Source organism: Rhizobium sp. WYCCWR 11146 (genome assembly GCF_013591995.1).
GTDB lineage: Bacteria > Pseudomonadota > Alphaproteobacteria > Rhizobiales > Rhizobiaceae > Rhizobium > Rhizobium indicum.
The window spans coordinates 1-56,150 of record NZ_JACCEY010000011.1 but is presented as its reverse complement, the minus strand read 5'-3'; the positions used below and the strand labels follow the sequence as shown (position 1 = coordinate 56,150).

Sequence of the window (56,150 nt, the reverse complement as noted above, 5' to 3'; positions counted from 1 at the left end):
TGGACACCCTGTTTCGTGTACGCTCGCTACCGACTGGCCAGGGCAAAATCCTGCCTTACGATATGCTGCAGGTCGCCGAGGGCATGGCATCGAGTGCTGCCTTTGCAGTCGCCCGGCTGGGCGGCAATGCCAGCCTCTGGGGTGCAGTCGGCGATGATTCCACTGGCGAACGCATCATTGCCGACCTCAGCGATAGCGGCATAGACACGGGCGGCATGCTGCGCGTGGTAGGCGCCCGCTCGGCCGTTTCGACGATCCTTGTCGATGATCAGGGCGAGCGCTTGATCGTGCCTTTCTACGATGCAGGCCTGCACGAGACGATCAAGCCGGTCACAAAACAGGAAATTTCTGCTTTCGATGCGGTGCTGGTCGACGTCCGGTGGCCGAAGCTTGCGCTGCGGACGTTGGTGGCAGCCAGAGACGCGGCCATTCCGGCCATTCTCGATGGTGACGTTGCAGGCGATGGCGTGATCGAGATGCTTGCACCGGCCGCCAGCCACATCGTGTTCTCGCAGCCGGCGGCCGAACGGCTTGCCGGAACAGCCGAGCTGGTGAAGGTCGTCGGCCTTCTCAAGCGAAAGTTCGAGCATGCCTTCATCAGCGTCACGGCTGGCGAAAACGGCTGCTTCTGGTTCGATGACCGAACCGGCGAAGTTGTCCATCTTGTCGCTCCGAAGGTGAGGGCCGTCGATACGCTCGCAGCCGGCGATATCTTCCATGGCGCTTTCGCGTTGGCTATCGCCGAAGGCATGCCGATCGAAGAGGCGATGCGCTTGTCATCCATGGCGGCGGCGCTCAAATGCCAGGTTTTCGGCGGTCGCACCGGCGCGCCCACCAGAGCCGAAGTCTGCAGGGTGCTGCAAAATTGGGACCCGCCGGTGGCGGCGATGAGAGGTCCCAATTGGAAGAGGTCGGAAGGCCGATAAAGTGATCACAACGGGAGAGTTGTGAAGATCCGGGCAGCAACGGCCGTTAACGGTGAACGCCATGGAGGCGTTCACGCTTGCGCTGTCACCCAAAGGCGACCAAGCCCATGCGGCCAGTTATACGGCGCTTAGTCCATATCCCCGACCTAAGAACAGCGCACCTCGAACCTGAGGCTGTCGCCAGCATTGCGCCAACCCAGCACGGGTGATCGTCGGTCGCGGCTGGCAATCAAATGTTCATTTGAACATTTCATTCTTGCAAAGTGAAACTCGCCTGTTACCATCGGGCTCACGTTCGTAGCGGGAGGCTTCGGACCGACAACAAGTGGGAGTGAGGATGAACAAGATCGCTTTTTTCCTGTCCGCAGGATTGACCAGCCTATCGTTATCCGTTCCGGCAATGGCAGCCACGAAGATCCAGTGGTGGCACGCGATGGGCGGCGAGAATGGCGCGAAGCTTGAACAGATCGCCAAGGGGTTCAACGCATCTCAATCTGACTACGAGATCGTCCCGGTCTTCAAAGGCACTTATGACGAGACGCTGACGGGCGCCATTGCTGCGTTCCGCGCCAACCAGCAGCCCGCAATCGTGCAGGTCTACGAAGTCGGCACCGGCACCATGATGGCAGCACAAGGCGCGGTCTATCCCGTTTACCAGTTGATGAAGGACGAAGGAGAGGCCTGGGACCAGAGCAAATTCATTGCTCCGGTCGTCGGTTACTACTCGGACACCAGCGGCAACGTTCTGTCCTTGCCGTTCAATTCCTCGACGCCGATCATGTATTACAACAAGGATGTCTTCAAGAAGGCGGGGCTTGATCCGGAGACGCCGCCGAAAACATGGGCGGACGTTGAAGCCTTTTCGCGGACGATCATGAAGTCCGGCGCAGCCAAATGCGGCTTCACCAGCGCCTGGATCTCGTGGATCCAGACTGAGAACCTGAATGCGCTGCACGATAAGCCGTATTCCACAAAGGCCAACGGTTTTGGCGGCTTGGACGCAGAATTCACCTTCAACAATGATCTCACGATCCGCCATTGGGGCAACCTGAAGAAGTGGCAGGACGAGGGGCTCTTCAAATTCGGAGGACCTGGCGGCGGCGATAACGCTCCTCCGATGTTCTATTCTCAGGAATGCGCGATGTACATGAACTCGTCCGCCGGTCGGGCAGGGGTCATCAACAACGCAAAGGCTTTCAAGGTCGGTTTTGCGCCGCTTCCCTACTATGACGACGTTATTCCGCAGCCGCTCAACTCGATTATCGGCGGCGCCACGCTCTGGACGCTGAAGGGTCGCCCGGAAGAGGAATACAAAGGTGTCGCGAAGTTCTTCACTTACCTGCAGAAGCCGGACGTCCAAGCCGATTGGCATCAGTTCTCGGGCTACCTGCCGATAACCGAGGCTGCCTATAAGCTGGGCCAAGATCAGGGCTATTACGAGAAGAATCCCGGAGCAGATATCGGTATTAAGCAGCTGACGCGGGTGACACCCACCGACAATTCCAAGGGCATCCGGTTCGGCAACTACGTCCAGGTGCGTGGCATCATCGACGATGAGTTTGCGGCCTTGCTGGGCGGGAAGAAGACGGCGAAGGAAGCAGTTGATTCCGTGGTCGCACGAGGCAACGAACAGCTTCGCGATTTCCAGTCCGCCAACTAATGGGCTCCGCGACGGGGGCTGGTGAAAGACCGGCCCCCGTTTCCCATCCGTCAGTGTGAGGGCCCATGCAAACCAAACGGACCGTATTTCCCAACAAGCTTTTGCCTTACCTGCTCATCGCTCCCCAAATTTTCGTGACGGTGGTCTTTTTCCTCTGGCCTGCGGCAACTGCATTCTGGCAATCTTTCCTGCGCCAGGACGCCTTCGGTTTCAAAACGAGCTTCGTCTGGTTCGAAAACTACCGTCGGCTCTTCGCCGATCCGATCTACATCAATGCCTTTGGCCACACGCTCATCTTCGCCATTCTCGTGACGGTGCTATCAACGTCAATTGCGCTGCTCCTGGCTGCAGCGGCAATGCGTGTGTTGCGCACCTCTCGAATTTATTCGACCTTGCTCATTTGGCCATATGCCGTCGCCCCCGCGATCGCCGGCATTCTTTGGTGGTTCATGTTCAATCCGTCGATCGGTATCGTCGCGTATATGTTGCGAGCGATGGGGATCAACTGGAACCATCTGATCAATCCCGATGATGCCATGGTTCTGATCGTGATCGCGGCGACGTGGAAACAGATTTCCTATAACTTCTTGTTTTTCTTGGCTGCGCTGCAATCCGTCCCGCGCTCGCTTCAGGAAGCCGGGGCCATTGACGGAGCCGGGCCGATGAAGCGTTTCTGGACGATCGTCTTCCCGCTGATCTCACCGACGACCTTCTATCTGATCGTCATCAATATCGTTTACGCGATGTTCGATACGTTCGGCATCATTCATGCGACCACCCAAGGCGGACCGGCGCGCGCGACGGAAATCCTTGTCTACAAGGTCTATTTCGACGGCTTCATCGGACTGAATTTGGGTTCGTCGGCGGCGCAGTCGGTCATTCTCATGGTGATCGTCATCGCGCTGACCGCGGTCCAATTCCGCTTCATCGAACGCCGCGTGCAATATTGAGGAATCCCAAGGATGGTTGAAAATCGCCCCTTCCTAAATTTCCTGGCGCACCTTGTCCTCATCATTGGCGTCACGATCGTGGTCTTTCCGGTCTACGTGGCTTTCATCGCATCGAGCCACGGCCCAAACGACTTCTTGTCAGGCGTCGTACCGCTGACACCAGGTAGCCACATCATCGAGAATTATTCGACGATGCTGTCATCCGGGATGACAAGCTCAGGGGCGCCGCCGATCGGGCCGATGATGATCAACTCGCTGATCATGGCGGTTGGCGTCGCCGTCGGGAAGATCATCATTTCGATCCTTTCGGCCTTTGCCATCGTCTATTTCCGGTTTCCGTTCCGGACCTTGGCATTCTGGATGATCTTCATCACCCTGATGTTGCCGGTCGAGGTGCGCATCGTGCCGACCTATAAGGTCGTCGCCGACCTTGGAATGCTGAACAATTACGGCGGCCTCATCATTCCGCTGATAGCATCGGCAACCGCAACCTTCCTGTTTCGTCAGTTCTTTCTGACAGTCCCTGACGAACTGATGGAGGCTGCCCGTGTCGATGGAGCAGGGCCGATGAAGTTCTTCCGCGATATTCTGCTGCCGCTGTCGATCACCAATATCGCGGCGCTCTTCATCATCCTCTTCGTGCTCGGCTGGAACCAGTATCTCTGGCCGCTCATCATAACGACCGACCAGAGCTTCTATACCGTCGTGATGGGAATCCAGCGCATGGCAGCGGTTGCCGATGCCGAGCCGCGCTGGAACCTCGTGATGGCAGCGGTCATTCTGGCCGCCCTGCCACCTGTCCTCGTCATCGTCGCCATGCAACGCCTTTTTGTCAAAGGCCTGGTCGAAACGGAGAAATGAAATGGCAACGATCAACATCATCGACGTCAAGAAGAATTATGGTGCCGTTCCGGCGGTCAAAGGCATCAACCTGTCTGTTGCGGATGGCGAACTCATCGTGCTCGTCGGCCCGTCCGGCTGTGGCAAGTCAACTTTGCTTCGCATGATTGCCGGGCTGGAAACCATCAGCGAGGGCCATGTCGAGATTGCCGGCCGCGATGTCAACAAGGCAGAGCCCGCCGACCGCGATATCGCCATGGTCTTTCAAAATTACGCGCTTTATCCGCATATGACCGTGCGCGGAAATCTCGAATATGGTTTGAAAAATCGCGGCACCGAACGGGCGGAAATCAACCGCCGTGTGGCGGAGGCGGCCGAGATCCTCGAAATCGGGCCGATGTTGGATCGTAAGCCTCGCGAACTGTCCGGCGGGCAACGCCAGCGTGTTGCGATGGGGCGCGCCATCGTTCGCGAGCCGGCCGCCTTCCTTTTCGATGAGCCTCTGTCCAATCTCGATGCCAAATTGCGGGTACAGATGCGCGTTGAAATACGCCGGCTGCAACGGCGCCTGAAGACCACCAGCATCTATGTCACCCATGACCAGCTTGAAGCGATGACGCTGGCAGACCGGCTGGTCGTCATGAACGGAGGACTTGTCGAACAGGTCGGCACGCCCGTGGCGGTCTACGATCGCCCGGCGAGTTTGTTTGTCGCCAGCTTCATCGGCTCACCGCCTATGAATCTTGTGCCGATCGACGTCCTCAGGGCAGCCGACAGCGAAAGTGCCCTGGCATTGCCCGCCGGCACCGACATGGTCGGTCTTCGCCCAGACGCGCTGCTCGTCACCAAGCCGGTTGAGCCTTCCGTTCGTCTCAATGCAACGGTCGAGTTGCTCGAGCCAATTGGGGGAGAAAGCCATCTGCATGTGCGATTGGGTGGGAGCCAGCAGACGGTCGTCCTGACCGTACCGGGGCGTCCGGATTTTGCCGAGAACGCAAATGTCGACGTCTTCGCACGTGTCGGCGCGATGCACCCTTTCAACAGCGATACCGGAAAACGCACCGATTGACTCCGGTTTATTATTTCTCCATCCCACCCAGAAGACGACGAAAGTGATGAGACGATGACGACCGTAGAGCCGCGATCCGGCCCGAGACGCAGTGAAGTTCAGGCGCATCGAGGCGCCTCTGCCATAGCGCCCGAGAATACCATTGCCGCTTTCCGGGCGGCCGCTGAACAAGGCGCGGAGTGGGTCGAACTCGACGTTGCACTTCTTGCCGACGGTACGCCGGTCGTCATCCACGACGTTTCTATCGATCGCTGTTCCTCGTCAAAGGGAAATCTTGCCGACCTCACCGCATCGGATCTCGAAGCCATCGACGCGGGCTCATGGTTCAGCCCTAAATTCAAAGGCGAACCACTGCCAACGCTGGCCCGCGTTGTTTCGGCGCTTGGCGAACTCGGCCTCAACGCCAATGTCGAGATCAAGCAGCATGCCCATCACAAGTCACTCGACCAACTGGTCAAAGTCGTTGATCAACATCTGAAGGCGCGGGCGGCGCACACCAAGATCATGATCTCGAGCTTTGATGCCGCTGCGTTGAAGGGAATGCACGAGATTGATCCAAGCTACGAGCTCGCCATGCTGTGGAGCAAGTTGCCTGCGGATTGGCTGGATGTCCTTCGGTCGATTCCCGCAAAGACCATCCATCTCGACTACAAGGCACTGAGTATCGGGTTTCTCGAGGAGGCCGTGCGTCGCGGCATCTCGGTGCGGGCGTGGACCTGCAACGATCCCAGGCGGCTCGCATCTTTCTGGGATGTTGGTTTGACCGGTGTGATAACAGACGACCCCAGTGTCTACCTCACGTAAGGAGCGGCGATGGGGCAGCGGATCATATCGAGCCGACAACGTGAGATCCTCGCGCTGATCGAAGCGGAAGGTGTTCAGTACATCGAGGAGCTGGCGCGCCGGTACGATTTGACGACGCAGACGATCCGTCGCGATATCAATGCATTATGCGATCTCGGGCACGCCCGGCGCTTCCACGGCGGCGTCGACCTACCGGTCGAGGGCAGCAACATCTCGCTCAATGCCCGCGCCCAACTCAATCGGCGGGCCAAGCGGCTGATCGCCAAGCGCGTCGCTTCCGATATAGGTGCAGAGGCGACAGTGTTCCTGGGGATCGGCAGCACGGTTCGGTTCGTTGCAGAGGCGTTGCGTGATCACCAGGGTCTGACGGTGATCACCAACAACATCCACGTCGCTTTGAGCCTTTGCGACGCGCCGAGTGTCGAGGTCCATTTGACGGGCGGTCTTTTGCGTCACGACGATCGCGACGTGGTGGGCACGGATGTGATCAAGTTCGTCGAAAAATTCTATGCGACTTACGCAGTCGTCGGCGCAGGCGCTTTAAGCCCGCTCAACGGTCTGATGGACTTCAGCTATAGCGAAGCCCAAATCACCAATGCCCTCCTTGAGAATTCGCAAACGCAGATTCTGGCCGCCGACGTCAGCAAGTGGACGCGAAACGCTTCCGTGCGTGTGGCGCCATTCAGCAAACTCACCCGTTTTTACACCGATCGGCTGCCTGGCGAAGCGGCCGCCATCAATGCCCTCGCCGAGAGCGGCTTGGACGTGGTCACATGCAGCGAGGACATGACATGAGCTACGTAAACCTGGCGCCATCAGCTCGTGAGTTACAGGATGTGCGCTACCTGTTCACCGACATCGACGATACCCTGACCACCCAAGGCAAGCTTCTGCCACAAACCTACGAAGCTCTCTGGGATCTCAGCCGGGCGGGTATTGCCGTCGTGCCGGTTACGGGCGGCTCCGCCGGTTGGTGCGAACATATCGTTCGTGCCTGGCCGGTGGCCGCAGTCATCGGCGAAAGTGGCGCATATTGTGTCACCCGTCGGGACGGTGCAGTCGTCTTCGACTATTGGGAGGACGCCGCCCTCCAGACCGAGCGCCAGCGTCAGCACCTCCAGGCAATCGAAGAGCTGGTCTCGCGAAGGGGCGCGGCGTTCAGAATTGCCCACGACCAGGTCTTTCGGCTGGCGGACGTCGCGATCGATATTCAGGGTCACGACCCGCGTGAGGTCGAGGATCTCGCATCCAGTATAAAAGCCATTGGCGGAACGGTTGCGATCAGCTCCATTCACATCAACACTTGGATCGGTGATTACAACAAGCGCTCGATGAGCGAGCGCGTTTTAACCGAGATGTTTGGTGTCGATCCCGATGAAACAGCCGCTGTGACCGCCTTCGTCGGTGACTCTCGAAATGATGCACCGATGTTTGGCTTTATCCGCAACTCCTTCGGGGTCAACAACATCATCCCGGTTCTTTCACAATTGCAACACGCGCCGAAATGGGTCTCCTCGCAGCCCGCCGGGCTTGGCTTTGCCGATATTGCCCAAACAATCTTGAACGCGGCTGGCGCAGGCTCTGAGACGTCTCATCAGCTTTTGACTGAGCCGGCGGTCATGCCTGCCAGGAAGTAGCGTTGAGCAACCAGGTAAAGGACCAGAAGGGGAAGGGAACCGAGCACGCTCATCGCCATCATTTCGTTCCATTCGAAAGCGTGCTGGCCCATTAGAAGCTGGATGCCGATCGGAACGGTTCTGAGGTCCATCGACTTTGTCAGCGTCAGCGCAAAGAGGAATTCGTTCCACGCCAGCAGGAAGGTGTAGACCGCGGTGGCGACGATCCCGGGGATGGAGACCGGAACGATGACGCGCCATAGGGCCGTCCAGCTCGAGCCGCCGTCGACCAGGACGGCCTCGTCCAGCTCTTTCGGCAAGGTGTTGAGATAGCCTGTCATCAGCAGGACGGCGTAAGGCAGCGTGAAGACCATGTAGGTCAGGATCAGCGCCAGATAGGTATCGAAGATCCTGAAGGCGACCACCATTCCGAAATAGGGGATGAGAAGGGTGATCGGTGGAACGGTCTGGGTGCTGATGATGAAGATGTTCAAGGTGTTCTTGAAACGGAACTGGTAGCGGCTGAAGCCGTAGGCGGTTACGATCGCGACAATCAGGGTCAGGGCGGTGACGACGCCGGCGACGAAGTAACTGTTGATGAAGAACCGCACTTTCACGGGATCGTTGAAGATCGTCAGATAGGCGGCCACCGTAAAATCATCCGGCAACAGCCGCGGCGGAAGGGCGAAGATTTCCGTATTCGACTTCAGCGAACTGAAAAACATCCACACGATCGGAAAGGCCGAAAAGACGATGCCGATCGCCAGGCCGAGATAGGTCAGGATGGTCGGCAATAGGGAGCTCTTGAAGGAACGCTTTGCCATGGATCACCTGCGCTGCTGGTGTTTGATGTAGAAGTAGGTGACGCTCATCGAGATGATGAGGATGATCATTGCGCTCGCCGAAGCCAGCGAGAATTCATACTGGGAGAAGGCGAGCTTGTAGGTGAAGGTGGAGAGCACTTCCGTCGAATAGATCGGGCCGCCGCCCGTCGTCATCCATACGAGTGGAAAAACCTGCATCGTCCAGATGAAATCGAGGAGCGCGATGCTGATGATGATCGGCATCAGCTGCGGAATGGTGATGTACCAGAACTTTTGGATTTCGTTGGCGCCATCGATACCGGCCGCCTCGTAAAGCTCCTTCGAAATGCCCTGGAGGCCGGCGAGCAGGCTGACCATGTAGAGCGGATAGCCTGCCCAGATGTTTGCGAAGGTCAAAGCATGGATGGCGGTGCGCGTGGAGGAGAACCACTCGACCTTGAAGTTGATGATATGGAGCGCCATCAGCACGCTGTTGACGACGCCGTTCGGGTCGAGCAGCAGGCGCCAGATGATGGCGATGATGACGGCCGTGAACAGCCAGGGCAGGATGAAGAGCACGCGCAGGATGCTGCGAATGAGCGGATCGACCCGGTTGGTGTTCAACAGAAGCGCGAAGGCCAGGCCGATGATGAAGTGAAAGATGACGCTCATGATCGTGAAATAAAGCGTCTGCACGACCGACTGCCAGAAGACCGGATTCTCGAAGATGGTCATATAATTCTGGACGCCCGCGAAGGCAGCGTCCTTTTTCATGATGGCGCCGTCCATCAGTGAATATTTGAAGACCATCACCATGGGAAACAGCATCAGCAGGACAAGCAGCAGGGTCGCCGGCGAAACGTAGAAATACGGCACCAGCTTCCTCAAGGTGCTGTAACGAAGCCATCCTTTTCTTCGCGCTTTGGCTTGCGCAGCGATCAGAGCCGTAGCCGAATGATTCATGAGCTGTGACTTTCTATTCTGCCGAAATTTGACGACTTGCACCGGCAGCGCCTGGTTGCGCTGCCGGTGATCCGTGAAAGCGACGTGCTTAGAACTTCGCCAGCCAAGCCTTCTCGGTATTGGCAGCTGCTTCCTTGGCTGACTGCCCGCCGTCGAACATCTTCTGAACTTCGACGTTCATGTCGCGCATCAGCTCTTCGGCAACCGGAAGGCCGACGAATTCGTTTGCAGGATAACCGCTCTGGAAGATTTTGAAGGCTTCCGCGAAGATCGGGTCCGAGGCCACGAAGTCCGGCTTGGCATGGACGTTGCCGGGGAAGGCATTGGCAATCGAGACGAGACGGCCGTTGACGTCAGGGCTCATCAGGTATTCGACGAGCTTCCAGGCTTCTTCCTTGTGCTGGCTGCCTTCGCTGATGCCGATGCCCCAGGAGGCATAGGGCATGCCGCGCTTGCCGGTGTAGCCGTCCGTGGCCGGCAAAGCGGAGATGCCGAAATTGAGCTTCGGATTACGCTCGCGGATGAGGTTCACATGGGCGAGGGAGTCGACCATCATGCCGACGCGGCCATTGACGAATTCCTCGACCTTGTCCTGTTCCTTCTTGGCAAAAATGCCGGGGGAAATTACGCCTTCCTTGTTGAGGGAGGCGATATAGTCGAGCGTGCCTACGACTGCGTCATTTTCGAGGTCAGGCTTGCCGTCCTTCAGCATTGAGGCGCCGGAGGCCCAGACCCAAGACATGACGTCGTTCTGGATTCCGCTCGGAGACTGCAGCGATAGCGGCAGGACCCAGCCGTACTGGTTCTTCGAGGCGTCGGTCATCTTCTTGGCGGCTTCGGCAAATTCCGTGCGCGTGGCCGGCAGCTTGTCGACGCCGGCGGCCTTGGCGATATCGAGGTTCACGAAGACGGGGTAGACGAAGGATGCCAGCGGGAACATCACGCTCTTGCCATCGACCTTGACGATATCGGTGATCTGGCTCTTGTCGTATTTCGCCTTCTCCATCAGTTCGTCCATGGAGGCGATCGCGCCCTGCTTGGAGAGCCCGTTTACCCAGGCACCATCCAGGCCCACCACGTCGCTCAGGGTTCCCGAGGCGGCGCCGACGACGATCTGGTCACGCGTCGTGGCATAGGGGCCGCTGACCAGCGTCACCTTGATGCCGGGATTTTTGGCTTCGAAATCGTTCATGATGCCGCGCAGAGCGCCCGACGGCATTTCGGGTTCCCACCATTGAATGAACTCGATGGTGGTGTCGGCAAATGCCGATGTGGCGCAGAGCGCCCATACCGCCACGGCAGCCCGCATCGTCACGCCGAATTTTTTGATATTCATTTGTGCCTCCCAAAGATTGTCAGTTAATCGATCCTCCTCAAGATCGTAGGCAAAGTAGGTTCCCTGAAGCCCCTATCTGTCAATGAAGAACTGCGATCAGGAAAAGATGGGAGGCCGGCATTCACCGCCCGTGTTGCGTTAAATCATTGATAAAAAATCATAAAATTGATTGACATCATCAGTATTTTTCTGCAGCATTTGTGTTGCTTGTGACGCATTTTTTCTTTACTTTCGTAAACAAATGAAAGTTTACCCAACAAAGTGAAAAGCGTGGAACCCGGCGTCTTCACTGCAAATTTTCGAATTTGGGGCGCTGAAACAAGCACCTTTTGCAACCACGCGGCGCAGACGGCGCAAGTCGCAGTGAAGGGATTATTTCGATTTTCGAAAGGGAGGGCAGGGCCCGCACCAAAAATGACGGATCACGCCGGCTTACGCGGTGACTTTCGACGATTCAGGATACGAAGGTCATCCTGTACAAATTGCCGAATGCATGATTTGGCGCATCAGAGGATCGGCCGTTGAGTGAAATCGTTCCCGATCAGTTGTCGTCGTCCGCCAGTAAGGAATTGAATGGCCAAGAAGAATTATAAATCGATGGACGACTTCGCGACTGCCGCCGGCGTATCGCGTCCGACCTTGTCGAAATATTTCGATGACCCCTCGCAGATCAAGGAGGTGACCCGCAAGCGTATCGAGGCGGCTCTCAAGAAGTCGCATTTCGAGCCGAACCTTTTCGCGCGGCATCTCAATCGCAAGCGGACCAGGAATATCGGGATTCTGGTGCCGACCATGTCGGATCCCTTTTATGTGCAGGTCGTGTCGCTGATCGAGCTGGAGTTGCGCGAAAAGGGATTCTGGCCTGTCCAGATTTCTTCGCACACGCGGCCGGAGCTGGAGGCGGAGGCCGTTCGGACCTTGCTCTCGCTGAAGGTCGCGGGTGCGATCGTGGCGCCGCTCGGAGCCGGTTCGCGCCGTTCCGCTCTGGAAAGGCTGAGGGATGCCATACCCGTCGTCTGCTTCGACAATCCTGCCGACGCCGACCTTCCTTATGTCGGCAACGACAACGCGCAAAGCATGGCAGCCATTGTGCAGTATCTCTGCCGGTCCGGTGAGCCGCCGATCTTCCTGGAAATTCCGCATATGACCGAAAATGCCGGCGAGCGGCAGGCGGGCTACCGCGCGACGATGGCGAGGGAAGGGCATTCCCCGCTCGTCATCGATTGCGACGCACCGCCTTCCTGGGAATTCGAGCGTCTCGGATATGAGCAGATGCAGAGAATTCTTGCCAAAGGCGGTCTTCCCGGCAAAACGCTGCTATGCGCCAATGACCGCTTCGCTTTCGGCGCGATGGCCGCCGCATTCGCTTCGCGACTGAAAATCGGCCGTAGTGACGCGTGCGACGTACGCATTGCCGGGCACGACGATCACCCGCTTAGCCGATATACCTGCCCGTCGCTGACGACCATGGCCCAGAACGCGCCCGAGATCGCTGCGAAATCCGTGGAGCTTTTGCTGTCGCATATCGAGAGCGAGGATGATGGGACCACCCCTGCGACGAACAAGGTGATCCTCGAGGCAACGCTGGTCATGCGCGAGTCGGCTTGAGGCCGGCACGGGTCTCCGCGTCAACGCGCAAGCGCTGGGTCCATGGCGCGCCATGCCGTTGCGATGGCTTCGAGGGCCGCTTGCCCCTCCGGAATGGCCCGTCTCTTCGACACGAAGCCATGGATCTGTCCGGGCCAGGTCCGGGTCGTTGCCTTCGCCTCGGTACTGAGCCGCTCGGCATAAGCGGCCCCTTCGTCGAACAACACGTCGTATCCGGCAAGGATCACCAGGGCCGGCGCCACGCCCGCCAGCGATGCTACGTTCAGTGGCGAGGCTCGCCAGTCCGACCGGCTCGCGGCGTCCGGCAGATAGTGGTCTCGAAACCATTTCATCGCCGCCGCCGTCAGGCCGAAACCCTCTTCGTACCGTGAGAAGCTGTCGCTTGTCTGCAACTGGTCGGTCACCGGATAGATCAGCACCTGTCCGATGACAGCCGGCACCTGTCCGTCCCGTGCCAGCAGGGCGACGACGGCGGCCAGATTGCCGCCGGCGCTATCGCCGGCGACGAGAATTCGCAAGGGATCGATGCCGAGCGCATCCGCCTGCTCCGTCATCCAGACGAGTGTGGCGGCGCAGTCGTCAATGGCAGCGGGAAAGGGGTGTTCCGGGGCTAGGCGATAGTCGGGCGAAACCACGACGGCGCCTGCCATATTGGCAAGCGTCCGGCAGATATCCTCATGGGTTTCCGGCGCGCCGATGACAAAACCGCCGCCATGGAGATAAAGCAAGGCCGGCGCGCCCTGGCGCGGCGCAGCGCGGCCGCGCCATATATTCAACCGGATTGCGCCCGCATGCCTTTCCAGGATCTCGGCTACGTCTTCGAGCGGCCGTTGAATGTCTGCGAAACTATCGAGATATTGCTGCCGCGCCAGCGCCGGCGTGCAGCTTTCGACCGGCGTTTGCGGATCGCCAGGCCATGCAAGCGCACGTTTGGCGGATTCATCCAGTTGTGTCATGCCAGCAAACTCCTCGCTTCGTCTTCCCGCAATTCTTTTGGCTGCGCGACAATACCCGGAATGGTCTGCACGACACCGGTTTCACCGGCACGCAGGATCGCTTCCATGACTTCGAGCACATGGAGAGCGAGATCGCCCGAAGCACGCGGCGCACGGCCCTCGATGATTGCGCGTGCGAGATCGGCAAGGCCCAGCATGCGGTAGTTGGCGCGATCAGGCGCTGCGATCGGCCAGTTGACGGCGCCAAAGAGTTCGCCTGATGTATCCGTTTCCTGCCAGGGCGCGCCGCGGCTGGAGAGCGCGACGGAGCCGCCGAAATTGTCGGGGTCGGGCAGACGCAGCGAGCCTTCGGTCCCGTGGAGCTCGATGGGGTGATTGGAGTGGCGGAAGACGTCCCAGGAGGTGCCGAAGGTGACCGTGGCACCGCAATCGAATTCCAGCAACGACAGCACGCTGGTCGGCGTGCCGACCTTGAACGTGGTGCCCTGCTTCGGTCCCTCCGCCGTGATGAGCCGCTCTTCCTGCCCGCTTGTGGCGACGGCCTGCACACGGCGGATCGGCCCCATCAGATTGACCATCATCGTCAGATAATAAGGCCCCATATCCATGACCGGGCCGGCGCCGGCCTGGTAATAAAAGCTGGGATCCGGATGCCAGTGCTCCATGCCGCGCCCCATCATGAAGGCTGTCCCGGTCACCGGCTTGCCGATGGCGCCGGCTTCCATCTGCCGCCGGGCATGGCGTCCGGCCGCCCCCAGGAACGTGTCTGGCGCCGAGCCGAGCATGAGGCCCTTTACGGCGGCGGCATCCACCAACCGGCGTCCTTCGGCGGCCGTGACTCCGAGCGGCTTCTCCGTGAAGACATGCTTGCCCGCCGACAGCGCCCGCATCGAAACGTCAAAATGCGCGGCCGGGATCGTCAGATTGAGGATGAGGTCGATGTTCCTGTCGTCGATGAGGCTATCGACGTCAGCCGCACGCAGATCGAACTCAGCTGCGCGGCGCTTGGCGGCGTCTGCGTTGAGGTCTGCACAGGCGATGATTTCGACGCCGCGAAACAGCGGCGCGTTGCGCATATAGGCGAACGAAATGTTGCCGCATCCCACAACGCCGATCCTGAGTTTCATGCCATTGGTCTGTGTCATCGAAGAACCTGATTTTGCCGTTGCGGGTGCGAAGGGTTGAGGGTGCGTTACATTTTAAGCGCAAGGAATAAAATATATTGACGCACGGTAACATTTGACCGTACGTAATGGCAAGACGCTGGCGTAGAAATCCCCGCTGAAGAGACCGCCGTTCCAGTCTTCGGCCGCCTCTCCAGGCGGAAGAGGTTTGGCAAGGCCGGCGAAGCCCCCGAGGATTGCACGCGCGGGGAAGCCGCCGGCTTCGGTATCGGCTGTCATCAACGAATAGGTCAGGACCGCGATATGAAAAATGCTGAGCCGCAGATCGGCTGCCAAACATTCACCTGGGAGATGCTGGGCACGGGTTGGGGCGGCGGTCCGGATGATCTGGTGCGCGCCATTGCCGATGGCGGATATGCCGGTCTCGAAATCACCGATACGATGATCGGTCACTACGCGCTCAAGCCTGCCGACTTTGCCCGCACCCTGACGGATGCCGGCTTGGCGCTGGTTTCCTTTGCCTTCGGCTCCGCCAGCGGTTTCACGGTGGCGGAAAAGATTGCCTCCGATCTCGAAACGGCGCGGCGATGGATGGATTTCGCGGCGAACTTTCCCGGTGCGATGGTATCGATGGGATCGGCGACGGTTGTCTCGGATGGTCCACGCGATGAGAAATTTGCCATTGCGGCCGAGTGCTACAATCGTGCGACCGAGATTGGACAGTCGGCTGGCGTCACTGTAGCTGTCCATCCTTCCTCGCACCACAACACGCTGCTGTTCACGCGGAACGACTATGATCAGCTGTTTGCTCTCTTGGATCCACAAGTGGGTTGGGTGCCGGATACCGGCCATATCCTGCGTGGCGGCCAGCAGATCGGCGACACGCTGGCGGCCCACCGGGACCGGATCCGTTACGTGCATCTGAAGGATGTCGACGCCGGCGGGACCTGGGCGATGCTCGGCGAAGGCGTCTGCGACGTGCCTGCCGTGATTTCGGCCGTTCGCAATGCGCCGCAATTTATCGGCTGGATCGTGGTGGAAGAAGAATCGGACCATGCCGGAACCGATCCTTCCGCCGCCGTTCGCGCGAACCGCGAGACGCTTCGACGTCTGGGATTTTAGCCCATCTCGCTTTCCCCGGCATCGGCCGGGGCCTTCGGCTCGCGCCAAAGCCTCTCCCGGCTCTCTTTTGAAATGGACAGGTGGACTGCAGATCACGCGTAGCGAACCTCCACGCCCAGCTTGTCCAACCGGTGACGGATGCTGTGCGGCATGTTGCTATCCGTGATGATCAGATCGACGCGTGACAGCGAGAAGGCTTTGGAGGAGGCGCCGATGTCAAATTTGCTCGAATCCGCCACGAGGACGACACGCCGGGCCATGCGAACCAGGTTGCGCTTGGTCCGCGCCACGTCCTCGGAGACATCGACGACATCGAAGGCCTGATCGATCGCGTGGGCGCCGACAAAGGCCTGGTGGGCGACGAGCCCGCCGACCGCCTTGTCGGAGTCCTGTACGATCGTGCTCACGGTGCTGGGAAACACGCGGCCGCCGATCATGTGCACGTCGAGCCCTGGCCGGTACATCAGATGCTGGGCGATGTTCATTGCCGTCGTCGCAACCACGACGTTGTTGACCGGTGGCATCTGCATGGCCACCTGCAACAGCGTCGAACCGCTGTCGAAGACGATCGACTGGTTATCGATGATCTGTCGCGCAGCCATCTGGGCGATGCGTCGCTTCGCATCGAAATTGCGTTGCATGCGTTCCTCGAAGGCCGCTGCCGGAGAGTCGGACGGCAGGGCGATTGCCCCGCCATGCGTTTTGATCAACTGCTTTTTGGCGTCCATGATTTCGAGATCGGAGCGGATCGTCACTTCCGATACCTCGAAGAATTCCGCGAGCTGGCGGGTGCGTGCCTGGCCGACCCGTTGAAGTTCCAGCATGATCTGCTGCCGCCTCTGTTCTGCAAGCATATGTGATCCCGACCTGTCGCCCTTTGCGATCATATGGCTTTTGAAAAACGAAAGTTCACCGCCTTATCCTACGGCTCTTGCTACAAAAATAGCCGCATGATGACGAAAATGCACGTCAAAAATTCATCATCCATGTAAAAACGAAAGAAATCGAAATATTGAATATTTGTTTGTTTTCGAGTTAGGGTTTCCCCAGCATCGGCGCCAGCAATCGCAAAGCCGGCAATCACAAAGGAAGTATCGCCATGGGTCTCGGAACCAAAGTCCGCCTCGCACGCCTGTTCTCGAACCCGTCGGGGCATCTGTTCGGCGGCGCCGTCGATCATTTTGTCGGTTATGGCAATGTGCGTGAGGGCGGGCTTGCCGACCTGCCGGGTGCGCTCAGACGCGTCATGGCGGGAGGCCCCGACTACATCAGCATTCAGCCCGGCGCGGCGCGCCACCTCTGGTCGGAATATGCCGGAAAGGCAGCGCTGGTCATCCAGGGCGGTTGCTTCACCGCCGACGACCGTATTCGTCAGCTCATCGCGACCCCGGAAGACGCGGTGCGTTATGGTGCGGACGCTCTGGCTGTCGCCATTCCCGTGCGCGGCGCCACCGAAGGAGAGTATATCCGCTGGCTCACCGATACGGTCAACGCCGCCGCCCGCTTCGAAATGCCGGTCGTTGCCCATGTCTATCCCCGCGATTTCTCCGACGGCGGCAAGATCGTGTTCACCCCGGATGAGATTGCCTATGCGGTGCGCATCGGCTTCGAGGCCGGCGTCGACGTGATCAAGGTCGGCTACACCGGCGATTTCGAGTCCTTCCGCGAGACCGTTGCGACTTGCCCGATCCCGGTCGTGATCGCAGGCGGCCCGAAGACCGATACGCTGCTCGGAGCGCTCGTCCAGACCTCGGAAGCATTGCGCGCTGGAGCCAAAGGCGCGGTCGTCGGTCGCAATCTTTGGGGTCACGGCGATACCACCATGGCCGCGCGCGCCTTCAAGTTCGTCATTCACAACGGGATGGCGCCTGAGGATGCGCTGGCGGCGGCCGGTGCTTGAGACGTGTCGCGCCCTTTCCAGGTTCTGGGCTTCGGCGCTCTGGCAATCGATGACATCATTTATGTCGATCGGGGGCTGACGGCCGGCAAGGGGAAAGTGACGAAGCGCACCACGGACCATGGCGGCAACGTGGCGACGGCCCTTGTTGCCGTCGCCCGGCTCGGCGGGCAGGCCGGCTTCATCGGCTGGCTCGGTGATGAGCCAACGGCCGACGTGGCGGGCAGCGAGCTCGAGCGGGACGGTGTCGACATATCGCTGGCTCCCCGCCACGCGGATGCCGCGCCGATCCGCTCCGTGATCACGGTTGGTCCCGACGGCGACCGGTTCATCGCTTATGACGACGATGTGCTGCACGGCACGTCGGATGCGCTGCCCGACGACGTTCTGATGCAGGCCCCGGTACTGCTGATCGACGGCTATGCCACGCACTCCGAAAGTGTCGTGGCGCGCGCACGCGCCCTGGGTCTGGCCGTGATTGCCGATATTGAATGGACGGTGGGCGCCGCGACCGACCGGATCCTGGCTTTTGCCGATCATCTGGTGCTGCCGCTTGCCTTCGGGCGGGAGTACACCGGCGAGGGTGATCCCACGATGATCCTGGACAAACTCTGGTCCGGGGATCGGTCCGCGGTTGTCCTGACCGATGGCGAGCGAGGGACCTACCTCCGCCAGAAAGGCGATGCCATCCGCTGGCATTTGCCAGCCTACCAGGTTCAGGCGGTCGACACGACCGGCGCCGGTGATTGCTTTCACGGTGCCTACGCTCTTGCCCTCGCGAGGGGTAAGAGCCCGCTTGATTGCACTGCCTATGCCACGGCGGCTGCCGCCATTTCCGTGACCGCACGGGGAGGACGCCGAGGCCTGCCAGATCACCTGATGTGCCTGGCATGGATGGCGGCGGAGAATGCGCCTGTGCCGATGCCGATGCCGATGCCGGGATGCCAAAAATGAGCGCGGGCGGCGATGGGTGCCAGCACCGGTCGACTGCCCGAGCAGAGCCTCAAGGCCGACTTGGCATTGAATCGCTTTGAGCGATCTCTCAATAGCGGCAACTTCGATCACAAAAGTTACGCGCGATAAAAAATATAATTCCGCAGTTTATTTTTAATTTCTTGTAAAAGATCGATATTTTTCAAATAGATATTGGAACGGCTGGCAATCTGCGGCGAACTATCCTCAATTCTTTGGTTGACTTTGAAGCTCAGGCCTGAGCTTTCTTGTCAAAAGGATCGGAGACGGTGGGGAGCGCCGTCTGAAGATATGCTCCGGACTGGTACGGGAGGACGAGACGTGGCTGTGGTTGTACTCGACAAAATCTGCAAGACCTATGGAAACAGCTACCATGCGATCAAGGATCTGAGCCTGACGATCCATGATGGCGAGTTTCTGATTCTGGTCGGGCCGTCCGGATGCGGAAAATCGACCGCTCTGCGCATGATTGCCGGGCTCGAGGAAATCAGCAGCGGAACATTGAGCATCGGCGGTCAGGACGTCGTGGATCTCGCGCCTAAGGACCGGGACATTGCCATGGTCTTCCAGAGCTATGCGCTTTATCCGCACATGACCGTCTTTGACAACATCGCCTTTTCAATGAAGCTGGCCGGAAAGAACAAGGCCGAACGCAGCAAGCGCGTGCACGAGATCGCCAAGATCCTGCAGCTGGAGCCCTTGCTGGGCAACAAGCCCGCACAGCTCTCCGGCGGCCAGCGCCAGCGCGTTGCGATGGGCCGCGCCATGGTCCGCGAGCCCGCGGCATTCCTCATGGACGAACCGCTCTCGAACCTCGATGCGAAGCTGCGTGTTCAGATGCGGGCAGAGATCGCAAGCCTGCAGAGACAGTTGGGCGTGACGACGATCTACGTCACGCACGACCAGACCGAAGCGCTGACCATGGGCGATCGGGTCGCGGTGCTGAAGGGCGGCGTGCTTCAGCAGGTGGATACGCCCAAGGCTTTGTATCACCGCCCGGTCAATGCGTTTGTCGCCGGCTTTATCGGTTCGCCGTCGATGAACCTTTTCGAAGGGCGTCTGGCGAGTGGACGGATCCATCTGCCGGGCTTCTCCATTCCCTTGTCCGGCGGCGCCTTCGAGCGTGCTCCCGGTCTATCCGCTTTCGAGGGAAAGGACGTGATCTTTGGGGTCAGGCCCGAGGACCTCTACGACAGCCGGTTGCCGTCTGGAGCCTCCCATCCGACGATCCCGGTTGTCGTGAAGTCGATCGAGGAGCTTGGGTCCGAACTGATCGTGCATTTGAAGATCGACGCGGTCCGGATCGACTCAGGCGACCCCGATGCCGTCGAGGACCTGAGCGGGGCCGCCAACGCGGTCGCACGGTTCGAAGCCGTCAGCGCGGTCGAGACAGGCCAATCGATCGATTTGGCCATCGACCCGGCGAAACTGCACTTTTTCCATCCTCAAACGCATATGGCGCTGTGACGTGACGAGGGAAAGCCGGCAGGCGCCGGTCGCGGCCCGGCCAGAAGCCGTCGGCGACGTTTGATGTCTTGAAAGCATTCCACCCAACGCCGAAACCAGCGTTCATCTTCAGTATCCGACTTAAAGGGCTTATCGATGCCAGCAAAACAGGAACGACGTCTCCGCATCGGCGTATTGGGAGCGGGCCAGATTGCCCAGGCCGCGCACTTCGAAAGCTGCACGAAGGCAGCTAATGCCGACCTCTATGCGATTTGCGACGTTGCCGAAGATCTCCGCGAACGTATGGCAATCACCCATGGGGCGGAAAAAACCTATGACGATTACGACAAGATGCTGGCCGATCCCGACCTCGATGCCGTGATTATCGCGACCGCCGACGCTTTTCACGTCCCGGCTTCCCTTCGCGCCCTTCAGGCGGGCAAACATGTCCTGTGCGAAAAACCCGTCGGTGTCACTATCGAGGAATGCCTCGAACTGAAGGCTGTGGTCGACACGTCGGGAAAGGTGTTTCAGGTCGGGCATATGAAGCGTTTCGACGCGGGGCTCCAAGCTGCCAAATCCTTCATCCGCGATGAAATGGGCGAGATGGTCGCTCTCAAAGCATGGTATTGCGACAGCACGCACCGCTATCCGATGACCGATGCGGTCCAGCCGCTGATCGTCACCAGCGCCAATGCGAAGAAGCCCTCCGCCAATCCGAAAGCCGACCTGCGGCGCTACTATATGCTTGCGCACGGTTGCCATCTGATCGACACGGCACGTTATTTCGCCGGCGACATCGTTTCGGTCAACGCTCGTCTGTCCGAGCGAGCCGGTATCTGGTGCTGGTTCGTGGACGTGGAATTTGCCTCCGGCACGCTCGGCCATCTCGATCTCACCGTTCAGGTGCGCATGGATTGGCACGAAGGCTTCCAGATCTATGGCAAGAACGGCAGCATTTTGGGCAAGACCTATAACCCATGGTACTACAAGACCAGCGAGGTCGACATTTTCCGGGAAGCGGACGGCGCCACCCATCGCGTTCTCGGTGCCGACGGCCATTTCTACCGCCGTCAGATCGAAGGCTTCGCCCGCACCATTCTGGATGGCGCCGTGATGGAAGGCGCCGACATCGATGATGGCCTGGCATCCGTCCGGGCCATGGTCGCCGTCGCGCGCTCCGTCGAAAGCGGCAAGGCGGTTGCGCTGGCCGACGTCACGGGTGGCGTGTGATGAAGCTCGGCATCTTCGCAAAGACCTTCGAGGGAACGGAACCCTTGACCGTTCTCAATGCGGTCGCCGCAGCCGGGTTCAGCTGCGCACAATACAATATGGCCTGCTCGGGCCTTTTCCCGATGCCGGAGATCATTACGGAAGCCCAGGCCCGCTCGGTTGCTGAAGCGGCGCGCGAGAGCGGCGTCGAGATCGTTGCCGTTTCCGGCACTTTCAACATGATCCATCCGGACCCCGCCGTGCGCGAGGCCGGCCTTCGCAACCTGGCGACTCTGGCCGAGCGCAGCACCAGCATGTCGACGGCGCTGATTACGCTCTGCACCGGCACACGCGATCCCATCGACCAGTGGAAGGCCCATGCTGACAACGACACGCCGGCGGCCTGGCAGGATCTCCTCGAGGCGATGGGGGCGGCCGTCGAGATTGCCGAGCGCTACGATGTGGATCTTGGCATCGAGCCCGAGCTTGCCAATGTCGTCAACTCGGCTGAGAAGGCGTATCGGCTGATCACGGCGCTGAAGAGCCCCCGCGTCAAGATCGTGCTCGATCCGGCCAATCTCTTCGAGGTCACGACGCTCGATGAGCAGCGGAACATTGTCTCTTCCGCCATTGACCTTCTGGCTGATCGGATCGTCATGGCGCATGCGAAAGATCGCAATCCGGACGGTAGTTTCGCGACTGCCGGCAAGGGTGTCCTCGACTACGCGCATTATCTCGGCCGTCTCAAGGCGATCGGCTTTGAGGGCAGTCTTGTCACGCATGGCCTTTCGGCTTCGGAGGCGGCCGGTGCGGCGGCTTTCCTGAAGACTAACCTCGACGGGGAACCCGCGGGGACAGGAAGATGAGACGGGCCGAACCGTTCGAAACCAGCGACGGAACCATTCTCAATGTCGATATGGCGGGCGAAGGCGCGTCTGTCATATTCCAGCACGGCCTATGCGGAGACGCGGCGCAGACCGATGAAGTCTTTCCGGTCGAAGTGGGGTTTCGCCGGGTTACGATCGAAGCGCGTGGCCACGGCCATTCCCGGGCCGGCAATCTGGAGCAGTTGTCGATCGCGACCTTCTGCGATGATATCGCAGCTTATATCGAGCAGAACCTTACGCCGCCGATTGTCATCGGCGGCATCTCGATGGGTGCTGCGATCGCCTTGCGGCTCGCGGTCAAGCGGCCCGATCTTGTCAAGGCTCTGATCATCGCAAGGCCGGCTTGGCTGACGGCATCCGCGCCGGAGAATATGGCACCCAATGCCGAAGTCGGGCGGCTTTTGAAAACTCTGCCACTGGGCGAGGCAAAGACCACGTTCCTGGCCGGGCCGGTTGGCGTGCGGCTCGCCGCCGAGGCGCCGGACAATCTGGCCTCGCTTGCCGGCTTTTTCTCCCGCACGCCTTTGGATGTGACCGCCGAACTGCTCACCAGGATTTCCAATGACGGTCCTGATGTGACCGACGAGGACGTCGGCAATCTCACCGTACCGACGCTGGTTATCGGCCATGATCGGGACAGCATTCATCCTCTTGGCCATGCGCATGCTCTTGCCGAGCGGATTGCCGGCGCGCGTTTGGTGCAGATCACATCGAAGACCGAGAGCCGTGCGCAATACGTCGCCGACTTCCGGCTTGCCATGGGCAATTTTCTGAAGGAGCTCTGAAACAATGACAACCCCCTCCAAGTCCTGGATCGCTGATCTTCCGAAGGATCGTCTGATTGCCGAATTCTCCGTCTGGTCGGCCGATCTCGTGCGTCTCGCGGATGATCTGGCGCGTGTCGATGCTCACGTCGACATCCTCCACATCGATGTCGCCGATGGCCATTTCGCGCCGGCAATGTTGTTTTTCCCTGATCTTGTTGCCGGTGTGCGCAAAGTTTCCTCGCGCCCGATCCATGTTCACCTGATGGTCGCCGACAGTATCCTGCTGTCGCAGATCGAGCAGTTCGCCGATGCGGGCAGCGATCTGATCAGTCTCCATGTTGAAAACGACAGTGTCGCCGCTGAGGCTCTCGATCTTCTCGAGCGCCGCGGCGTCGCAGCCGGCATGGTGCTGAAGGTCGATACCCCTGTCGAACGCGTCGAGAAATACGCTTCCCGGCTGAGCTTTGTGACGCTGCTCGGCACGGCGATCGGCGTGAAGGGACAGGGCCTCGACGAGAAGGCCGGCGCTCGGCTTCAGCAGGCCAAGCAGATCATCGCCGGCTGCGGTGCGGCGCATCGGATCGTGCTTGCCGCCGACGGCGGTATTCGCGAGCACACCGTGCCTCTTCTGCGCCAGTCGGGTGCTGAAACGGTCGTCCTCGGCTCCCTGGCTTTCAATGCGCCGTCGCTCGACGAGCGGATGGCATGGCTGCGCGCACTCTAGAGCGGTTCAGCTTTTAACGGAGGCGCAGAACCGCTCTATCCTTTTGTTTTTACGCAATTCCGGACGGAAAACCGCTTCGCACTTTTCCTGGAATTGCTCTAACTCATGGTTTTCACATGCAGCAGATTGCCATTGGAATCGACCTCGGTGGGACGCAGGTACGCGCTGCCCTTGTCGACGAGCAGGGCAGGATTCTTGCCCGTGCAGCCGAACCGACGGATGCGCTGGCAGGCCCCGACCGCGTGCTCGCCCAAATCTGCGGCCTGACCGATGGACTGCTTGCAGCATCGAACCCTGCCTCGGTGGTGGGCGTCGGCGTATCCGCTCCGGGCCCGCTCGATACGGTCGCCGGTGTCGCCTCGAATATCCCGACCCTCTCCGGCTTTGTCGACTTTCCGCTGAAGGCGGAGTTGCAGAAGCGGTTTCCGTTTCCGGTCGACCTCGAGAACGATGCGATTGCCGCTGCCATCGGCGAGTGGCAGTTCGGAGCCGGGAAGGGGCTCGATAATTTGGTCTATGTCACGGTGAGCACCGGCATTGGCGGTGGCGTTGTGTCTGATGGTCGCGTCGTGCGCGGCCGAAAGGGCATGGCAGCCCATGTCGGGCACATGTCGGTCGTGCCGAACGGAGAGCCTTGCCCCTGCGGCAACGGGGGTTGTTTCGAGGCCTACGGATCCGGAACGGCTTTTGCGCGCCGCGCCCAAATGAGGGCGATGGAATCCAGCGGGACGACAATCGGCAGCGATGGCGGCGCCATCGACAGCCGCAGCGTTTTTGCGGCGGCAAGAAATGGCGATCGTCTCGCAAATCAACTGATTGACGAGGAAGCGGAAATTCTCGGTCGCGGCTTCACAAGCCTGATCCATATCTTCAGTCCCGATATCATCGTGATGGGAGGCGGGCTTTCCCACGAGTTCGACCGGCTGCAACCGGGCATTCAAGCCTACATCACGCAATGGGCAATGCCGGCATTCAAGGATGTCAAAGTAGTGCTGGCGGCATTGGATCAGAACTCGGGCCTCGTCGGCGCGGCGGCTTTGGCGTTTCTGACGGGGAAGGTCACTCGGACGTGATCCAAACCGGCGAAGCGATCGGCTTCGTCAGATGCGCCGGTTCAACTCGTCTTCGCTGATCCCAAAGTGGTCGAGAATGATGCCGACGTTTCGACGATGGGACTTGAAATAGACGTCGAAGAGATCGCCGAGGAGGGGAACCGTTCCGCCGGCGGCGTCGATCCCGAGATTGACGGCCATGCGGGCGAGTTTGTGGGTGGGAACACCGAGGCGTCTTGCCTCATCGATGATGAAAAGACCGATAAGGGATCCGGCAATGTCGCCGACGGCGGGGATGAGGCCGAGAATTGAGTCCGCGCCGATACGCACGCCGATGACAGGCAATCTGACCGCGGTATCCATCAGGCGCGCTATGCCGACCGCGCGCCGAATTCTTTCAAGTTCGATGGACGTCAGGTGTTTCGCGCTGGCGGAGGCTGGCATCAGCGACCTCTTGGCGCAAGCAATCGCTCCGCCTCATTGTGATTTTCCATTGCCTTGAAACGATGCAAACCCAATAAGGTTCGCCTGTGAAGCGGTAGGAAGATCGACGGCGCGTCAGGCAGCCTTTCGCGGTCTTGAGCCGCTGGCTCCCGCATCGATCTGAAAGCGGCTGACGACCCCTTCCAATGTTTGCGTCTGGCTGCCGAGCGCCCGGCAGGCCGAGGCGGTTTCGACGGCCATGGCTGCGTTGCGCTGGGTTACCTGATCGAGCGCGTTGACGGAGGCGTTGATCTCGCCGATCGCCACCACCTGTTCGGAGGACACCGAAACGATGCGGGCGATCAGGCCGGCAACCTGCTCGACCTGCCCTTCGATTTCCAGGAGCGCCTTGCCGGTGCGGTTGACGAGGTCCACGCCGGTGGAGACCTGGGCGGAGGAGGTGGAGATCAGAGCTCTGATCTCCTTGGCGGCGTTGGCCGAGCGCATGGCAAGTTCACGCACTTCTTGTGCGACGACGGCAAAACCTTTGCCTGCTTCGCCGGCGCGCGCTGCTTCAACCCCGGCATTGAGCGCCAGAAGATTGGTCTGGAAGGCGATTTCATCGATGACATTGACGATGGCGCGAATCTGGGAGGACGAGCCTTCGATCCTTTCCATGGCGGCGATGGCTTCGCGAACGACGGCTGCCGAATGTTCGGCGCTGGTGCGGGTCTCGGCCATCATGCCTGTCGCCCTGCCGGCATGGTCGGAGGCGTCTTTGGCCTTAATATTCATTTCATCGAGCGCGGCTGTCGCCTCTTCGAGCATCGCGGCCTGCTGTTCCGTGCGCGACGCAAGACTGTCGGCTGCATCGGTGATGCCGGCCGAGGAGCTGCCCACTTGTTTGGAGGTCTGGGCGATCTCCGCCATCGAAGCGCAAAGCGCGTCCATACTGTCGTTGAACTTCGCGCGCAAAGTCTCGTAGGCAGCGGCGAAGGGTGTCTTGATCCGGCAATCGAGATTGCCGGTCGATAGCTGTTCCAGTCCATATGTCAGCTGATCGATCACCGCTTCGCGGATCTGTTCCTCGGCGGCTTTTTCGGCCAGCTGGCTGCGTTCACGCTCGAATTCCGCATCGCGAAGTGCGGTCTCACGCTTCTGTGCGTCCTGCCGCTCAAGTGCGTTGCGGCGGAATACCGCGACGGCCTTGGACATGGCGCCGATCTCGTCTGACCGGTTGGCATAGGGAACTTCGGTCGAAAAATCGCCTTCGGCAAGATTGCCCATATAGGCCTTCATGCCATCAAGCGGCACGATCGCCCGGCGTCGCAGGAGATAAAGCCCCACCAGCAGCAGCGCGAACGATCCGAAGCCTGCAGCACCCGCATAGATCGTCCAGGTCACGATTTCCGAGGCGGCATTGCGCTCCTCGCCCTTCAGGAAGGTGTCGGAATTGGCAACGAGTTTCTCGACCGCGTCCTGGTGCGAATGAAAGGCGACGCGCAGTTGTTCGATCGCACCATGCGCCTTGTCTTCATCCTTGGCATTTAAGGCGGGGATGATCTCGTGGTTCATCACCCCCCAGAATGCATCGCCCTTGGCGATGACATCGTTTTCAAGCTCGTCCTTTAAAGTTTGCGGCAGCCGGGTGGTTTTCCAATAGGCGCGGCGGTCGTCATAAGCGGCCTTGAGATTGGCGATCTTGGCAAGATTGGTATCTGTGAGTTCGGGAAATTTGCTCGCCTCGAAGGAGAGCATGTAGGATTCGACCACAAATAGCGGCGGCGGCAGAATATCGGCGATCAAATCCTTGCCGTAGACGACCTGCTCATAAACCGGCCCGTTGACTTTCAGCCGTTCAAGCGCCGATTGCTGCAATCCGATCGACATGAAAAGGCCTACTGAAACGGCGACGCCGAACGCCACCAGACTGCGAGCAATGGTGAATGCCAAGACTGTCTCCAAATAACTTTTGGCTTCTCTACTTCGAGAGGCCTGATCTACGTACGGCATTATTTGGCAAGAATACTGAAATATGGTTAATTCTTTTGATGTCGGGGTTTTAGCCAGCTCTTTCAGGTCTGGGGCAACCGTCCAAAATTGGGTTGATAGGTTTAAGCCCTGGTGCCAAACCATCGCCAGCCATCGTGACGGCTCAAGGCGACATTACATTCATCGCAAAGGAGATCGGCATGGCTGAACCTCCGCTTTCCGTACGAAGCGCAAAAGCGCGTGATCTTGCTCACCGGCTTGCCCGCCGTGAAAACCGCTCGATAGCCGACATTGTCGAGCAGGCTCTCGAATGGGTACGCACTCGCAACCTGCCGTGCTTTCTCCTGGTGTCGAAGCTCCGCGGGAGAGTGTCAAGCGGTTGGCTTCTGATTGGGTCGATTGTCGCGCGTTAAACGCCGTTCAGGCCAATCGCATGAGAGTTTCATTCAGGTCGCCGATCTTTCGCAGCAGCTCGACCAACTTATCCGTATCATCTTGACTGAGCCGGCCCGTTCCGCCGCTGCTCTGCCAAAGCTGTTGAAATTGTTGGCTCGTCTGGTGCGCGCTGCTCATGATTTCGATGATTTGAGCGCGGTTTTCCCAGGTTGCAACGATGGTCGGTTCGTCCATCTCCACCGACATATCCGGTTCGCGTTCCAGCAAAAACAATTCCTGATTCCTCTTGGGCGATGACGGTTTGGTTCGGATGGCGCCATCCAGCCTACCGGATGGGCCATTCCTGCGATGACTCAGGAACATGGGTTTGACAGTCTCAGAACGATTGAAAATCAAACGATTGGCTAGCGGGTGTGGGGCGGACCCGTTAGCCAATCGGCAAACCCTCCCTGGAATCACCCGAAGCAGAATTCGCATGAACAATAAATGGGAAAATTTCCCATTTGTCAACATGCGGCGACAGCGTTTTCAGCGCGGACCCGGACCCGGACCCGGACCCGGTGGCGGCGGCCCAGGCGGCGGGCCGTCCTGCGGTGGCGGCCCCGCTCTATCCGGAGCGGAAAAATCTCGGTCCGGCCCGCCTCTGCCGAAGGGCGAACGATCGGGCGGCGGTCGATCCGAAGGGCCACCTGGACGTCGCGAACCGAAGTCGTCCGGAATGCGCCCGTCGGGAAAGCCGGTCATTCTGCTTGAGTCCCGCACGCCGATATCGACGAAGCCATGACCATCAGGAGAGGGCGGCATCGAGCCGAAAGGCGTCGACCCTCTGGGGCCCGCCCCCGGCCCGTCCTTATCCGTCGGCCGGAAGGTCTCGACGTTGACGATGCCGTTTTTCAAGCCCGGGACCAGGGGTTCAGCCTGAATGCGCGTGATGATCAATCGATCGGCGACGGCCTTGAGACGCACGAGCGTTTGCTTGCCGGCCAGGTATCCATGCGTCCTTCCAAGCGAAAGGCCGCCGATCAGGACGCGATTGCTGCTCTTGACGGGGATGCCTCGAACATGGGCGCCTTCGGAAACGGAGCGGGGCTCGATGCGCCGGGCAATGATCGTACCGTCAGGTTTGCGGATGCCGAACACGGCGACCCGCTTGCCCTTGCGCAGGCCCTTGGTCGCGACACCCGTCGTGTCGATCGTTTGCCCCAGTACGGTCATGCCAGTCTTGTTTATCCGGTCGATGCGGCCCTGGACTTCGCTGGCGATCGTGATGCGGGCGGCAAGCTTGCCCGTCAGCAGCACCCGGGCGACATGACCGACCTTCATCGCGCTCGCACGAACGCGTCGGCCATCGATTTCGATCGGTGTCGTCGCACTGAACGGTATGTGGATGTTGTTGACGATGATGCTTCCAAAACCCTGGATGGTTCCAACGATGCCCGTTCCGCCGATCCCGTGATCTTCGTTCTCCCCGCCGCCCTGGATGGAATGTCCGGACCCGCCGATGCCATGATCGCTGGTGCCTGTCGGCTGCGCGGCGGCAATCTTAGGCCCCAGAACCTGAAGCGCTATTCCGGCCAACAGAAATTGCCTTCTCGAGAGCGCAGACGGGGTCATTCGTCCGTCTCCGTCTTGGATGCGGCGTCTGCCTTAAGATCGGCCTCGCCCTCCTCGGTCATGACATAGAGCCCAGCGATCCAGCGGCTGTTGCCGCCGGGGTCGTCCTTGATGGCCTGATGGGCAATCTTGTTGAGCTTCAGGAGCAACGCCATTCCTTCCGCACGCGCGATCTCGTCGAGCCGGGCGGCCAGAACAGGTGATATCCCGTCATAATGGACCGCGCGTTCGAAGTTGGGAGGAGGCTCGTTCATCAGGTTCATGACCGACGCCTGCACATGGTCACGGAGGTTGCGGGTAAAATAATGCCGACGGGCTTCGTCACCGGCATTGGGGACTATCGATGAGAGGTCGAGCTGGATCCAGCCGTTCTGATCGAGAACGACGATGCCTTTATCCAGCCAGTCGTCCAGGATGGAGCGGGGGTGGACATCCTTGGTGATGTCACTCACCAGGCTCTCGAATGACGGACCGCCGTCGCTGGAGGTGCGGGGCAGGGCACTCGGCCGATCCTCCGCATCGCAATAAAACGGATCGGCAAGCCATCTGGCGAGAATGCGGCTCGTCTGCGAAACGCCGGTGGTCAGGAAGGATGCCGCAAGCACCTGACCGCGCAGCCGGTTGACGTCCTTGCGGTGAATGCCGGTCAGAAGCGAGATGCGGCTATCCGTCTGGTTCTTGTTCGGCAGCGCGAATTCCTTCTCTGCGACCTCGATATAGAGGCGGCGAAGAACGGTCGAAAACGAGATGAAGTTGAAGCCGGAGGCGAGTGCGAGCTTGACCAGCGGGCGAAGCACGCGGATCAGCATGGACTGCAAGGTCTCTTCGGAGAAGGGTAGCTTCGCGCGCGGCTTCGACATCAAGAACACACTCGGTCTCTGAAAGACCATTGCCGGCAGACCTTCGGCAATCGTCCTCAGTCTCCCCTATGGGAAAGTCCAGACTGCCGCAACGGACAAGCCCTATGCAAGACCAGCCTATGCCATGCTTGCTGGCGGCGCGGCCGTGAACGCGCCGCCATTGGGAAGACATTTTGCGTCTTCTGTCAATGCGTTACCGGATGGGGCTCGGGTGACAGCACAGCGCCGTGGCGCCAGTCGATCAGCCGGTCGATGCGTGCAATCTTGTGGAAAACCTCGAAAACGTCGAATGAGGTGCCTTTCTCGATGTGGGCTGCCAGCAACTCGCAAAGCTCGAATATTTCAGGGGGCGTAGCGGTCATCTCGACGCCGTCATCCGTGAAGACACCCGATCGCGGCCATGCCCGCGTCTGTTGCTCGTCGAGTTTGCTGCCGACGAAGGGGATCGTATCGATGATGCCGGAGGCAAGCGCGAAGGCCGCCTCCGCCACGATTTCGGAACAGGTCGTGTTGGGCTCCTTCGCCAAGGCCGGTATCTGCAACTGCTTGAATTCCCGCATTTTTCAATCCGTCAGAGATAGTTGACCAGGCTCAGGCTCTGGAGTTTCGAAACGAGCGTGTAGGCCGTTTCCAATTGCGTCTGCAGCTGGTTGACGAGCGTCGAGGCCTCATAGGTATCCACGCCCTGGAGATCGACGAGGTTTCCCTGAAGCAGAGTGGATTGAGCGTCGAGCGCGTCATTTGCCTTTTCGAGCCGTTCCTGGGCGAGGCCGAGTTCGCTTTGCTGCGTCACGATCCCGGAGGTCGCCTGCGCCGCATAGGCGATCGCCTTGGATGCGACGGTGCTCTGCGCGTCGGAGCTGAGATCCTGGCCGAAGAGGGCAGAGACGACGACGGAGGCGAGCGCGAGATAACGCATGCCTTCGGAATTGGCGCTGGCCGACGAGGTGATGGTTTCCGATCCGCTGATCCGGCTCGTCATGTCGGTGCTGGAAGCGGCCGACCAGCCTTCGGAAGCGTCCGTCCAGGCGCTCTCGGAGAACATCGGCTCGACCGTGTCGGTGATGAAGCTGCCGATTTCTTCGCCCGTCAATTCGCTGACGTCTTTTCCGAGACCGGTTACATAATCGTTCAGAGCCGAAACGATTGTAGCCGAGACCGCCGAGGATTGATCGGTCAGAGGCTGGCTGTCGAGGTTCGTTCCGCCGAACAGGAACTCGCCATTGACTGACGTGTTTGCCGTCGAGACCAGCTGCGAAATCGTGGCGCTTGCCGTCTGCAGGGCAACGGCGATGCTCGTCGTATCCTGGCTCGCCTGGAGCGCGGTCAAATTCGAGACCAGGCTGTCCCCGGCATCCTTGAGGCTCGAAAGGGCGGTTTGCGACGCGTCCATGCGCAATTCGACGACGGCATTGCTCGTCTTGAACGAGGCGGCCTGGGCGATGGCGCTGGTGAGATTGATCGACTTTGCAGCGCCGGCGCCGAGGGATACGCCGATATCGGCGTAGGTTCCCGTGGTCGCTTCTGTCGAGGCCTGCTGCAGCTTGTTTTGGGACTGGCTGATGGTGAGCCGCAAAACATTCTGCATCGCCGATGATGAGACAAAAGATGCTTTCATGACTAGCTCGCTATGTCGAGGAGCGACTGGAACATCTCGTCGATGACGTTCAGGATCTTCGTCGCCGCTTTGTAGGATTGTTCGATGTCGAGAAGCAGCGTCAGTTCCTCGTCGAGGTTGACGCCGGTTTCGTTGGAATAGGCCTCGTCGGAGCGCGACAAGGCGGCCGCTGTGGTTTCGGAGGCCGACGTGGCGTCGCTTCGATATTGCTCGAGCCAGCCGATGGAGGCGCTGGCATAGTCCGTCAGGCTTTGCGACGTCGAGAGACCGGCGTCGGAAGAGAACGAGCGCTGTTCCGTCAGCGCCTCATACAGGGCGTCGAGATTGTCCGAGAAGCCGCTGTCTCCCGAGGTGTTGAGATCGGTGATCCCGCTGATGGAGCCATCGCGCAGCTTCGTCGCATCGCCGCCCTCGCTGGTGACAACGGCTGGATTGACCGAGATGGTGGAGGCGATCCCTGTCGTATCGTCGGAAGCAGCAGGTGTTCCCCCGGTTGCGCCTGACGCCGTCGTCCAGACGAAAAGTCCCGGCGCGCTGGTGCTGCCGTCTGTTTCCGAGAAGATCTGGACGAGCGATTTGGCGATCTCGTCGAGTTGGGTCTGGAATGTCGGGGCGATCTCGTCGCGAAGCTGCAGCAGCGCCTGCAGGCTGCCCGAGGCACTCGTCGTCGATCCCTCGCCGGCGTCGAGCGCAACGCCGTCGATATAGATGGAATTGCCTTCCGTTCCTGCAACGTAGGTTGCTGTCGACGCGAAGGTGACGGTGCGGGGAATGGTCTCGAACAGCACGGTGCCGTCCGAGGTGTAGAGCGCCATATCGTTATTGTCGCGCAGGGTGGAGGTGACGCCGACGATCGAGGAGATCTGCTTCAGGAGCTTTTCACGCTCGTCGAGTGCCGAGGATGTATCGGTGCCGGTCGATGTCGCCAGCTTGACCGCATTGTTGGCCGACTCGAACTGCGACAGCAGCGTATTCAGGGTGGAAACCTGTGTGGCAATCTCCGCATCCGCCTCGGCTCTGATCGACTGGACGCCGTCGCTTGCGGTATTTAGCGAATTGGCGAGATCCTGCGCGGCGGTCACGGCCGATTGCGCGGCGGTCGTGCTGCTCGGCGACGTGCCGAATGTCTGGAGCGCCTGCTGGAATGCCGTGAGATAGGTACTCGGCGAGGTCTCGTAGTCGTTGCCGCCCACCAGCGACTTCAGGCTTTCGAGACCCGTCACCAGCGTCTGCTGGGCGCTGTCCTTGGCATTCGTTTGCAGATACTGGGCAAGCAGCGCAGTTTCCTGCGCCCGGCTGATGCTGACGACCTGGGCGCCGGAAAGAGACGTCGTCACCGACGCCTCCCGTCTCACATAGTCGGAATTTCCGACATTGGCGATATTCGTCGAGATGACGCTGCTTTGCTGGCCCGTATTGTTGAAAATACTTTGCACGTTGTTCAAGGCGGAGGTGAGCGACATGCCGGCGCCCTCCCTATCGTTTCAGATTGACGAGGACATCCATGATATCGGAGCCGGTCTGAAACACCTTGGAATTGGCGGTATAGCTGCGCTGCGCCTCGATCATCTCCGTCAGTTCGCCGGCGAGATCGACGTTCGAGCTTTCGAGAGCGCCGGACTGGATGGAGCCAAGCCCGTTCGTCTGCGGGAAGCCGGTGACCGTGACGCCGGACAATCCGTTGGCGCTATAGACGTTGCCGCTGAGCAGCGTCAGATTGTCGGGGCTGGCGACCGTCGCGAGAGGGATCTGGTAGAGAGCCTTTGTCGCGCCGTTCGCGTAGGAGACCGACACCACGCCATCCGCACCGATAGACACCGAGCTCACCGCACTTGCGGCCTGGCCGTCTGCCGAGCCCGTCGCCGAGAAGTCGGAGGCAAGCTGGGTGAAGTCGGAATAGTCCATGGTGATCGTCTTTGCCGTCACCGGATCGACGATGTCGGTGTCGGTTGCGGAGGTCAGCTGGCCATCGGCGTCGAAGGAGAGCGTTGCAACGCTCACGGCATCGGAAGAGTAGGGAAAGGACGTCGTGCTGCCAGTGGCTGCATCGGCATTGCGGTAAACCGCGACCTCCCAGGTGCTGCCGGTGACCGCGCCGCTTGCATCCGTCGTGACGCCGGTCTTGGTGAAGTAATAGTCGTACTGGACGGTGCCGCCGAGGCTGTCATAGGCAACCAGCGACATCTTTTGCGTGTCGTCGGTGACGCTTGCCGTATTGGCGCTCGGCAGCGTCGTCGTATCCGTGACGACGGTCGCTTCGGAGTTCAGGTTGCCGCTGAAATAGGCGCTGCTCGAAGCGACGGCGCTCAAGCCCGATTGGGATACGTTGACCGGCACCAAGCCGTCGAAGCCGTTGACGACCACTGCCGGTACGCCGGAATCATAGGAATATCCCATAAGCGTGAAGCCGGCACCGTTGACGAGATTGCCGTCGCTGTCGACCGAGAAGTCACCGGCCCGGGTAAGCACAGGCGTGCCGTCGGCGCTTTCCACGATGAAGAACCCGTCTCCCGAGATCGCCAGGTCGTAGGCCGAAGTCGTATAGGAAATGTCGCCCTGTTGGGAAATCGCCTGGCGCACGGATGTCTGAACGCCGCCCGAATTGTAATTGCCCGAGGAAGACGGCAGGACCAGCGACGAAAAGGACGTGGAAACGGCCTTGTAGCCGGTGGTATTCGCGTTTGCGATATTGTCGGAAACCGTGCTCAGCCGGTTTGCTTGGGCGCTCATGCCGGAGACGGCGGTTTTCATGCTTCCAAAAATGCTCATGGCTCGATCCTTTAAGGTTTGGGAACATGCCATGTGACGAGGGGCTTCCAGGGCCCGGATTGAGGGCGCACGACATCGCTGGCGCCGGGCAAGGCCGACACCGGTCGATGATCTGATTGTCTGGACTGACCCCGTGATGGCGATAGGCGCTTCGGCTCATCCGCGCGCTAGTATCGTGCGCCTGTGGCGGCGCACCAATGTTTCAGCATTTCAGGAGCGGCCCGGCTGAAGGCTCTGCCAGCTCCACTGCCGGGCCGCTTTCAGATCGTCTCATTGCAGTTTCTCCAGCAACGGCAACGGCGACGCTCCGTATCCGCCGTCAGCCCGCGGACTGAACGGACAATGAACCGGTGTCGGATGTGTCGAGCAGATCGAAGAGCTGGCTCGCCTGGCTTTCGGTGACGTCCTCGGGCTTGCCCGCCATGAACTCGTCCAATGTCACGAGCCCGTCTCCATTCGTATCGAGATCGGAGAGCAGGGATTGAGACTGGTCGTCTTCTGCGGGCGGCGGCGGTGGCGGTCCTTCGGAACGTTGCGACTGCTCGGCCGACATCGCCTCGGTCAGCGCATCGACCGATAGCGAACCTGCGCCTTCGCTGTCGAAGCTGTCGAACAGCGTGCCGGCCTGGTCTTCCGTCACATCGGACGGCCGGCCTGCGACGAACTCGTCCTTGCTGATGGAGCCGTCTCCATTCGTATCGAGATCGGAGAGCAGAGATGCAAGATCGTCATCACCGGCGGGCGGAGGTGGCGGTCCGCCGGAGCGTTGCGACTGCTGAGCGGACATGGCCTCGGCGAGCGCATCGACCGATAGCGAGCCGGTGCTTTCGCTGTCGAAGCTGTCGAAAAGCGTGTTGGCCTGGTCCTCCGTCACGTCGGACGGCCGGGCCGCGACGAACTCGGCCTTACTCACGTAGCCGTCGCCATCGCTGTCCAATTGGGCAACGTCCATGCCTTCGCCGCCATCCTCATCCTCGCCCGATACCGACTGATCGGAGAAGCGGTTCATCGACAGTGTCATCAGTTGAGACAGGAGTTTGTCGGCGCTGCTGGACGTGTCTTCATCGAGCTGCCCGCTTTTGGTTGCTTTTGCCGACGAAACCGTATTAGAGGATAGGATCTCCTCGGACGCGGATGTCGGGTACTTGCTATAGGAATAGGAAGAGACTGATGTTGCAGCGGAAATGGTCGTCATAAGCGCTCCATCGCTAGGAGGGTGAGGATGCAACGCATTACAGAACTGATAAGTTCTCTAAATCGAAATCACTAATGCCACAACCGAAAAAATTGCCCCTCAGAAATCGTAGTCTGCGTTCTCAGGTCGTCGGCACGCGTTTCGGCAGGGTGGTCTAGACCGTCATGGATATTATCGACGAACCTGCGGACGAGCCGCGCAAACGGGGCCGGCCGAAAGTTTCCAGCGACGAGGATAAGCGGGCGCATATCGTCGAAGTCGCCGGCCGCGTTTTCGTCAAATACGGTTATGCCGGAAGCACGACCGCGATCGTCGCCTCCGAGGCGGGCGTTTCGAAGCAGACGCTCTATAAGCTGTTTCAGAGCAAGGAAGAGTTGTTTGCTGCCGTGGTGGGCGCGCATCGACGCCTGATGCTCGATCTGCCCAGGCCTGCCGAAGATATCTCGATTGCCGCGAGCCTCGAGCGCATTTTCATGATCGATATGGATGAGGACAAGGATGCGGATCGCACCGGCTTCCTGCAACTCGTCTTTCGCGAAGCGGCGCAATTTCCCGAACTTGTCGATATCCTGCAGCGCGAAGGCATGCTTGCCAGCCGGCAGCATCTCGCTGACTGGCTGAGCGAACGCCGGTCGGAAGGCAGATTGACGCTGGACGATACGGCGAGCGGAGCCCGCATGCTGATGGATATGATCCTCGGCGGCATGGGTCCGCCGGAAGGGCGGGCTCAGGCCTGGCCCGATCGGGCTCAACTGTTTGCCCATCTTCGCCGCTGCATTGCCATCTTTGCCGCAGGCGTCGGCGCGGCCTAAAGCGCGTTGCAATCTGTCAGATTCGCTCCTCGCGCTTTCGTCCGGCAAAACGCGATCCCTTGACTTTCGCTTCCAATTCCGCATTGGATTAATTACAGAACCATGGAGTTCTATTAAGTTGATTCGGCCACATGTAGGTGGCTGCGCTTCGCCATGACCGGCGACGACATTCCCGCAGAGATGAAAAATGTTCGCCCGTGACTGCCGGCCGGCTTTCGCGCGGCACCGCCGTGCCTATGAAAGGGACAGACGTTGGTTTCCACCTATGTAAGCTATCTCACGGTCGCGCGAAATCTGAACGCCAGCCTCTCGAACGTGGCTTCACAGGCAACGGTTGCCCGCGACAGCGCCTATTACAAGGAAAACATCGAGAAGGTCACGACCGTCGATGAATTCATGAGCGATTACAAGCTCTATTCCTATGCCATGAAGGCCTACGGCCTTGAAGACATGACATATGCCAAGGCCTTCATGAAGAAGGTGCTGGAGAGCGACCTCAGCGATTCATCGAGCTTCGCCAACAGCTTGAGCGACACCCGTTATGCCGAGTTCGCTGCCGCCTTCAAATTCGCCGGCGAGACGAAGACGGCGCAATCGGACGTGCAGCGGGACAATCTGCTCGATGCTTATGAGGGGTCCTTCGACACCGAGGCGGACGACATCGCCGACGCGACGGACTATTTCGAAGAGAATATCTCGTCGATCACCTCGGTCGACGATCTTCTGTCGAGTTCGAAGCTGAAGAACTATGTGCTGACGGCTTTCGGCCTCAGCACCGAATATACCTCGACCGGCTTCCTGAAGAGTGTTTTGACGAGCGATCTCGACGATGCCGATAGTTTCGTCAACCAGCTCGACGACGAGGTCTATGTCAACTTGGCGAAGGCCTTCAACTTCAACGAGGATGGCTCGACCGACGGCGACGTGATGTCGGAAGATCAGATCTCGCTGGTCACAAGCGCTTATGCGGTAGCCTCCGCGACGATCGCTTCCTCGGAAACCGGGGAGGCCTATGACACTTACTTCGCGGCGCAAATCGGCAACATCACCTCCGTCGATGAGTTGATGAGCGACGACAAACTGATTTCCTATCTGAGAACTGCCTATGGGCTTACCGATAGCGAGACCGATAACTTCATTTCCGCGGCGCTGAAAAGCGCTGATATCGCCGACGCGATCGGCTTGTCCGAACTGCACGATGCCTTCAATTTCGATGAAGACGGCGCTCTTGCCGATGGCGACACGGCCCAGACATCGGAACAGACCGCCGCCACCACGGCGGCCTTCGATGAAAATTATGAGGTGCTGATCGCCAACACCGACACCGAAGACGCCGTCGACAACTATACGACGCGCATCGCCAGCGTCACCTCGATCGATGATTTCCTGGTGTCGAATGATGACGACGACGATGACGACAACGACGATCTCCCGGAACTGTGGGAAATGGCGTTGCGAGCCCATGACATAGACCCGGACAACGTTTCGAGAAACGAGGTCCGGAAAATTCTCGAAAGCGATCCCTCGGACTCGAAGAGCTATGTCAACAGCCTCGACGATGACCGGTTCGTCGCCTTTCGCAAAGCCTTCAACTTCGACGACAATGGCGACGTGACCGTTCCGCTGCAGGCCATGTCGGAATCCGTCGTCGACGATTATGCGACCTATTACAAGCAGAACAAGATCCGATACCTCGAAGGCGACGAGCTGACGGAAACGACCGATGCGGCGGATGAGGAGATCACCTATTTTCGCGAGCAGATGGCCACGATCACCACGGCCAGCGAATTTCTGGCCGACGATCGCTTGGTTTCCTTCGCGCTCGAGGCGAAGGGGCTCGATCCTGATGCTGTCACGTCGGACGAGTTGGAGAAGATGTTTTCTTCCGACCTCGATGACGAAGACAGTTATGTCAACAAGCTGGGCGACAATCGTTTCGCCGAACTCGTCGGCGCGTTCAATTTCGATCAGGACGGCAATATTTCAGCGGAGCCCACCGGAACGGTGCAGCAGCGCGGCGACGTGCTGGAGACGATCGACGCCTATGTCAGGCTGACGCTGGAGGATGATCAAGGCGACAGCAACACCGGCGTGCGCCTTGCCCTCTATTTCCAGCGCAAGGCGCCGGAGATCTCGAGCGCCTACGACATTCTGGGCGACAGCGCGCTCTTTGAGTTTTTTACGACGAGCTTCAACCTGTCCAGTTACGTCTCGAACATGGACGTCGACAAGCAAGCCGAGATGATCGACAATTTTATCGACCTCGAGGATCTGTCGGATCCTGACAAAGTCGACGATCTGATCAAACGCTTCACCGCCATGTATGACATGGCCAACGGCACAGGCACCACGTCGACGGCGCTTTCGATCCTGACCGGCTCGGCGACGATAAGTGCCGATACGCTGCTTGCGATGGCGCAATTGAAAAGCGGGTGAGCGGCCTGCAAGCTCGCCGGTCCCGGAGAGCCTGACGGAGGTGCATCCCCTATCCATGGCAGGGCAGGGGGTCGGCTGCATTTGCCCGGATGTGCCTCATAGACACAGCGCTGGTTGAAAAACAAAATATCCTGCACGTTATATTCATAATTAAATCCCCGTTAATAAAGCATAAGCGAATATTCGCGACATGGCTGGACCAACAGCAATGAAATCTAGGGGATTGCGCGTGAGTATTCTTGATCGTGGTGCAAATGCTGTCGCGGCTCTTGCCGCTCTATCGAATTCGCAAGCCATGATCGAGTTTGATCTATCGGGCAGGATCCTCACCGCGAACGAAAACTTCTGCAGGGCGCTCGGCTACGAGTTGAGGGAGATCGTCGGAAAACATCACAGCATGTTCGTCGAGCCTGCCTATGCATCATCAACGGAATACAAGGCTTTCTGGACGAAGCTCGCAGCCGGGAAATTCGACCAGCAGCAATACAAGCGCCTCGGAAAAGGCGGCCGCGAGGTTTGGATCGAAGCATCCTACAATCCCGTGTTCCGACGCGGGAAGCCGGTCAAGGTCATCAAGATTGCAACGGATATCACCGCGCAGAAGCTGAAATCTGCCGAGGATTCGGGCAAGATCGACGCATTGTCCCGGGCTCAGGCGATCATCGAATTCACGCCGGCCGGCGAAATCCTGACCGCGAACGACAACTTCCTGTCCGCCCTTGGCTATTCGCTTGCCGAAATCCAGGGCAAACATCATTCGATGTTCTGTGAAGCCGACTACTCGAGGTCGGAGGCTTACAAGGAATTCTGGCGGAAACTTGCGAGCGGCCAGCTGGTTGCCGACGAATTCATGCGCATGGGCAAGGGCGGACGGAAGGTCTATATCCAGGCTTCCTACAATCCGATTTTCGACCTGAACGGCAAAGTGTTCAAAGTCGTGAAGTTCGCAACCGATGTCACGGCGCGCGTCGAAAATGTCGAACAACTTGCCCGTTGCCTGACGAATCTTGCGGACGGCGACCTGTCGCAGATGATCCAGAAGCCTTTCATTCCTTCGCTGGAAAGGCTGCGTGCCGACTTCAACAGTGCCTCGGAGAAGCTGAAGGGCGCAATGGCAACGGTTGCCGAAAATGCCAAGGCGATATCAGCCGGTTCCAACGAAATCCGCACAGCGGCCGACGATTTGGCAAAGCGTACCGAGCAGCAAGCGGCATCCGTCGAAGAAACGGCCGCCGCCCTTGAGGAAATCACGACGACGGTCAAGGATTCGAGCCGCCGCGCCGAGGAGGCCGGTCAACTCGTGGCGCGCGCCAGAAATCACGCCGAGCATTCCGGCCAGGTAGTGCGTGACGCAATCGGAGCGATGGACCAGATCGAAAACTCGTCACGCGAAATTTCCAATATCATCGGTGTTATCGATGAGATTGCCTTCCAGACGAACCTTTTGGCGCTCAATGCCGGCGTAGAGGCGGCACGAGCAGGGGAGGCCGGCAAGGGCTTTGCGGTCGTTGCCCAGGAGGTCCGTGAGCTGGCGCAGCGGTCGGCGAAAGCTGCCAAGGAGATAAAGAGCCTGATCACGGCGTCCGGTTCCCATGTCGCAAACGGCGTCGCCCTCGTGACGAATGCCGGATCAGCGCTCCAGGAAATCGCCAGTCAGGTTCACGAAATCAATACCAACGTCACAGCGATCGTGGAGGCGGCGCGCGAGCAATCGACTGCGCTCGGCGGGATCAGCCAGTCCATCAACACCGTCGACCAGGGAACGCAGCAGAATGCCGCAATGGTCGAGGAGCAGACGGCTGCGAGCCATGGTCTCGCCCGAGAGGCTGCGGCGCTCTTCGAGCTTCTTGAGCAGTTCCGTTTCAACGATGCGCCGAGATCCAGGTCTTCGTTTGCGCAGGCGGATCGTCACCCTGCCGCACCGACGGCTTTGAAAGTCGTTCGTAATTCGCCCCTCGCATCGATCCAGCGCGGGTCGGCCTCCGTCGCGCTGAAGTCCGACTGGGAAGAGTTCTGATTACGCTGACTGAGCCATTCTCGGCAGTGTTGGCGGCAATCAATCGAGCGACCACGAGCCGGGATAGTTCGGCTTGCGGCGCTCGATCCACGCGTCGAGCCCTTCGCGCAAATCGGCGGTTGGCGCCATCCGGGCGAATTGTTCGCCTTCGATCAGCAGCCCCTCCGCAATGCTCTGGTTGATGCCGCGCGTCACCGCCGTCAGAATGCTCGCCGCCGCCAGCGGCGAATGACGCAGAATGCGGCGCGCGAGGTCGTGGGCGGCCGGTATGAGATCGTCATGCGGGACAAGCTGGTTGACAAGGCCGAGTTCGAGGGCGCGCTGCGGGGAGAATGTGTCGCCCGTCAACAGCAGTTCGAGGGCGCGCTTGCGCCCGGCCAGCCTCGGCAAACGCTGCGTTCCGCCAAAGGTCGGCGGCATTGCGAGATTGATCTCGGGCTTGGCGAACAGGGCGCGTTCGCTGGCGATGGCGAGGGGCACAGCCTCGGTGATCTCGCAGCCGCCGCCAAAGGCAAGGCCGTTGACGGCGGCGATGATGGGTTTTCGGAAGGCTTCCAGCCGCGCAGTCAATCGCTGTCCGCGCGCGACGAAATCGCGCATGGCGACATCGGTGCCCTGCGCCACGCTTTCTGAGAATTCGTAGATATCGCCGCCCGCCGAGAATGCCCGCTCGCCTGCGCCGGTGAGGATGATCGCCCGGATTGAATTGTCGGTTTCGATGGCGTCGAGGATCGCGAGAAAGCGGTCTATCAAGGCGTAATTCAGCGCATTGAGCTTTTCCGGGCGATTGAGAGTGAGCGTGGCGATTCCGTCGCGGCTGTCGATCAAAACAGTGTCGGCCATTCGGTTTTCCTTTCCGCTATGCTGCGTCAGGAGAAGTATGCCGCCGGTCGATGCTTGTGTATATTCACTAGTCGGTATACATGGCGACATGATCTCACACGCAATCCCGACGCGCGAACGTATCATCTCGGCCGCCGCCAAGCTGTTTTACAACGAGGGCATCAGGAGCGTCAGCGTCGATGCGGTGGCTGAAGAGGCCGGTGTCACGAAACGGACCCTTTACTACCATTTCGCCAGCAAGGACGACCTCATCGGGGCCTATCTGGAGGCGCGCGACCAGCCCAACCTCGCTCTGTTCAAACGCTGGTACGCGGAAACGGCGGGCGAACCGGCGGATAAGGTGCAAGGCATCTTTCGCAATCTCGCCCGCGCGGCCCGCCATCCGAAGTGGAAGGGCTGCGGTTTCCTGCGCACCTCTGCGGAACTCGCCAATATGCCTGGCCATCCAGCCATGAAAGTCGGGATTGAACACAAGAAGAGGGTCGAGGCCTGGTTGCGGGTGACGTTCGAGGCGGCCGGAATCAAGGCGGAAGCGCCGCAACTCGCCCGGCAGATCGTCCTGCTGCTCGATGGCTCGTTCGCCGTCGTACTGTTGCACCGCGATCCGACCTACATGGAAGCGGCAGGCGAGGCGGCTGGTTCACTGATCCGCGCTGCGACCGCAAACGCAAACGCGTAAGGCGCTCGCTCTGAAGACCGCATCTTTCGCCCTCGGCATGGCCTGAGGTCGCTGAGCGGGAAGGGCATGATGTTGAGCCTCTAAACAACGGAACAATGCTGCACTGCCGAAAAAATCGCCACGCGCGCCACTGCGCGTTTTTTCAGCATGACCCCATTGACAATTCATCCTTGATGGCACTTCATAACATTGTTCCAGTAAAACAGACATGCGTCCATTATACTGGAACAATAGGAATCATCCATAAGGGGAACGCCATGACCATTTCCTTTCGCACCGGCGTGATATCGCTGGCCGTCGCCGCTCTGTTGTCCACGCCTGCGCTGGCCGAAGGCAGCAAGCTCGATGAAGTGCTGGCCCGCGGCCATCTCGTCCTCGGCACGGGCAGCACCAATGCGCCTTGGCACTTCAAGAGCGCCGACGACAAGCTTCAGGGATTCGACGTCGACATGGGCCACATCATCGCCAAGGCGCTCTTCGGCGATCCTGAAAAGATCGAATATGTGAACCAGTCCTCCGACGCCCGCATCCCGAACATCACCACCGACAAAGTCGACATCACCTGCCAGTTCATGACCGTTACCGGCGAGCGCGCCCAGCAGGTTGCCTTCACCATTCCTTATTATCGCGAGGGTGTCGGCCTGATGCTCAAGGCGGATGGCAAATATGCCGACTACGCCGCCCTCAAGGCGGCCGGTTCCTCCGTTACCATCTCGGTTCTCCAGAACGTCTATGCCGAGGCAATGGTGCATGCGGCATTGCCGGAGGCGACCGTCGACCAGTACGATTCCGTCGACCTGATCTATCAGGCGTTGGAATCGGCACGTGCCGATGCAGTTGCCACGGACCAGTCGTCGCTCGCCTGGTACATGACGCAGAATCCGGGTCGCTATAAAGATGCCGGCTACGGCTGGAACCCGCAGACCTACGCCTGCGCCGTCAAGCGCGGCGACCAGGATTGGCTGAACTTCGTCAACACCGCCCTGCACGAAGCCATGACCGGCGTCGAATTCGACTTTTACGCCAAGTCGTTCAAGACTTGGTTCGGCAAAGATCTGACGCCGCCGCAGATCGGCTTCCCGGTCGAGTTCAAGTAGCAGCCATGCGGAGCGGGACATGTTTCCCGCTCCGCATTTAAAAAGTGAGAGCATGACGTTGTCCGAAAACCGCTCAGACTTTTCGGCATCATGCTCTGGTCTGAAAGGGCGGCCCGTATGGGTTACACGTTGAATTTCGCTGCCGTCTGGCGCAATTTCGATTTTCTTTTGAGCGGGCTCGCGCTCAGCCTCGGCCTTGCGGTGATCTCAATCCTGATCGGGGCCGCGATCGGCCTTGTGGTGGCCTTCGCGCTGACGTCCAAAAGCCGCTTTGCGGTCGTGCCGGCACGGATCTATGTCACTGTCATTCGCAACCTGCCGATTCTCGTCCTGGTGCTTTTCGTCTTTTTCGCGCTGCCGCAAATGGGCCTGCGCCTCGACAAGATAAAAAGCTTCGTCCTGGTTCTGTCGCTTTATTCCGGCGCCTATCTGGCCGAAGTGTTCCGCGCCGGGCTGCTGTCCATTCCAAGAGGGTTGACGGAAGCGGGGCTTGCCATCGGCCTGACAGGGATGCAGATCCGCAGCTCCATCATCGCTCCACTGATGCTGCGCAACGTGCTGCCATCGCTGTCCTCGACGATCATCTCACTCTTCAAGGACACCTCGCTCGCCGCCGCTATCGCCGTGCCCGAGCTGACGTTTGCCGCCCGCAAGATCAATGTCGAGAGCTTCCGCGTCATAGAGACCTGGATGGTCACATCCGCGCTCTATGTCGCGACCTGTTTCCTCATCGCCGCCGTGATGCGCTTCGTCGAGCGCCGTCTGGCCCTGCCGAGATAAGCCCTGATGTCCCACACTTTTCTCGAACAACTCTGGATCGCCCGATACGTCATCATGAACGGCATCGGCGTGACCGTGTCGATCTCCCTGCTGGCCATCCTCGCGGGTTCCATACTTGGCGTTTTCGTCGGTTTGGCGCTCGTCTATGGCGGCGTTGTTTTGCGTCTGGCCGTGCGCGCCTATACGGATATCATCCGTGGCACGCCGGTGCTCGTGCTGGTGCTGGCGAGCTACTACGTCTCCGCCGCCGTCGGCCTCGATCTCGGGCCGTTCTCGGCCGGGGTGCTTGCCCTTGCCATCTTCTGCTCCTCCCATGTCGGCGAAATCGTGCGCGGGGCGCTTCAGGCGATCCCGAAGGGCCAGACCGAAGCGGCCAAGGCGATCGGCCTGACCTTTACCCAGACTTTCACCTCGGTGCTGTGGCCGCAGGCCATGCGCCAGTGCCTGCCGGCCTGGGTGAATACGGCGGCCGAGATGGTGAAGGCCTCGACGCTGCTCTCCGTCATCGGCGTCGCCGAGCTTCTCCTGCGCACGCAGGAGATCATCTCCCGCAATTTCATGAGCCTCCAGTTCTACTTCCTGGCCGGTGGTCTCTATTTCATCATCAACTACGGCATCGAGCACTTCGGCAAATATGTCGAGCGCAAGACCGCCCTGCCGTCCTGAGGAGACACCCCCGATGGCCAAGACCATTCTCGACATCCAGGGTCTGCGCAAGACTTACGGCATCCACGAAGTCCTCAAGGGCGTCGATTGCGCCGTGCAGGAAGGCGAAGTTATTTCCATCATCGGCTCGTCCGGCTCCGGAAAGACCACCTTGCTGCGTTGCATCAACATGCTCGAGGAATTCCAGGGCGGCACGATCAGCCTCGACGGCGAGGAGATCGGATACCGCGCCGAAGGCGCGACGCGGCGCCGCAAGAGCGAGAAAGAGATTGCACGCCAACGCGCGTTGACCGGCATGGCGTTTCAGCAGTTCAATCTTTTTCCGCATATGAGTGCCGCTGAAAACGTCATGCTCGGCCTCGTCAAGGTGAAGAAAATGGCCAAGCCGGATGCCCGCGCCATCGCGGAAAAATGGCTCGATCGTGTCGGCCTTTCCGCCCGCTCGAACCATTATCCCGGACAGCTTTCCGGCGGTCAGCAGCAGCGCGTCGCGATCGCCCGCGCCATCGCCATGTCGCCGAGGCTGATGCTGTTCGACGAAGTGACTTCCGCGCTCGACCCGGAACTGGTGGGCGAAGTGCTTCAGGTCATCAAGGGGCTTGCCGCCGACGGCATGACCATGCTGCTCGTCACGCACGAGATGCGCTTTGCCTACGACGTTTCGTCACGCGTCATCTTTATGAACCAGGGCGTCATCTGCGAGGAGGGCGATCCGAAGGACATGTTCGTGCATCCGAAGACCGAACGGCTGGCGGAATTCCTCAAGACCTCGAGTTTCAACTAGACGAAAGAGAATCCATGCCGATCACACGTTATGGTGGCGCAACTCCCCTAACGACTGGTTGGCTTACGATCGCATGGCAAGCGCACATTGAATGTGATGGCAAATCCATTATATTGCTAGCATCGCTATCATGTCCCGCAGGTTGCCATCATGCCCGCAGTCACAATCAGAAACCTCTCCGACGCGACGCACCGTGCTCTCAAGGTGCGTGCGGCTCATCACGGGCGCAGCGCCGAAGCGGAAATGCGCGAAATCCTCGAGGCTGCCGTCCGTCCGGAAACACGCCTGCGTCTTGGCAGCGCGCTCGCCGAACGGAGCCGTCGCCTCGGGTTGACGAATGAGGACTTTGCCGTGCTGGACCAAGCTCGCGACACATTGCCTGCAAAGCCGATGAGCTTTGAATGATTATCCTCGATACGAACGTCGTTTCCGAGGCGATGAAACCAGCGCCCGACGAAGCCGTGAAATTCTGGCTCGATGAGCAGGCAGCCGAAACCCTCTTCCTTTCTAGCGTCACGATCGCCGAACTGATGTTTGGAATCGGCGCCCTCCCGGCTGGCAAACGCAAGGAAAGGCTCTGCGACGCGTTGGACGGTCTGATGGAACTCTTCGAAAGCCGTATTTTGGCTTTCGACATCACAGCGGCACGGCGCTATGCCGATCTCGCGGTCAAGGCCCGAGCCGCTGGCAGAGGATTTCCCACTCCGGACGGCTATATCGCCGCCATCGCGGCATCAAAAGGGTTCGCCGTAGCCACGCGCGATACAAGTGCGTTCGACGCTGCAGGTGTTGAAGTGATCAATCCCTGGGCGGCTTCGACCGCATAAGGTCGTTCGGCCAGTAAGAACAAGCCGCCACGTGAGTGGTTCGACGCTGGTCTGCGTTTGCAAGGCGTTGCAGGCACGCGCTCAATTTACGCTCAGTCTGCATTCCCAGCGTGCAAATTCCAGGGGGAGGGATCCGAGACATCTTGGAAATCCTGAACGCAGGATTTTGGCACGAGCTTTGCTTTCCTGTCTTGTATGCAAGATAGCCACACATCTGAGAGCACGCAGAAGACCATCGAGGAGACGATCGTCTCTGGGATTCTTTCAGCCAAAATTCGGCCTGGGACGCGTCTCAGCGAAAACCAGCTGGCAACGCTCTTCAGCGTGTCTCGAACCCGCGTCCGTGAAGCCATGATGCGCTTGGAAACACGCGGTATCGTGCATGTCAGTCCGAGACGAGGCTGGTTTGTTGTCGAGCCGTCTGCTGAAGAGGCGATCGCGGTCTATGAGGCACGGCGCGTCATCGAGTCCGGATTGCTGCGCAGCATGCGCGTGCTGACAGGCGAGGGACGCGAAGCGCTCGACGCGCATTTGAACGAGGAAAAAAGCGCAATGGCTGCGGGCGACCGCCAGCACCTGATCTATTTGATGGGCGATTTCCACATCCGCATCGCAGAATTGAGCGGCAACGCCATCATCGTCGATATCCTCCGCGATCTCACCGCGAGGACGATCCTCATTTCGATGCTCTATCAGTCTGAATTTCATGCAGCACAGTCTCATGACGGACATTGCCGCATCTTCGAGGCCATGCAAGCGGGCGATTTCGTCAGAGCCGCCGAGCTCTCTATCGAACATCTGGACGAAGTGGAAATGGGCCTCGACCTCACCACGCGCCCGGATCCGCTCTCGGAACTGCGCAGTTCCCTGTCACTTCCCCCCAAGACCGTGCCCTCGGTCTCCCAACTGTCAGACCCAAAAAACCACAACTTCAAAGGAGCAATTAAAACATGCTGACAAGACGAGTCTTCTTCGCAATCGCGACCCTGGCTGCAACCTTCGGCTTCGGCTCCGCGTCTTACGCCGATGCTCTCGCCGACATCACGACGCGCGGAACACTGCGTGTCGCCGTCCCTCAGGATTTCCCGCCTTTCGGCAGCGTCGGCACCGATATGGCGCCGATGGGCTACGATATCGATGTGGCCAACCTCATTGCCGAAAAACTGGGCGTCAAGACCGAACTCGTGCCGGTCACCAGCGCCAACCGCGTTCCCTATCTGCAGACGAACAAAGTCGATCTGGTCATATCAAGCCTCGGCAAGAATGCGGAGCGCGAAAAGGTGATCGATTTCACCACGGCCTACGCACCCTTCTTCAACGGCGTGTTCGCACCGGCCGATCTTTCGATCGCCAAGGTGGAAGATCTCGCCGGCAAGAGCATCGGCGTCACGCGCGGCGCCGTGGAGGATCTCGAGCTGACGAAGATCGCGCCGGCCGACGCGACGATCAAGCGCTACGAGGACAATAATGGCACCATCTCGGCCTTCCTGTCCGGCCAGGTCGACACCATCGCCACCGGCAACGTCGTGGCCGCTGCGATCCTCGCCAGAAATCCCCCCAAGCGCCCCGAGATGAAGTTCCTGATCAAGAATTCGCCCTGCTACATCGGTCTCAACAAGGAACAGGCGGCTCTTCTGGAGAAGGTGAACGGCATTGTCGCCGCCGCAAAAACCGATGGATCGCTGAACGCCATATCGCAGAAGTGGCTCGGCGCCGATCTCCCGTCGGATCTGTAAGGAACCCGGTTCTCACGGATGTCATCCCGCGCCGCGCGCGGGATGACATGACGCTCCGTCGCCACAAGAGGGGACAATTCCTTGAGTTACCATTTCGAATTCGGCTGGCTGCTTGAATATTATCCCGAGATCGTCAAGGGCATACTGATCACGCTGGAGCTTATCGCCATTGGCGGCGTGCTCGGCATTTCGCTCGGCATCTTCTGCGCCTGGGTGCGCGCACTCGGCCCGGCCTGGCTGAAGCCAGTTGTTGCGACCTATGTCGAATTGATCCGCAACACGCCGTTCCTGATCCAGCTCTTTTTCATTTTCTTCGGTCTGCCGTCGCTCGGTTTCAAGCTTTCCGAACTGACGGCCGCCAACCTCGCGATGGTCGTCAACCTTGGCGCCTATAGCTGCGAGATTGTCCGCGCTGGCATCCAGGCAACCCCGAAGGGCCAGTTCGAGGCAGGCGAGAGCCTTGCCATGACGCGCTTCGAAACCTTCCGGCATGTCGTTCTCGTGCCATCCCTGCAGCGCATCTGGCCGGCGCTGTCGTCGCAAGTGGTGATCGTCATGCTCGGCTCATCGGTCGTGTCGCAGATCGCCGCCGAGGATCTGGCCTTTGCCGCAAACTTCATACAATCGCGAACCTTCCGCGCCTTCGAGGCCTACATCGTCTCGACAGCCATCTACCTTGTGCTGGCGATCCTGCTCCGGCAGCTGCTGGCGGTGGTCGGCGGGTTCATTTTCCCGAGGAGGGCGGCGCGATGATCGAGTTCACACTCTGGGACATCCTGCGCAACCTGCTGCTCGCCACCCGCTGGACGATCCTGCTTTCGCTCGTCTCGTTCATCGGCGGCGGCGCGGTGGGACTGGGGCTGCTGTTCCTGCGCATCAGCAAGCGCAAGGCATTCAGGGTAGTCGCGAAATATTATATCGAGCTCTTCCAGGGCACGCCGCTGCTGATGCAGCTCTTCATCGCATTTTTCGGCCTCGGCCTCTTCGGGATAGACGTGCCGGCCTGGCTTGCTGCGGGATTGGCCCTCACCCTGTGGAGTGCCGCCTTTCTCGCCGAAATCTGGCGAGGCTGCGTCGAGGCGGTCGCGCGGGGTCAATGGGAGGCCTCGGCCAGCCTCGGCATGGGCCGGCTGCAGCAGATGCGTTATGTCATCCTGCCGCAGGCGCTGAGGGTCGCCATACCGCCGACGGTCGGTTTCTCCGTGCAAATCGTCAAGGGAACGGCGCTGACCTCGATCATCGGTTTCGTCGAATTGTCGAAAGCCGGCACGGTCGTCACCAATGCCACTTTCCAGCCCTTCACCGTCTACGGGCTCGTCGCTCTCATCTACTTCGCCCTTTGCTGGCCTCTGTCGAAAAGCAGCCAGATCCTGGAAAGGAAGCTCAATGTCGCTCATCGAAATCACTGAAGTCCGCAAGAGCTTTGGCACCACCGAGGTGCTGAAGGGCATCAATCTCGATGTGGAGGCCGGCGAGGTCATCGCCATTATCGGCAAGAGCGGTTCGGGCAAATCGACACTGCTTCGCTGCATCAACGGCCTGGAAACCATCACCGACGGCTCCATCTCCGTGGCCGGCGCGCAGCTCCTTGATGACGAAGTCCATCTGAAGGCACTGCGCCTCAAGGTCGGCATGATCTTTCAGCAGTTCAACCTCTTCCCGCACCTGACCGTCGGCGGCAACGTCATGCTGTCGCAGACCGTGGTCAAGAAGACCCCGAAAGTCGAAGCCGAGGCCACCGCCCGCAAGATGCTGGAGCGGGTAGGGCTCGGCCACAGGTTCGACGCCTATCCCGACGAGCTCTCGGGCGGCCAGCAGCAACGCGTCGCCATCGCCCGCGCGCTCGCCATGCAGCCGACCGCACTTCTCTGCGACGAGATTACCTCCGCGCTCGATCCGGAACTGGTCGCCGAAGTTCTGGCCGTCGTGCGCGAACTTGCCGCCGAGGGAATGACGCTCCTGATGGTGACGCACGAGATGAAGTTCGCCCGCGACGTCTGCAACCGCGTCGTCTTCATGCACCAGGGCCGAGTCCACGAAGCAGGCCCGCCGGAGGAAGTCTTTGCCAATCCGCAGACTGCAGAACTGAAGCAGTTCCTCGGCGTCAGTTAAGAAACGACGACATGCTCTCGCTTATACCGGCCGGCATCGTCGTGACATTGAGGCGTTCGGTTGCGGACCGGGATGCTCGCCTGGATCATGCGGGGACTCGCCAAATGGTAGGGGAATCCTTCTGACAAGGGCATCCAACCGCAGATAGCAACGGTGAATCTCTCTTCCAGCTGCTCGTCAACAAGCGCGCAGTCGCTCCAATCCGCAGGCGTGCCGGGGGAACGGCAGGCGAGGCTGCCGTTCCCGGGGATTGTCAGTCTTTGTTGCCAGTCGGTGCGGGCAGCAAGATGGGCTCGACCGAATGTTTCGGTGCCATCAATTGTGCAAGAATGTCGTCGGCCGAATGGCTCGAACTGCCAATGCCGGCCTCGCGCAGTTGACGATCGAGGTCGCTGCCGTTTTCCAGCGCCGCCAGTTCGGCACCGGCTTCGATGCGGCCGGCAGTGACTTCCTGGCGCTTCTTGATACGTTCGAGACTTTCGACGGCGCTACCGAGACGGGTATTGATGCCCGACTGGCTATGGGCGATCGCCGACTGAGCGCGCAGCAGCGACTCGTTGGCTTTGACATTCTCCACCTCACGCTTCATCTGGGCAATGCGCGCTTCGGTCTCCTGGATCGTGCGCAGCATCTGCTGCTGGCGGGGCAGCAGCCGGTCGAGCTCTTCCTGGTCGCGCTGCACTTCGGCACGGGTACCGGCAATGCGCTGAGCGAGACCCTGCGCCAGATCCGTGCGGCCCGCGGAGATCGCTGCACGAGCGCTGTCGGTATCCTTGGTCTCCTTTGCGCGGTTTTCTTCAAGTCGGCGCATGACGCTCTTGTTGGACGCCATGATGCCGGCCAGATCGGATCGCGCACTGCGCAGCGACTGCTCAGCGTCGCGGATTTCCTGGTCAAGAATGCGCATGGACTGGCTGTCGGCGGCCGCTTCCGCTGCCTCGTTGATGCCGCCGCGAATGGCGGTGAAAATCTTTCCCCAGGTGCTCACGCTGCAATCTCCCCGCTTTTCCATTCTTCAATCATATGTGCCGCATCGACGGCATTGGCAGCCAGAATCGCGACTTCCTCGACCACCGTCTCGGCCGGCGAGCGTGCTGACAGCGAGCCGAACAATTCATACCATTCCTCACCGTCGATCGTGGTGATGCCGAAGCTGGAGAGCGGCACGAACTTATGGGTCTTCAGCACCATACGTTCGAAGGCTTCTCGATTGGACACGTCCTTGCAAGGCACCAGAACAGCGCTGACAAGGATGTCGCGCTCCCCGCTTACCGCGACGAAGACGTCGAGATCGCCTTTTTCCTTAAGAGTCACGCATATGACGTCGCCCTGTTCGGGTACGGCTACATCCACATCGCCCAGTGCGTCGGGATCGGCGGCGAACAGGCGCGTTAAAGTGGTGAGGTTCCAGGTCTCCAAAAAGTCCTCCATCGGTTGGAACGTCAAAATATTTGGGTAATCGGTTTGCAACTTAAAGATCTGGTGCGCTAAATAAATTTCGCTAGGGTACGCGTTGGGAACGGGGGCGAATCGCTTGCCATTTATCGCTTCATTGATGCGGCGTGTATATCTCTCGCTCAGCGAATTGGCCTGGTCAGCGCTTTTTGTTATCCTCGTGATCCACCTGGTCGCTTCTTACCTGCTCTTCACGCTGGCCGGCGAAGGCGATCTCGTCGGCAATCCGGTCGACTTTCTTTACTACTATATGGTGACGGCAACGACTGTCGGCTATGGCGATCTTTCTCCAAAATCGGGGCCTGGCCGAATCATTGCCGTCCTGTTCGTTCTTCCCGGCGGCATTGCCATCTTCACCGCTGTTCTTGGTAAGTTGTTGACAAATATCGGTACGATCTGGAGAAACCGCATGCGCGGATTGGGTGATTACAGCGAACGCGCCGGCCATATCATCGTCCTCGGCTGGCAAGAGGGGCAGACATACCAGACGCTCCGGCTGCTGCATGCCGAACGGCAGGCCAACGAGCCGATGAGTGTTCTGGTTGCCAAGGACCTGCCGGAAAATCCCGCCAGCAATTACGCCGACTATATCAGAACCGAGCGGCTTGCCGATGCCGATGCTCTGGTGCGGGCCGGAGTGGCCCAGGCGCGCGCGATCATCGCGCGCGGTGCAAATGACGACGAGACGCTGGCCGCCGTGCTGATTGCTGAAGACCATGCGCCCAATGCCCATATCGTGGCCTATTTCGCCGACGACCGCACGGCACAGATGGTCAAACAACGCCGGCCGCGCGTCGAGGCGGTGGGATCGCTCGCCGAGGAGCTGCTGTCGCGTTCCGCTCGTGATCCGGGCTCTTCGGAAATCGCCGCACGGCTGCTGTCGGCCGCTTCCACCGACACGGCGTTTTCGCTGCCGGTACCGCCTTTGCAAACGCCGCTACTCTATGGGGACGTGTTTTTAAGGCTCAAGCGTCAGCATAATGTGACGCTGGTGGGCATGCTGAGCCAGGGCATGACCGACCTCAACTGCCAGGACGAGACGCTGATGCGGGGCGGCGAGACCCTTTACTACATCAGCGGAATGCGGCTAGATCCCGCTGCCATCGCTTGGGCTCGAATGGGAGACGTATCATGATCGGCTGGTTCGGCAGAGACAAGAACGAAAGGCCCTTACCCAAAGAACTTGGCCCGTTGAGCGCCGCCATCGGCGGGGCGTTGGACATCGATTTCCTCTCCCTCGAAGCCGAGGCTTTGGCCGGCCAGCCGGCCATGCCGCTGCCACGGAGCGGCCCGTTCATCATTGCCGCCTACGGTGAGGTTTCGCTCGATGCCGCGACGGTTCTGTCGCGCTACTACGATGAAGACCATCGGATGATTCAGGTGATGTCGACGTCGGGCCAGCCGGGTGATGTCGACGACATCAGCTTTTATCAGCCCTGGGACAGCGTCGTGCCTGCCGGGCAGGGCGGATGGAACCGCTGGACCGGGCCGGACGGCCTGATCGGTCAGCCAAGCTACGATGCCGATGGCATCCTCTATAGCCGCTTCTGGGGCGAAGGCCCGGAGCGCACCCCATTGGCGGAGTTTGTCGAGAAGGTCGACGACGGTGAGGCGCAGCGCTCCATTCACCAGACCTGCATGCTGTATTATCGCCCGCTTGGCTCGACGCGCGAAATGCTTTTGATCAATGTCGAGCGCGACCTCGATCTCGGACAGAGCCAGGCAGGCAGCTCGGTGGAATTTCTGATCGGCTACGGACTCGCTCCGGCCGATGTTCGCCGCGTCTGATAGACCCTGTCAATTTTCAACGGAGGACTTTTTCAATGCTCGATTACGTGGCGGGTCTGCCTGCCTTCCTCGGCTATTTCGCCGTTGGTCTTGCCGCTTACGGCGTTTTCGCGGTGATCTACACATTCCTGACGCCGCAGAAGGAAGTCCAACTCATTCGCGCAGGCAATCTTGCCGCCGTCACGGCATTCTTGGGCGCGCTTGTTGGTTTCAGCCTGCCTCTGGCTTCGGCCGCAGCCAGTTCGGTCAGCATCGTCGACTACATCATATGGGCGGTGGTCGGCATTCTGGCGCAGATCCTGGCTTACTATGTTGCGAATTTCACCATGACGGATCTGCATGAAAAGATCACTGCCGGCGATATCGCCGCGGGCATATGGGGCGGCGGCATCGCGCTCGTCATCGGTATTCTCAACGCCGCCTGCATGACCTATTGAGGGGAGGGAATGATGCGCAGACGTAAGAGCGGGCACAAACGACCTTTCCTGGCCCTCGGCACTATCGCTGCCTCGACCCTGGCGCTGTCCGGTTGCGGCGATCAGACTCCTTCCGAGACAATGTTCACCTCCGTCGACCAATGCGTGACTTCCGGCATGGACCGGCAGGTCTGCCAGGCCGGCTATCAGGATGCCATGCGGGCCCATCTTGCCGCCGCGCCGCGTTTCAACGGCATGGCCGCCTGCGAGGCCGAATACGGCTCGGGCCAGTGCACGCAACAGTCGGCCAGTGCCGTCCCCAACAATACCGGCGGAGGCGGCAGCTTCTTCGTGCCGTTCCTGACAGGCTACATGCTGTCTTCGGCACTGAACAACATCGGCGACTATTACAATTATCGCCGGCGCCAGGAGGAGAGTGGCTCCTATTACGGCTCGACGCCGATTTATCGCAATCGCTCGGGACAAACGGTGACAACGACTGTTCGCTCGGGCGGCGGCAACGACACCTCGATCGCGCCCTCACGCCAGACTGTCAAGCCGGTCAACGTCAACACCCGCACCGTCGCCCGTCAGGGCTTCGGGGGTCGTTCGTCGTTCAGTTTCGGCGGCTGACATGAAGCGCATCACCCTTCCGGCGCGTCCTGATTGGCTTGACAAGGCGCGCGCCGTTGGCTTCGGATTTCACGAAATGTATGGCGAGCCCTATTGGCTCGATGATGCCGCCTATACGTTCACGCTCGATGAGATCGAGATGCAGATCGAAGGGCCGAGCCAGGAACTGCACGACATGTGCATGGATCTGGTCGGCGATATCGTCGGAAGCGAAGAGTCGCTCGACAGGCTGGCCATTCCGGAGGACCTGCGCGATGTGGTCCAGCGCTCCTGGCAGCGCCGCGACCGGCACCTCTACGGCCGGTTCGATCTCGCTTACGACGGCACTGGCCCGGTCAAGTTGCTCGAATATAACGCCGATACTCCCACTTCGGTGTTCGAGACAGCCTATTTCCAGTTCAACTGGCTGACCGACCAGGTGGCTTTGGGTAGCCTGCCCAAGGACGCGGACCAGTATAATTCCTTGCAGGAAAGCCTCGTCGAGGCGTTCGAGCAATTTTCCAAAGAGCCGATCTTCCACTTCGCGGCGATAACCGACAATGAGGAGGATCGCGGCACGACGGTCTATCTGATGGACTGCGCAGTGCAGGCCGGCCACCGCGTCGAGCTTCTGGACATCCGCGAGATCGGCATCGATGCGCAGGGCCGTTACACCGACCTCCAGGATCGGGTGATCGACCGCTGCTTCAAGCTGTACCCATGGGAATTCATGCTGCGCGAGCCCTTCGCCCGCGATCTCGTGCGCTCGGGCGATGTTTTCGTTGAGCCCGCCTGGAAGGCCGTGCTCTCCAACAAAGGGCTTTTGCCTCTGCTCTGGCAGCGCCACCCCAATCATCCCAACCTGCTGGCTAGCTATTTCGCAGACGACCCGGCGGCCTCGAGTTTGAGCGACTATGTGCGCAAGCCACTGCTGTCGCGAGAAGGCGAGAACGTCACGATATTCCGAGATGGCCGGGAATTGATTTCTGCCCCCGGCGATTATGGCGACGAAGGCTTTATCGTCCAGGCCTATGCCCCGCTTTTCGAAAGCGATGGCGGCTTCGCCGTGCTCGGCAGCTGGATCGTCGGTGATCGCGCCTGCGGTCTTGCCGTCCGCGAGGATCGCTCGCGCATAACCGCCAATCTATCGCGTTTCGTACCGCACGTCATAGTCGGATAAGAGAAGATATATCGCTTCAGGCGCAGCGATCTTCGTGTACGCGTCGAGGGATACCGCCCGAATTTCTCGGCGAGAAGTGATGACGACCAACGGCGAGCGAGCGATCTTGCGGCGTTCATCCATATCGATCTGGGAGTAGGTGCGCTTCATATCTCGTTCCTTGCAGGGATAAACCGTTGTTATCTATTGCAAGTCGCACTTCATCCTTGAACCCACCCCCCCACATACATTGTGGCGGCAGGGTTGGAATGTCCGTTTGTGTGCAAAGTAGAAGTGTCATTTTGGGCGCGTCTTCAGCTATTTAGAAAT

The 56,150-nt window shown here is 59.7% G+C and carries 57 protein-coding genes and 1 pseudogene (1 of these 58 running past the window's edge); 39 read left to right on the top strand and 19 right to left on the bottom strand.

All coding sequences use genetic code 11. The features are described from left to right. The 8 genes from HX899_RS06865 to HX899_RS06830 form a co-directional block, all read left to right on the top strand. Positions 1-926 carry the 3' portion of a sugar kinase gene (locus tag HX899_RS06865; RefSeq protein ID WP_138388868.1) on the top strand. The gene continues 79 nt to the left of window position 1, outside the view, so only the last 926 of its 1,005 coding nucleotides appear in the window; the start codon falls outside the window, past its left edge; the stop codon is at positions 924-926. Positions 927-1,263: 337 nt separating this feature from the next. Beyond that, on the top strand, positions 1,264-2,586 hold the full coding sequence (gene ugpB, locus HX899_RS06860; RefSeq protein ID WP_180195490.1) for a sn-glycerol-3-phosphate ABC transporter substrate-binding protein UgpB: 1,323 nt from the start codon (positions 1,264-1,266) through the stop codon (positions 2,584-2,586). Between the two features lie 65 nt (positions 2,587-2,651). Further along, complete coding sequence (gene ugpA, locus HX899_RS06855; protein WP_138388870.1) at positions 2,652-3,536, top strand: sn-glycerol-3-phosphate ABC transporter permease UgpA; 885 nt, start codon at positions 2,652-2,654, stop codon at positions 3,534-3,536. 12 nt (positions 3,537-3,548) lie between these two features. Continuing rightward, a complete protein-coding gene (gene ugpE, locus HX899_RS06850) occupies positions 3,549-4,397 on the top strand; it encodes a sn-glycerol-3-phosphate ABC transporter permease UgpE (protein ID WP_138388871.1) in 849 nt (282 codons plus the stop codon). 1 nt (position 4,398) lies between these two features. Beyond that, positions 4,399-5,445 carry a sn-glycerol-3-phosphate import ATP-binding protein UgpC gene (locus tag HX899_RS06845; RefSeq protein ID WP_180195489.1) on the top strand — a complete coding sequence of 349 codons (1,047 nt, stop codon included), beginning with the start codon at positions 4,399-4,401 and terminating at the stop codon, positions 5,443-5,445. 54 nt (positions 5,446-5,499) lie between these two features. Then, positions 5,500-6,249: a glycerophosphoryl diester phosphodiesterase gene (locus HX899_RS06840; protein ID WP_138388873.1), complete on the top strand. Its 750-nt coding sequence runs from the start codon at positions 5,500-5,502 to the stop codon at positions 6,247-6,249. Between the two features lie 9 nt (positions 6,250-6,258). Continuing rightward, positions 6,259-7,044, top strand: a complete 786-nt coding sequence (locus HX899_RS06835; RefSeq protein ID WP_138388874.1) for a DeoR/GlpR family DNA-binding transcription regulator — start codon at positions 6,259-6,261, stop codon at positions 7,042-7,044. Further along, complete coding sequence (locus HX899_RS06830; RefSeq protein ID WP_181291975.1) at positions 7,041-7,886, top strand: HAD family hydrolase; 846 nt, start codon at positions 7,041-7,043, stop codon at positions 7,884-7,886. Before HX899_RS06835 ends, HX899_RS06830 begins: the two co-directional genes overlap by 4 nt. Here HX899_RS06830 and HX899_RS06825 read toward each other — a convergent pair. The 3 genes from HX899_RS06825 to HX899_RS06815 form a co-directional block, all read right to left on the bottom strand. Continuing rightward, positions 7,844-8,689 carry a carbohydrate ABC transporter permease gene (locus HX899_RS06825; RefSeq protein ID WP_181291974.1) on the bottom strand — a complete coding sequence of 282 codons (846 nt, stop codon included), beginning with the start codon at positions 8,687-8,689 and terminating at the stop codon, positions 7,844-7,846. The two genes, HX899_RS06830 and HX899_RS06825, sit on opposite strands and share 43 nt — an antisense overlap. A 3-nt stretch (positions 8,690-8,692) precedes the next feature. Continuing rightward, on the bottom strand, positions 8,693-9,631 hold the full coding sequence (locus HX899_RS06820) for a carbohydrate ABC transporter permease (RefSeq protein ID WP_181291973.1): 939 nt from the start codon (positions 9,629-9,631) through the stop codon (positions 8,693-8,695). Between the two features lie 88 nt (positions 9,632-9,719). Then, positions 9,720-10,967 carry a sugar ABC transporter substrate-binding protein gene (locus HX899_RS06815; RefSeq protein WP_164051630.1) on the bottom strand — a complete coding sequence of 416 codons (1,248 nt, stop codon included), beginning with the start codon at positions 10,965-10,967 and terminating at the stop codon, positions 9,720-9,722. A gap of 573 nt (positions 10,968-11,540) precedes the next feature. On the opposite strand from HX899_RS06815, the gene HX899_RS06810 reads away from it, so the two are divergent. Continuing rightward, on the top strand, positions 11,541-12,575 hold the full coding sequence (locus HX899_RS06810; protein ID WP_181291972.1) for a LacI family DNA-binding transcriptional regulator: 1,035 nt from the start codon (positions 11,541-11,543) through the stop codon (positions 12,573-12,575). Between the two features lie 20 nt (positions 12,576-12,595). On the opposite strand, the gene HX899_RS06805 is transcribed toward HX899_RS06810, so the two are convergent. After that, positions 12,596-13,531: an alpha/beta hydrolase gene (locus tag HX899_RS06805; protein WP_181291971.1), complete on the bottom strand. Its 936-nt coding sequence runs from the start codon at positions 13,529-13,531 to the stop codon at positions 12,596-12,598. Then, on the bottom strand, positions 13,528-14,676 hold the full coding sequence (locus HX899_RS06800) for a Gfo/Idh/MocA family protein (protein WP_181291970.1): 1,149 nt from the start codon (positions 14,674-14,676) through the stop codon (positions 13,528-13,530). Before HX899_RS06800 ends, HX899_RS06805 begins: the two co-directional genes overlap by 4 nt. 282 nt (positions 14,677-14,958) lie before the next feature. On the opposite strand from HX899_RS06800, the gene HX899_RS06795 reads away from it, so the two are divergent. Next, a complete protein-coding gene (locus tag HX899_RS06795; protein ID WP_138388882.1) occupies positions 14,959-15,777 on the top strand; it encodes a sugar phosphate isomerase/epimerase in 819 nt (272 codons plus the stop codon). Positions 15,778-15,869: 92 nt separating this feature from the next. Here HX899_RS06795 and HX899_RS06790 read toward each other — a convergent pair whose 3' ends face one another. Then, on the bottom strand, positions 15,870-16,631 hold the full coding sequence (locus HX899_RS06790) for a DeoR/GlpR family DNA-binding transcription regulator (RefSeq protein ID WP_003550157.1): 762 nt from the start codon (positions 16,629-16,631) through the stop codon (positions 15,870-15,872). 245 nt (positions 16,632-16,876) lie between these two features. Between HX899_RS06790 and HX899_RS06785 the strand changes: the two genes are divergently transcribed. The 8 genes from HX899_RS06785 to HX899_RS06750 all read left to right on the top strand — a co-directional run bounded on the left by HX899_RS06785 (position 16,877) and on the right by HX899_RS06750 (position 24,755). Beyond that, positions 16,877-17,677 carry a class I fructose-bisphosphate aldolase gene (locus HX899_RS06785; RefSeq protein ID WP_017956604.1) on the top strand — a complete coding sequence of 267 codons (801 nt, stop codon included), beginning with the start codon at positions 16,877-16,879 and terminating at the stop codon, positions 17,675-17,677. Positions 17,678-17,680: 3 nt separating this feature from the next. After that, positions 17,681-18,628, top strand: a complete 948-nt coding sequence (locus HX899_RS06780; RefSeq protein WP_181291969.1) for a PfkB family carbohydrate kinase — start codon at positions 17,681-17,683, stop codon at positions 18,626-18,628. A 339-nt stretch (positions 18,629-18,967) separates the two neighbouring features. After that, positions 18,968-20,113, top strand: a complete 1,146-nt coding sequence (locus HX899_RS06775; protein ID WP_138388885.1) for an ABC transporter ATP-binding protein — start codon at positions 18,968-18,970, stop codon at positions 20,111-20,113. Between the two features lie 135 nt (positions 20,114-20,248). Further along, the gene (locus tag HX899_RS06770) at positions 20,249-21,325 is read left to right on the top strand and encodes a Gfo/Idh/MocA family protein (protein ID WP_181291968.1); all 1,077 of its coding nucleotides are present in this window, start codon (positions 20,249-20,251) and stop codon (positions 21,323-21,325) included. After that, positions 21,325-22,170, top strand: a complete 846-nt coding sequence (locus HX899_RS06765; protein WP_181291967.1) for a sugar phosphate isomerase/epimerase — start codon at positions 21,325-21,327, stop codon at positions 22,168-22,170. The genes HX899_RS06770 and HX899_RS06765 overlap by 1 nt, the downstream gene beginning before the upstream one ends. Next, on the top strand, positions 22,167-22,976 hold the full coding sequence (locus HX899_RS06760; protein ID WP_181291966.1) for an alpha/beta fold hydrolase: 810 nt from the start codon (positions 22,167-22,169) through the stop codon (positions 22,974-22,976). The genes HX899_RS06765 and HX899_RS06760 overlap by 4 nt, the downstream gene beginning before the upstream one ends. Before the next feature lie 4 nt (positions 22,977-22,980). Then, a complete protein-coding gene (locus HX899_RS06755; RefSeq protein ID WP_181291965.1) occupies positions 22,981-23,682 on the top strand; it encodes a ribulose-phosphate 3-epimerase in 702 nt (233 codons plus the stop codon). A 116-nt stretch (positions 23,683-23,798) separates the two neighbouring features. Further along, positions 23,799-24,755 carry an ROK family protein gene (locus tag HX899_RS06750; protein ID WP_181291964.1) on the top strand — a complete coding sequence of 319 codons (957 nt, stop codon included), beginning with the start codon at positions 23,799-23,801 and terminating at the stop codon, positions 24,753-24,755. Positions 24,756-24,782: 27 nt separating this feature from the next. On the opposite strand, the gene HX899_RS06745 is transcribed toward HX899_RS06750, so the two are convergent. Continuing rightward, positions 24,783-25,178: a DUF4112 domain-containing protein gene (locus tag HX899_RS06745; RefSeq protein ID WP_181291963.1), complete on the bottom strand. Its 396-nt coding sequence runs from the start codon at positions 25,176-25,178 to the stop codon at positions 24,783-24,785. 114 nt (positions 25,179-25,292) lie between these two features. Further along, positions 25,293-27,110 (bottom strand): methyl-accepting chemotaxis protein, encoded by a 1,818-nt coding sequence (locus HX899_RS06740; protein WP_181291962.1) that lies wholly within the window; start codon positions 27,108-27,110, stop codon positions 25,293-25,295. Between the two features lie 239 nt (positions 27,111-27,349). On the opposite strand from HX899_RS06740, the pseudogene HX899_RS06735 reads away from it, so the two are divergent. Then, a pseudogene (locus HX899_RS06735) lies at positions 27,350-27,460 on the top strand (type II toxin-antitoxin system VapB family antitoxin); the annotation flags it as partial. Positions 27,461-27,569: 109 nt separating this feature from the next. On the opposite strand, the gene HX899_RS06730 reads toward HX899_RS06735, so the two are convergent. The 8 genes from HX899_RS06730 to HX899_RS06695 all read right to left on the bottom strand — a co-directional run bounded on the left by HX899_RS06730 (position 27,570) and on the right by HX899_RS06695 (position 35,601). Next, positions 27,570-27,818, bottom strand: a complete 249-nt coding sequence (locus HX899_RS06730) for a hypothetical protein (RefSeq protein ID WP_181291961.1) — start codon at positions 27,816-27,818, stop codon at positions 27,570-27,572. Between the two features lie 255 nt (positions 27,819-28,073). Next, the gene (locus tag HX899_RS06725; RefSeq protein WP_181291960.1) at positions 28,074-29,159 is read right to left on the bottom strand and encodes a DUF5666 domain-containing protein; all 1,086 of its coding nucleotides are present in this window, start codon (positions 29,157-29,159) and stop codon (positions 28,074-28,076) included. Further along, positions 29,156-30,049 carry a DUF6502 family protein gene (locus HX899_RS06720; protein ID WP_181291959.1) on the bottom strand — a complete coding sequence of 298 codons (894 nt, stop codon included), beginning with the start codon at positions 30,047-30,049 and terminating at the stop codon, positions 29,156-29,158. The genes HX899_RS06725 and HX899_RS06720 overlap by 4 nt, the downstream gene beginning before the upstream one ends. A 155-nt stretch (positions 30,050-30,204) precedes the next feature. Continuing rightward, positions 30,205-30,579 (bottom strand): DnaT-like ssDNA-binding protein, encoded by a 375-nt coding sequence (locus HX899_RS06715; protein WP_138388896.1) that lies wholly within the window; start codon positions 30,577-30,579, stop codon positions 30,205-30,207. An 11-nt stretch (positions 30,580-30,590) separates the two neighbouring features. Continuing rightward, a complete protein-coding gene (locus tag HX899_RS06710; protein ID WP_181291958.1) occupies positions 30,591-31,637 on the bottom strand; it encodes a flagellar hook-associated family protein in 1,047 nt (348 codons plus the stop codon). A gap of 2 nt (positions 31,638-31,639) precedes the next feature. Beyond that, a complete protein-coding gene (flgK, locus tag HX899_RS06705) occupies positions 31,640-33,100 on the bottom strand; it encodes a flagellar hook-associated protein FlgK (RefSeq protein WP_171600393.1) in 1,461 nt (486 codons plus the stop codon). A 13-nt stretch (positions 33,101-33,113) separates the two neighbouring features. After that, positions 33,114-34,406, bottom strand: a complete 1,293-nt coding sequence (locus tag HX899_RS06700) for a flagellar hook protein FlgE (protein ID WP_138332901.1) — start codon at positions 34,404-34,406, stop codon at positions 33,114-33,116. 319 nt (positions 34,407-34,725) lie between these two features. Continuing rightward, entirely contained in the window at positions 34,726-35,601 is an 876-nt protein-coding gene (locus tag HX899_RS06695; RefSeq protein ID WP_181291957.1) for an EF-hand domain-containing protein, read from the bottom strand. Positions 35,602-35,765: 164 nt separating this feature from the next. Here HX899_RS06695 and HX899_RS06690 point away from each other — a divergent pair, with 164 nt between their 5' ends. The 3 genes from HX899_RS06690 to HX899_RS06680 all read left to right on the top strand — a co-directional run bounded on the left by HX899_RS06690 (position 35,766) and on the right by HX899_RS06680 (position 40,866). After that, the gene (locus tag HX899_RS06690; RefSeq protein WP_181291956.1) at positions 35,766-36,413 is read left to right on the top strand and encodes a TetR/AcrR family transcriptional regulator; all 648 of its coding nucleotides are present in this window, start codon (positions 35,766-35,768) and stop codon (positions 36,411-36,413) included. Positions 36,414-36,665: 252 nt separating this feature from the next. Beyond that, positions 36,666-38,849, top strand: coding sequence for a DUF1217 domain-containing protein (locus tag HX899_RS06685; protein WP_181291955.1), 2,184 nt, complete (start codon positions 36,666-36,668; stop codon positions 38,847-38,849). Positions 38,850-39,078: 229 nt separating this feature from the next. After that, positions 39,079-40,866 carry a PAS domain-containing methyl-accepting chemotaxis protein gene (locus HX899_RS06680; RefSeq protein ID WP_181291954.1) on the top strand — a complete coding sequence of 596 codons (1,788 nt, stop codon included), beginning with the start codon at positions 39,079-39,081 and terminating at the stop codon, positions 40,864-40,866. 39 nt (positions 40,867-40,905) lie between these two features. Here the strand turns inward: HX899_RS06680 and HX899_RS06675 are convergent, their stop codons facing one another. After that, positions 40,906-41,709, bottom strand: a complete 804-nt coding sequence (locus HX899_RS06675; protein ID WP_181291953.1) for a crotonase/enoyl-CoA hydratase family protein — start codon at positions 41,707-41,709, stop codon at positions 40,906-40,908. Between the two features lie 88 nt (positions 41,710-41,797). On the opposite strand from HX899_RS06675, the gene HX899_RS06670 reads away from it, so the two are divergent. The 12 genes from HX899_RS06670 (at position 41,798) to HX899_RS06615 (ending at position 50,390) form a co-directional block, all read left to right on the top strand. Continuing rightward, a complete protein-coding gene (locus HX899_RS06670) occupies positions 41,798-42,388 on the top strand; it encodes a TetR/AcrR family transcriptional regulator (protein WP_173883684.1) in 591 nt (196 codons plus the stop codon). Positions 42,389-42,645: 257 nt separating this feature from the next. Then, the gene (locus tag HX899_RS06665) at positions 42,646-43,485 is read left to right on the top strand and encodes a transporter substrate-binding domain-containing protein (RefSeq protein WP_138388904.1); all 840 of its coding nucleotides are present in this window, start codon (positions 42,646-42,648) and stop codon (positions 43,483-43,485) included. A 117-nt stretch (positions 43,486-43,602) separates the two neighbouring features. Further along, entirely contained in the window at positions 43,603-44,265 is a 663-nt protein-coding gene (locus HX899_RS06660) for an amino acid ABC transporter permease (protein WP_138388905.1), read from the top strand. Positions 44,266-44,271: 6 nt separating this feature from the next. Further along, positions 44,272-44,931 carry an amino acid ABC transporter permease gene (locus tag HX899_RS06655; protein WP_011648868.1) on the top strand — a complete coding sequence of 220 codons (660 nt, stop codon included), beginning with the start codon at positions 44,272-44,274 and terminating at the stop codon, positions 44,929-44,931. A 13-nt stretch (positions 44,932-44,944) separates the two neighbouring features. Next, positions 44,945-45,715 carry an amino acid ABC transporter ATP-binding protein gene (locus HX899_RS06650; protein WP_138388906.1) on the top strand — a complete coding sequence of 257 codons (771 nt, stop codon included), beginning with the start codon at positions 44,945-44,947 and terminating at the stop codon, positions 45,713-45,715. Between the two features lie 150 nt (positions 45,716-45,865). Then, a complete protein-coding gene (locus HX899_RS06645) occupies positions 45,866-46,120 on the top strand; it encodes a FitA-like ribbon-helix-helix domain-containing protein (RefSeq protein WP_025397318.1) in 255 nt (84 codons plus the stop codon). Then, positions 46,117-46,542, top strand: coding sequence for a type II toxin-antitoxin system VapC family toxin (locus HX899_RS06640; protein WP_181291952.1), 426 nt, complete (start codon positions 46,117-46,119; stop codon positions 46,540-46,542). Before HX899_RS06645 ends, HX899_RS06640 begins: the two co-directional genes overlap by 4 nt. A 195-nt stretch (positions 46,543-46,737) precedes the next feature. After that, complete coding sequence (locus tag HX899_RS06635; protein WP_181291951.1) at positions 46,738-47,499, top strand: GntR family transcriptional regulator; 762 nt, start codon at positions 46,738-46,740, stop codon at positions 47,497-47,499. Then, complete coding sequence (locus HX899_RS06630) at positions 47,493-48,278, top strand: transporter substrate-binding domain-containing protein (protein ID WP_181291950.1); 786 nt, start codon at positions 47,493-47,495, stop codon at positions 48,276-48,278. The genes HX899_RS06635 and HX899_RS06630 overlap by 7 nt, the downstream gene beginning before the upstream one ends. Positions 48,279-48,359: 81 nt before the next feature. Next, positions 48,360-49,031 carry an amino acid ABC transporter permease gene (locus HX899_RS06625; protein WP_181291949.1) on the top strand — a complete coding sequence of 224 codons (672 nt, stop codon included), beginning with the start codon at positions 48,360-48,362 and terminating at the stop codon, positions 49,029-49,031. Next, on the top strand, positions 49,028-49,687 hold the full coding sequence (locus HX899_RS06620; RefSeq protein ID WP_129422582.1) for an amino acid ABC transporter permease: 660 nt from the start codon (positions 49,028-49,030) through the stop codon (positions 49,685-49,687). Before HX899_RS06625 ends, HX899_RS06620 begins: the two co-directional genes overlap by 4 nt. Next, positions 49,665-50,390: an amino acid ABC transporter ATP-binding protein gene (locus tag HX899_RS06615; protein ID WP_181291948.1), complete on the top strand. Its 726-nt coding sequence runs from the start codon at positions 49,665-49,667 to the stop codon at positions 50,388-50,390. Before HX899_RS06620 ends, HX899_RS06615 begins: the two co-directional genes overlap by 23 nt. A gap of 253 nt (positions 50,391-50,643) precedes the next feature. Here the strand turns inward: HX899_RS06615 and HX899_RS06610 are convergent, their stop codons facing one another. Together HX899_RS06610 and HX899_RS06605 are read right to left on the bottom strand one after the other, a co-directional pair. Continuing rightward, complete coding sequence (locus tag HX899_RS06610) at positions 50,644-51,378, bottom strand: PspA/IM30 family protein (protein WP_181291947.1); 735 nt, start codon at positions 51,376-51,378, stop codon at positions 50,644-50,646. Continuing rightward, the gene (locus HX899_RS06605) at positions 51,375-51,821 is read right to left on the bottom strand and encodes a YjfI family protein (protein WP_029871137.1); all 447 of its coding nucleotides are present in this window, start codon (positions 51,819-51,821) and stop codon (positions 51,375-51,377) included. Before HX899_RS06605 ends, HX899_RS06610 begins: the two co-directional genes overlap by 4 nt. A 103-nt stretch (positions 51,822-51,924) precedes the next feature. Between HX899_RS06605 and HX899_RS06600 the strand changes: the two genes are divergently transcribed. Genes HX899_RS06600 through HX899_RS06580 form a run of 5 tightly spaced genes read left to right on the top strand, consistent with a single transcriptional unit; the run spans position 51,925 to position 55,841 of the window. Continuing rightward, positions 51,925-52,980, top strand: a complete 1,056-nt coding sequence (locus tag HX899_RS06600) for an ion channel (RefSeq protein WP_181291946.1) — start codon at positions 51,925-51,927, stop codon at positions 52,978-52,980. Beyond that, entirely contained in the window at positions 52,977-53,633 is a 657-nt protein-coding gene (locus HX899_RS06595) for a DUF2491 family protein (RefSeq protein ID WP_181291945.1), read from the top strand. The genes HX899_RS06600 and HX899_RS06595 overlap by 4 nt, the downstream gene beginning before the upstream one ends. Before the next feature lie 35 nt (positions 53,634-53,668). Continuing rightward, positions 53,669-54,070 (top strand): DUF350 domain-containing protein, encoded by a 402-nt coding sequence (locus HX899_RS06590; protein WP_181291944.1) that lies wholly within the window; start codon positions 53,669-53,671, stop codon positions 54,068-54,070. A gap of 12 nt (positions 54,071-54,082) precedes the next feature. Continuing rightward, positions 54,083-54,682, top strand: a complete 600-nt coding sequence (locus HX899_RS06585) for a DUF1190 domain-containing protein (protein ID WP_181291943.1) — start codon at positions 54,083-54,085, stop codon at positions 54,680-54,682. A gap of 1 nt (position 54,683) precedes the next feature. Further along, the gene (locus HX899_RS06580) at positions 54,684-55,841 is read left to right on the top strand and encodes a glutathionylspermidine synthase family protein (RefSeq protein WP_181291942.1); all 1,158 of its coding nucleotides are present in this window, start codon (positions 54,684-54,686) and stop codon (positions 55,839-55,841) included. Positions 55,842-56,150 lie beyond the last annotated feature (309 nt).

What these genes read in the sequence shown, in the direction of transcription:
- HX899_RS06720 (WP_181291959.1), bottom strand. Translation starts at nt 30,049, where the DNA reads ATGGTCTTTCAGAGACCGAGTGTGTTCTTGATGTCGAAGCCGCGCGCG.
- HX899_RS06760 (WP_181291966.1), top strand. Translation starts at nt 22,167, where the DNA reads ATGAGACGGGCCGAACCGTTCGAAACCAGCGACGGAACCATTCTCAAT.
- HX899_RS06795 (WP_138388882.1), top strand. Translation starts at nt 14,959, where the DNA reads ATGAAAAATGCTGAGCCGCAGATCGGCTGCCAAACATTCACCTGGGAG.
- HX899_RS06715 (WP_138388896.1), bottom strand. Translation starts at nt 30,579, where the DNA reads ATGCGGGAATTCAAGCAGTTGCAGATACCGGCCTTGGCGAAGGAGCCC.
- HX899_RS06725 (WP_181291960.1), bottom strand. Translation starts at nt 29,159, where the DNA reads ATGACCCCGTCTGCGCTCTCGAGAAGGCAATTTCTGTTGGCCGGAATA.
- HX899_RS06695 (WP_181291957.1), bottom strand. Translation starts at nt 35,601, where the DNA reads ATGACGACCATTTCCGCTGCAACATCAGTCTCTTCCTATTCCTATAGC.
- HX899_RS06640 (WP_181291952.1), top strand. Translation starts at nt 46,117, where the DNA reads ATGATTATCCTCGATACGAACGTCGTTTCCGAGGCGATGAAACCAGCG.
- HX899_RS06810 (WP_181291972.1), top strand. Translation starts at nt 11,541, where the DNA reads ATGGCCAAGAAGAATTATAAATCGATGGACGACTTCGCGACTGCCGCC.
- ugpE (WP_138388871.1), top strand. Translation starts at nt 3,549, where the DNA reads ATGGTTGAAAATCGCCCCTTCCTAAATTTCCTGGCGCACCTTGTCCTC.
- HX899_RS06820 (WP_181291973.1), bottom strand. Translation starts at nt 9,631, where the DNA reads ATGAATCATTCGGCTACGGCTCTGATCGCTGCGCAAGCCAAAGCGCGA.
- HX899_RS06805 (WP_181291971.1), bottom strand. Translation starts at nt 13,531, where the DNA reads ATGACACAACTGGATGAATCCGCCAAACGTGCGCTTGCATGGCCTGGC.
- HX899_RS06790 (WP_003550157.1), bottom strand. Translation starts at nt 16,631, where the DNA reads ATGCTTGCAGAACAGAGGCGGCAGCAGATCATGCTGGAACTTCAACGG.
- HX899_RS06825 (WP_181291974.1), bottom strand. Translation starts at nt 8,689, where the DNA reads ATGGCAAAGCGTTCCTTCAAGAGCTCCCTATTGCCGACCATCCTGACC.
- HX899_RS06765 (WP_181291967.1), top strand. Translation starts at nt 21,325, where the DNA reads ATGAAGCTCGGCATCTTCGCAAAGACCTTCGAGGGAACGGAACCCTTG.
- HX899_RS06710 (WP_181291958.1), bottom strand. Translation starts at nt 31,637, where the DNA reads ATGAAAGCATCTTTTGTCTCATCATCGGCGATGCAGAATGTTTTGCGG.
- HX899_RS06650 (WP_138388906.1), top strand. Translation starts at nt 44,945, where the DNA reads ATGGCCAAGACCATTCTCGACATCCAGGGTCTGCGCAAGACTTACGGC.
- HX899_RS06590 (WP_181291944.1), top strand. Translation starts at nt 53,669, where the DNA reads ATGCTCGATTACGTGGCGGGTCTGCCTGCCTTCCTCGGCTATTTCGCC.
- HX899_RS06800 (WP_181291970.1), bottom strand. Translation starts at nt 14,676, where the DNA reads ATGACACAGACCAATGGCATGAAACTCAGGATCGGCGTTGTGGGATGC.
- HX899_RS06665 (WP_138388904.1), top strand. Translation starts at nt 42,646, where the DNA reads ATGACCATTTCCTTTCGCACCGGCGTGATATCGCTGGCCGTCGCCGCT.
- HX899_RS06785 (WP_017956604.1), top strand. Translation starts at nt 16,877, where the DNA reads ATGGGTCTCGGAACCAAAGTCCGCCTCGCACGCCTGTTCTCGAACCCG.
- HX899_RS06645 (WP_025397318.1), top strand. Translation starts at nt 45,866, where the DNA reads ATGCCCGCAGTCACAATCAGAAACCTCTCCGACGCGACGCACCGTGCT.
- HX899_RS06830 (WP_181291975.1), top strand. Translation starts at nt 7,041, where the DNA reads ATGAGCTACGTAAACCTGGCGCCATCAGCTCGTGAGTTACAGGATGTG.
- flgK (WP_171600393.1), bottom strand. Translation starts at nt 33,100, where the DNA reads ATGTCGCTCACCTCCGCCTTGAACAACGTGCAAAGTATTTTCAACAAT.
- ugpA (WP_138388870.1), top strand. Translation starts at nt 2,652, where the DNA reads ATGCAAACCAAACGGACCGTATTTCCCAACAAGCTTTTGCCTTACCTG.
- HX899_RS06635 (WP_181291951.1), top strand. Translation starts at nt 46,738, where the DNA reads ATGCAAGATAGCCACACATCTGAGAGCACGCAGAAGACCATCGAGGAG.
- HX899_RS06615 (WP_181291948.1), top strand. Translation starts at nt 49,665, where the DNA reads ATGTCGCTCATCGAAATCACTGAAGTCCGCAAGAGCTTTGGCACCACC.
- HX899_RS06605 (WP_029871137.1), bottom strand. Translation starts at nt 51,821, where the DNA reads ATGGAGGACTTTTTGGAGACCTGGAACCTCACCACTTTAACGCGCCTG.
- HX899_RS06670 (WP_173883684.1), top strand. Translation starts at nt 41,798, where the DNA reads ATGATCTCACACGCAATCCCGACGCGCGAACGTATCATCTCGGCCGCC.
- HX899_RS06745 (WP_181291963.1), bottom strand. Translation starts at nt 25,178, where the DNA reads ATGCCAGCCTCCGCCAGCGCGAAACACCTGACGTCCATCGAACTTGAA.
- ugpB (WP_180195490.1), top strand. Translation starts at nt 1,264, where the DNA reads ATGAACAAGATCGCTTTTTTCCTGTCCGCAGGATTGACCAGCCTATCG.
- HX899_RS06815 (WP_164051630.1), bottom strand. Translation starts at nt 10,967, where the DNA reads ATGAATATCAAAAAATTCGGCGTGACGATGCGGGCTGCCGTGGCGGTA.
- HX899_RS06655 (WP_011648868.1), top strand. Translation starts at nt 44,272, where the DNA reads ATGTCCCACACTTTTCTCGAACAACTCTGGATCGCCCGATACGTCATC.
- HX899_RS06630 (WP_181291950.1), top strand. Translation starts at nt 47,493, where the DNA reads ATGCTGACAAGACGAGTCTTCTTCGCAATCGCGACCCTGGCTGCAACC.
- HX899_RS06580 (WP_181291942.1), top strand. Translation starts at nt 54,684, where the DNA reads ATGAAGCGCATCACCCTTCCGGCGCGTCCTGATTGGCTTGACAAGGCG.
- HX899_RS06700 (WP_138332901.1), bottom strand. Translation starts at nt 34,406, where the DNA reads ATGAGCATTTTTGGAAGCATGAAAACCGCCGTCTCCGGCATGAGCGCC.
- HX899_RS06595 (WP_181291945.1), top strand. Translation starts at nt 52,977, where the DNA reads ATGATCGGCTGGTTCGGCAGAGACAAGAACGAAAGGCCCTTACCCAAA.
- HX899_RS06690 (WP_181291956.1), top strand. Translation starts at nt 35,766, where the DNA reads ATGGATATTATCGACGAACCTGCGGACGAGCCGCGCAAACGGGGCCGG.
- HX899_RS06835 (WP_138388874.1), top strand. Translation starts at nt 6,259, where the DNA reads ATGGGGCAGCGGATCATATCGAGCCGACAACGTGAGATCCTCGCGCTG.
- HX899_RS06845 (WP_180195489.1), top strand. Translation starts at nt 4,399, where the DNA reads ATGGCAACGATCAACATCATCGACGTCAAGAAGAATTATGGTGCCGTT.
- HX899_RS06660 (WP_138388905.1), top strand. Translation starts at nt 43,603, where the DNA reads ATGGGTTACACGTTGAATTTCGCTGCCGTCTGGCGCAATTTCGATTTT.
- HX899_RS06750 (WP_181291964.1), top strand. Translation starts at nt 23,799, where the DNA reads ATGCAGCAGATTGCCATTGGAATCGACCTCGGTGGGACGCAGGTACGC.
- HX899_RS06675 (WP_181291953.1), bottom strand. Translation starts at nt 41,709, where the DNA reads ATGGCCGACACTGTTTTGATCGACAGCCGCGACGGAATCGCCACGCTC.
- HX899_RS06585 (WP_181291943.1), top strand. Translation starts at nt 54,083, where the DNA reads ATGCGCAGACGTAAGAGCGGGCACAAACGACCTTTCCTGGCCCTCGGC.
- HX899_RS06840 (WP_138388873.1), top strand. Translation starts at nt 5,500, where the DNA reads ATGACGACCGTAGAGCCGCGATCCGGCCCGAGACGCAGTGAAGTTCAG.
- HX899_RS06620 (WP_129422582.1), top strand. Translation starts at nt 49,028, where the DNA reads ATGATCGAGTTCACACTCTGGGACATCCTGCGCAACCTGCTGCTCGCC.
- HX899_RS06770 (WP_181291968.1), top strand. Translation starts at nt 20,249, where the DNA reads ATGCCAGCAAAACAGGAACGACGTCTCCGCATCGGCGTATTGGGAGCG.
- HX899_RS06755 (WP_181291965.1), top strand. Translation starts at nt 22,981, where the DNA reads ATGACAACCCCCTCCAAGTCCTGGATCGCTGATCTTCCGAAGGATCGT.